The organism is Kribbella sp. NBC_00359, assembly GCF_036097425.1.
Taxonomy (GTDB): domain Bacteria; phylum Actinomycetota; class Actinomycetes; order Propionibacteriales; family Kribbellaceae; genus Kribbella.
Genome location: NZ_CP107975.1, coordinates 3,009,473 through 3,067,143 on the forward strand (window position 1 = coordinate 3,009,473; position 57,671 = coordinate 3,067,143).

The following is a 57,671-nucleotide window of genomic DNA, read 5'->3' on the forward strand; positions in this document are numbered from 1 at the left end:
TCGCCGGCTGGGCGGCCGCACTGATGACGATCGCCCTGGTCACGGCGAGCAAGCGCGACGCCTGATATAGACCACCCCGGCCGAGGTTGAGGGGCCCTGGCCGGGGCATGGGGTCCGGCCGGGCTGAGGGGTCCTGGTCGCCACGGCCCGTGGAACGTCTGGGAGACCGGACGCGCCACGGGCCGGTTCCCTGTGCGGCGTGCCTGGGCAACGGGTGGCGGGCGGCCTGGGGAAGCGTCTACCGTGCCGCGCATGACCGACTGGGCGCAGGTGCGAGAAGACGGCTACCCGGTTCCGGGTGATCGTCCGGTGGACGAGCTGGTTGCGGAGCTGACCGGCATGCTGCGGTCGCCGGATCCGCTGGTGCGGGACCGGCAGGCGTACTCCGTGCTCGCCACCTGGATCGGCCGTGGGGTGCTCTCCACCCAGCAGTTGCGTGCCCTGGGCGACGAGATGGTTCCGAGGTTCGGCGACAGCGAGATCCAGGCACGGACCTTCGCCCCGCTGATCCTGGACGCGATCGTCTCCGCCGGTGTCTTCGAGGCGAGCTGGGTGCCGCCGTACGAGCGCTGGTACGTCGCCGAGGAGGACCTGCGCGGGTACGACGCGAAACTCGGCTGGCTGCACGCCGTCGCGCACGGTGCCGACCTGCTCGGCACCCTCGGACTGCACCCGGCGGTCGAACCCGTCCAGATGCTCCGCCTCGGCATCGGCCGCCTGCTCACGCCGACGCCGTACGTCCCGCGCGACATGGAAGACGACCGCCTCGGCTACGCCCTGGCCGTCACCCTGACTCGCCCGGACCTGACCGACTCGGACGCCACCGAGTGGCTGGACCCGGCGCTGCGGGCGTTCGCGACCCCGCCCGCGGAAGGCATCACCCCTGAGGTGACCAACACCATTCGCACCCTGCGAGCCCTCTACCTGCTCGTCGACCATGGTCTTCGGCTGCCCGGCGCTCAGGACGTTGTCCACATCCCGCAGCGGGATCAGGTGAAGGCGAAGATCATCGAGGTCGTCCGCAGGGTGACGCCGTACTACCTTTGAGAGACAGGGCAACAGACCACCGGTGGTCGGCGCATCCTACTTTCGGCTGTGATTTCCCTGAAGTGACCCTGATGTACGGCGTGCCGTGGTCCAGGGCGGTGTACAGGTGGTTTCCGGTGGCTGCGGGGATCACGTCTGTGACAAGGTCTGTGCTGGCAGAACCATGGACCCCTCCCATGGTGGTGCCAACGCCACTACCGAAGTAGTGCCAACACCATCAGATCTGGTCCTTGGCAACGTTAGCTTTTAGGTGACGAAAGCCGTCGGGGGCAGCAGTTTCAGAGAGGGCGCGTGGAAGTCATGGTTGCGACATACCTGAAGAGATGGGTCGGCAACCGGATCTTGAGCAGGACCACCCGCAGGGGTGGTCTCGACCTGTCCAAGATGCGGATGATCCCGAGCTCGGTCTCGATGCCGTTGCGCCGGGAGGGCGTGGACCCGGTGCCTGCGCTGGCACAGGTGCGCGAGACCGAGCCGGTGCACAAGCTGACCCACTTGTTCGGGCTCAACGTGTGGGTGGTCAGCGGTCACGCCGAGGCGAAGGCTGTGCTCGCCGACACCACGAACTTCAGCAACGACATCCGGCCGCTGGTCGGCTCGGACCCGGACAAGCCGTCGGAGGGCATCGGCGGTCTCGGGTTCACCGACCCGCCGGACCACACCCGGCTCCGCAAGCTGCTGACGCCCGAGTTCACCAAGCGCCGGCTGGCCCGGCTGGAGCCGGCGATCGAGAAGATCGTCAACGACCAGCTGGACCTGATGGAGGCCAAGGGGCCGGTCGCCGACATCGTCTCGGACTTCGCCTTCAACGTGCCGTTCCTGCTGATCGCGGACCTGCTCGGCGTCGAGGAGTCCGATCGGGACCGTTTCCGCGCGCTCGGGCCGGCCCGGTTCGACCTGTCCGGTGGTGGGATCGGGGTGTTCGGGTCGGCTTCGGAGTCGCGGGACTTCCTGTTCGAGATCGTCCGCAAGCAGCGGGCGAACCCCGGCGACGGGCTGATCGGGTCGATCATCCGCGAGCAGGGCGACGCGATCGACGACATCGAGCTCGGCGGTCTCGCGGACGGGGTGTTCCTGGGTGGGTACGAGACGTCCGCGAGCATGCTGGCGCTCGGCACGCTGATGCTGCTGCGCGATCCGGAGAACTTCGAACGGATCCGGAACGAGCCGGGCGCGGTCGACGGGATCGTCGAGGAGCTGTTGCGGTATCTGACCGTGGTGCAGGTGGCGTTCCCGCGGTTCGCGCGGCACGACCAGGAGCTGTTCGGCCACCAGGTGAAGAAGGGCGACCTGGTCGCGGTGTCGCTGTCCGGCGCCGACCGGGACAAGCGGGTGTTCGGCGACGACGCCGAGGACTTCTACCCACGCCGTACGGTGTCGTCCGCCCACCTTGCGTTCGGTCACGGCATGCACCGCTGCGTCGGCGCCGAACTGGCGCGGATGGAGCTCCGCGCCGCCTTCACGGCCCTCGCACACCGCTTCCCCGACCTGTGCCTGGCCGTCCCCGAGGAACAACTCCGCTTCCGCGACTTCTCCATCGTCTACGGCGTCGAGACCCTCCCCGTCCAACTCCACGCCACCCCCGCCGAACAAGCCGCCGGCTGAAGCGCAGCCGCAAGGAGCTCGGTGTGCCGCCGAGCAGACCTTGGCGAGGACTCCACCTTGCGTCTACCGGTCGCGCCGGCTGCGAGGTCAGCTTGGAAGGCCGAAGCGTTCTGCGAAGGCTGAGAGGTCGTCCAGGGTGGGCGGGCTGACGACCAGGCGGGTGACGCCCTGTGCCTCGTACGCCGCGACCGATTGCGGGGTCAGGTCGGCGGAGGCCCAGCGGGTGTACTCGAGGTCGTCGCGGCCGGACGTCGTCCGGACGAGGTCCCATTGGGCGGCGCGTTCAGCAGGAGGGAGCGCGCCGCCGGGGAAGTAGCCGTCGCCGCGCAGGCCGGCCCGGCGAGCCGCGGCGCGGGACGAGCCGCCGATGTGGATGGGGAGCGGCGCGAGCGGCTGAGGGAAGCTGCACAGCCCCTCGAAGGCGAAGAACTCGCCGGTGTGACTCACGCCGTCCGCGTCCCCCGACCACAGCAGCCGCAGTACGTCGATCGCCTCGTCGGTACGACGGCCACGGGTCGAGAAGTCCACGCCCATCGCCTCGGCCTCGCCCGGCAGACTGCCCAGACCCACGGTCAGCAAGCGCATCCGGCCCTTCGACAACCCGTCGATCGTCGCGAGCCGCTTCGCCAGCACGACCGGATGGTGATACGGCAGCAGCAACACCGCGGTCCCCAGCAGCAGCCGTTCGGTCGCCGCCGCGACGAACGCGAGCAGGTCGAGTGGATCGGCGTACGGCAGCGTGGTCGGCATCTCCACGCTGCCGAAGGTCGCGCCCCGATAGAGCGTCACGTGCTCAGGGACGTACAAACCCTCGAAACCGCACGCCTCGGCCCGCTGCGCATACCCGACCAGCTTGTCCGGATCCATCCCGTAGAAGGGCGTGCTGTAACTGACGGCGAACTTCATCCCGCGACCCTAAAACCCTGCCCTTGGGGTCAAGGCAAATCGGAACCGGTGGTTCTCGAGAGTAGTGCTCAGATGGCACTAGGTGGTCGATGGCCGGATCGGGTCGTGACAGAGGTGGGGGTGGGTGGTCACAATGGGCGGTCCGGCCCGAGGTGCGGGTGACGGGAACAGGGAAGGCCGCGGGCGGGATGGGTAGTGGCGAGATGGCGACGGGCGATGCGCTGACCGCCCGGATCGCCGCCGCGATGACTGCGGCCCAGTCGGGTGGGCATGCGACCGCGGCAGCCGAGATCGAGGCGGTCCGGTCCGAGCTGGGTGGGGTGCCGAGCTACCAGCTCGCCGCCGCGGAGTACGTGCGCGGCGTCACGGCCCACCACGCGAGTGACGCCGACGAGGCCCTGCGTGCGGTCGACGACTGCATCGCGGTCGCGAAGGCGATCGACGAGCCCGGCTGGGAAGCGAACGCGCTGCCGATCCGGATCATCAACCTGGCCCGCAGCGGTCGTGGTGGCGACACCGTCAACGACCTGGTCGCGGCCGAGTACGCGCTCAACCGGACCAAGGACGCCGGCCTGACCGCCTGGGCCCACACCGGTCTCGGCTACGCGTACGACGTTCTGCGACTTTTCGAACTGTGCATTCCGCATTACGAGCTGGCCACTCAGCTCGACGACGATGTGTTCGAGCTGGCCGAGTCGCTGGCGATCGACCGGCTCAACCTGGCCGAGACGTATCTGCGCTGGGCCCACGAACTCGAGCGGCTCGGCGATCCGTCGTACGGCCGGGAGATCCAGGATCGGCTCGCCTCGGCGGCGTACTGGTCGCGGGAGGCGGAGCGCGTGATCGTCGACGACGAGAGCCAGGAGTTCTGGCGACTGTCGGCCCGGCTGTGGCTCGCGGCGGCTGCCACCGAAGCGGATCCGGCCGCGGCGGTCTCCGAGCTGACCGAGTGCCGCGACGAGATCAGCAAGCTGGGTGAGACCGAGCGCGTCGCGATCGCCGGCGCCTACCTGGCCAGAGCTCTGCACGCCGATGGCAAACCCGAGGAAGCGCGAGCCGCGGCCGACCGGGCCGCTGATGACTTGATTCCGTTGGCCGATCCCTCGACCCACGTGCTCGTGCTGCAGACCAGAGCGGAGATCGCGGCGGCCGTCGGGGGCCCCGGAGCCCAGGCCGGCTTGGAGTACGCGCGCTCGGTGGCCCGGGGCTGGTGGAAGGAGCGGCAGCGGGCGCTGAACGCCGTACGGCATGCGCTTGCCACGCATGATCTGTCCGCGCGGCACGATGCCGAGTGGCATGCGGCGCGGCACGATCCGCTGACCGGCGTGGGGAATCGGCGCGCCCTCGACGAGCGGCTCACCGCGGACCGGGACTCTGGGCGCGCGGTGACCCTGCTCGCCATCGACGTCGACGACCTGAAGCTGGTCAACGACACGTATGGGCACGCCTGTGGGGACGAATTGCTGCAGGTTGTTGCAAATCTCCTGGTAGAACAGGCGCGAGCGACCGACGCCGTGATTCGATCGGGAGGCGATGAGTTCTTCGTGGTGCTCGACCAGCCGGACGCCAAGGGTGGTGCGCAGCTGGCCGAGCGGATCCGGACCGCGGTCGCCGCGATCGCGGCGGCGACCGACAAGCCCTGGCTGGGGCGGCTCGGGCTGAGCATCGGGTACGCCGCGACCGCGGAAGGCGTCGGTGTGGATCAGTTGGTCGCCACGGCGGATCGGCGCTTGTACGGGGACAAGCGCCGCAAGAGGTGAGGTACAGGCAGACGCGGCACGAGTGAGGCACGCAGGGGAGGGGTGTGGTGCGCGAGACGTCGGGGGTGACGGCACGGATCGCCGCGGCGATGACGCTGGCGCAGTCGGGCGGTCCGGCCGAGGCCGCGCTCGAGATCAACACGCTGCTGACCGAGCTCGGGCCGGAGCCCAGCCATCAGCGGGCCGCGGCCGAGTACGTGCGGGCCGTCGCGGCGCATCACGCCACCGACGCGGTCGAGGCGCTGGACGCCGTCGACGGCTGCATCCGGGTCGCCCGGGCGATTGACGAGCCCGGCTGGGAGGCGAACGCGATCGCGATCCGGATCGTCACGCTGATCCGCACCGGCGAGGGCGGCGACTCGGTCGCGGACCTGGTCGCCGCGGAGAACGCGCTCTCGCGGACCCGCGACCTCGGGCTGGCCGGCTGGGCGCACACCGGCCTCGGCTACGCCTACGACCTGCTCCGGCTGTACGAGCTGTGCATCCCGCACTTCGAGCTCGCCGCGGAAGGCGACCACGATCCCCTCGGGCTGGCCGAGGCGCCCGCGATCAACCGGCTCAATCTGGCCGAGTCCAACCTGCGCTGGGCGCACGAGCTCGAGCGCCTGGGCGACACGTCGTACGACGAGGAGATCCGCGAGCGGAGGCGGTCCGCGCACAAGTGGGCGGGTGAGGCGGTCGAGGTGATCGTCCGTGCCGACCTGCTCGGGTACTGGCCGATCGCCGGAAGGCTGTGGCTGGCCGCCAGCAACGATCAGACGGACGCTGCCGAGGCCGCGGCGATCCTCAAGGACTGCAGGGACCAGCTGGCCAAGCTGGGCGACCTGGAGCTCGCTGCGATCGCGGGAGCGTATCTGGCCAAGGCATACGCCACCATCGGACGGCTCGACGACGCCATGGAGGCTGCGCACCGGGCCGGAAGCGAGCTGCCACCCACATCCGATCCGCCGGTCGAGGCACTGATCCGGCACACGACTGTGCTGATCGTGGCGGAGTCAGGCGATCCGGGAGCGGTTGCCGGGCTGCAGTACGCGCGGGCGATCACCAGAGGCTGGTGGGCGGAGCGGTTGCGCGGTCTGTACGCCGTACGCAGCGCACTGGCCAACCATGAGCTCTCGATCCGGCACGACGCGGAGTGGCGGGCCGCACGGGAGGATCCGCTGACCGGTGTGGGCAATCGCCGGGCGCTGGACGAGCGGATGTCGGTCGCGCACGACGCCGGCCGGTCCGTGGCGGTGATCGCGATCGACGTGGACAACCTCAAGGTGATCAACGACAGCTACGGGCACGCCTGCGGAGACGACATACTCCGTCGTGTCGGGCAACTGCTGTCCGAGCAGTGCCGAGCCGAGGACGTGGTGGCGCGGGCCGGTGGCGACGAGTTCGTCGTCGTACTGGACAAGCCGGACGAGCGTGGTTCGCGGGAGCTGGTGGAGCGGATCAAGGCCGCGGCGGAGCGGGAGGCGGCGGTGGCCCGGGAGCCGTGGTTCGCGATGCTGCGGCTCAGCATCGGGCAGGCGAGCAGCACCGACGGTACGCCGGTGGCCGAGCTGCTGACCGAGGCCGATCGGCGCATGTACGCCGAGAAGCGCCGGCGCCGTCAGTAGTCCAGAAAGCCTTCCACGACAAGGCGTCTGACCGTCGGCAGGTACTCGCGGTATACATCCTGCAATGGACGATCGAGCAGGTCGGCAAGTGCGTCCAGGATCTGCCCGACAGTCAGGTCGCCGTCGCATGCGCCCACGAAGCCGGCCAGCACGGTGTCCGCCTGTTCCGCCCGCCGCATCCCACGCTGCCGCCGGAGCACGATCGTCGCGGGGTCCTCCGCACCCGGCTGACCGCTTGTCTCCTGGACCACGTCGTCCGCCAGCACCAGGTGCAGGCCGGTGAGGTCGTCGGGCAAGCCCTCTGCCCGCTCGAACCGGCGCAGTACGTGCGGACCGATCGGCCGCTCGATCTCATACGGCCAGGCCTCGGCCTCGAGTGTGCCCTCCACGTTGTGCATGGTGATCCAGCCCATGCCGATCGCCTCGACTGCTTGCTCGTCGAGCCAGCGCATCCATTCGTCGTACCGGGCCGTGTACTGCGGGGACCCGTGCAGACCGGCGTCACGCAGCCAGAGCTCGACGTACTCGGACGGGTCGAGCTGCTCGCGCTGTACCGCCCACGCGGACCGATCACCCGTCCAGCCGGCGACTCGGTCCTGCCAGTCCTCACCGCGCACGCAGGTCCAGTTGGCGAGCAGTTGGCACCAGCCACCCTCGGTCAAGTGGTACGGCGCCTGCCGCACCAACTGCTCGATCACGGCGTCACCGGCGAACCCGGTCTCGCGGTAGGTCAGCCCACCACCCGGTGGCGAGATCACGTACGGCGGATTGCTCACGATCAGGTCGAACCGCTCGCCACTGACCGGCTCGTACAGACTGCCTTCGCGGACGTCGAGGTCGATCCGGTTCAGCGCGGCCGTCCACCGGGCCAGCTGGAGCGCTCGCGGGTTGACGTCGGTGGCGACGAGTTGGTTGACCCGGTCGGCCAGGTGCAGCGACTGGATCCCGCAGCCGGTGCCGAGGTCGAGCGCTCGCTCGGCCTTGATCGGCACGGTCAGATGGATCAGGCTCAGGCTGGCCGGCGCGATCCCGAGCACGTAGTCCGACCGCATCGGCTCCCGCCGCCCGTCGAGCCCGGGCGTCAGGTCGGCGATCACCCACCACTGCCGGTCGTCCTCCGCGAACGGCCGGATGTCCAAGACCGCCCGCGCTTCCCCGCCGCTGACCTTGATGATGCCAAGAGCAACCAGGTCCAGGCCGGGAATCGCCTGTGTGACAAGGGATTCCGGTACGCCGTGTTGCAGCAGGAACAACCGGATCATCGTGTCCAGCTCGTCACCGCCGTCGGTGCGCCGGCCCGCAAGAGTCGTCTCGTTGCGGGCCAGCGCACCGTTGGCCTGGGGACCCAGCCGGTCGGCGACACCCTCGACCGTGTACCCGGCTGTTGTGAACGCCTGTCGCAGCGCATCCACGTCGGTCCCCGTCAGCTCAGTCATGCAGCCATTATGGGTTGCAGCTCACCTTGGCCTCCGCCCAGTCGGCGTGATCGCTGGTGATGCCGTCGCCGCCGTCGGTGACCTGCAGGGTGAGGGTCTGGCCGCCGGCCACGTTCACCGAGACGTCCGCGGTGGGCGACGTACCGGTGAGGAGATCCGAGGTGTACTTGGCGACCCCGTCGACCAGGACCTTGAAGCTGACCTTGCCGCGGTCCTCCATCTCGTCGTCCACCCCGACCTTGGCGGTGAAGGTCGTGCAGTTGCCGCCGAGCCGCACGCTGGCCGACGACGGCGCGTGGGTGCCGAGGCCCTTCGCGTACTGCACGCCGTCGAGAGTGATCGGGCCGCCGTCACCGACACCGTCCTCGCCGTTGCTGTGATCCCGCTCCACAGGTCCCCAGCCGTTCGTCGAGTCGAGGAACTCCAGGTCGCTCACCCACTGCTCGCCAGTAGGTGCCGGTGGCAACGGTTTGTCGGCGATCGTGGCGGCGAAGAAGCCGAGTCCGCCGCCGGGCAGTTTGATCGCCTTGACCGTCTTCCCCGGATCGAGCGGTACGGCGGTGTAGAAGACCCGGTAGTCGGTCGTGGTGTTGCTCAGACCCGCTGGTGTGTAGCGGCCCTTCACCGACACCGCGAGCTTGGCGCCACCCGTCGCCGGGTCCTGGCAGCACCAGTTCGGTAGCTGGAACGTGCCCTGGGACTCGGAGCCGTCGGTGTAGATGATCGTCACCGTCCCGCGGGCGTTGAGACTCGCGCCCGCACCCAGCAGCGCGAGGTGCGTACCGGTGCCGGAGACCAGGATCGGGGCCGGCTGGTTCTTCACCAGGTTGGGCGTTCCGGGCGCTCCGGTCGGCCAGGTGAACTGCGCGTCCTGGACGGTGACCGTGGCACCCGGCGTGTAGCCGGCCGCGGCGAGCGCTTCGCCGTTGTAGCTGTCGCCGGATCCGTCGAAGTTGCCCTGGGCATAGGTGGCGGCGTCGCTGACACCGACCACGTTCGCGGCCTGGGACAACGACGCGTACGGCAATTGAGCCGTTGCCACCGCGCTGTTGGTGTAGCTATTGCCCTGGGCAACATAGCTGGCCTTCAGCTCCAGCGTGAAGCTTGCGGGCTTGACGTCGGCGGCGGGGGTGACCTGCAGCTTGGTCGTGACCGTCTTGCCCGGAGCCACGCCGGCAAAGGTGTTCGAGCCGGTGACAGTCCAGCCGTTGGGGACCTGGACGTCGAGACGCACGTCGCGGGCGGTCGTCGTGGTGCCGTTACGGAAGGTGGCGGTCACCTCGGTGGCCTGCCCCGGAGCGTTCCAGAGCGAGGGAGTGGTGAGTTCGGGAGTGCCGAAGGTGTTGGTGACCGTGCTGCCACCGCCGACCGAGGAGGTGCCGGCGAGCCGGACGACCGCGGTGTGTGCGGTGGAGATCGGTGCGGTGTCGATCCGGACGACGCCGTTCTCATAGGTCCAACTGGTCCGGCGTCCGTCGACCGTGACCTCGCGCGGTGCGGTGCCGGTGTGGACGGTGAGCTCGTACGGACGGGTCGCCGGCTTGCCGGTGTAGGAGCCGACGCTGGCGCCGATCTTCACGGTCACGTCGCCACGGGACTGCGTCGGCGCGTCCACCGCGAAGGCTTGCTGAGCCGAGTTGGTCGAGCGGGTGACGCGGTCGTCCTCGTAGAGCGTGAAGGACGACTTGCCCTGCGGATAGATGTCGACCGAGAGCCGGTCGCCGAAGCCCTGCTCGGCGGCGTTGTTGATCCCGGCCTTCCACATCGGCACGACCGCTCCGGCCTTGACGAACAGCGGCAGTGTGTCGAGTGCCGCGTGATAGCCGTTCACCGTGGTCGGGCCCTGGTAGACCCGTCCGGTCCAGTAGTCGATCCACTGGCCCTTGGGCAGGTAAATGCCGTTCTTCACCTCGTCAGCGCCCCACATCGGTGCGACGAGGAACTCCTTGCCGGCCAGGAACTCGTATTTCGTGGTGTCATCCCAGGTCTTCGGATCGTCCGGGTACTCCAGCACCAGTGAGCGGTTGAGCGGTGCTCCGGTCCGGTGCGCCTCAGCGGCATACGTGTAGAAGTACGGGAGCAGGCGCTCGCGGAGCTTGAGGTACTTGCGGTTGATCGAGGTGTACGGGTCGCCGTACGCCCACGGCTGCTTGTACGCCGGGGTGGACCAGCCAGACATCGTCATGAAGGCCGGGTTGAACACCTTCCACTGCATGTCCCGGACGTACGACGTGGCCGAGCCGCCGAAGATGCCGTCGACGTCACCGGCGCTGTAGGCGATACCGGAGTTGCCGGAGCCGGTGATGGCGGGGATCTGCCACTTGATCGCGTCCAGCGAACCACTGTGGTCGCCGGTCCACTGCACCGCACACCGCTGCGCACCGGCCCAGCCCTCCACCATCCAGGCGAAGCCACGGGCGTTGCTGTACTGCTCGATGCCGTTGTGCGCGGTATCGCAGGCACTCAGCGCGTAGCGGTAGCCAGGGCCGACCCAGGCGACGTCCAGCTTGCGTACGCGAACCCCAGCCTCGCCGACCTCGGCCGGCTGCCGGTCCAGCGAGGACTGTGTCCACAGTCCCATCTGGAGGTTGCGCTGCCGCAGCTCGTCACCGGTCTGCTTGAGTGCGGGGATGTCGCGCTTGCCCCACCACGTGCCGTCGACCTGCTCGGAGTCTGTGTTGGCGGAGTAGCCGCAGCCGTAGTCGTCGTTGACCAGCATCCAGCCGCCGGGCATGTCCTCGTCCTTGAACCGCTGAGCCACCTTCACCGCGTCCAGCGTGGTCACCTTGTCCGGGTTGACCTTCCAGTCGTTGTTGGGGTCGGGGTCGGTCCCGTAGTGACCGCGGTTGTAGCAGTCGGAGTCGCCGTACTCGAGTCCGTAGATCGGCGGCATGAACGGGCGGCCGGTGAGCTCGGTGTAGCGGTCCAGCGAGGTCTTCAGGTCGCCGACGAAGTAGTACGCGTCGAACCGCTGCTCGTCGTGCGTGGTGACCACGGGACTGGTGAAGCTGTAGCTGCCCGGGCTGAACGTGTTCCGCAGTACGCCGTACCCCGCGGTGCTCATGTAGTACGGCGAGGCGTTCGGGTTGCCGCCGTCCTCCCAGTTGAAGTCCCGGGAGATCTGGATGGTCTGGTCGCGGTGCGAGAAGCGGCCGTTCTGCATGCCGCCGCCGAAGAACTGCTCGTTCGGGCCGCGGCCGAGCGACTGGGTGGTGGACGTGTCGTTCCAGGACAGCGGAGCGGTCTCGGCCCAGACCAGCTGGCCGTTCGTCCGGTAGAGGGAGAACTTCAGCGGCGACTTCTGCGCGCGGACCTCGACCTTGCCGGTCGTCAGCGAGTAGTAGGAGCCGCGGTCCCGCCAGGTCGTGTGCGGGGTGCCGTAGTCGATCTTGGTGACGATGGTCGATGCCGGCGCGTTCGGATCGGTGGGCGGCGTACCGGCCGGGTCGGTGAAGTTCCCGTCCGGCGCCAGCCAGAGCCGGAAGACGTCGTCCTTCAGGAAGACCACGCGCACCTTCGCCGCGCCGGCGCTGAGGGTGTACGTCGCCTTGTCGGCGAAGAACGCGGTCACGTCACCGAGCGTGGTGTCGCCGGCCGCAGTTTGGGCGGTCGCAGGCCCGCCGTTGACCAGGACGCCGGTGATCACGGCCATGGCGGCGGCCGCGACAATTACTGAACGTTTCATGCGGACAAAGATGCTCACGAGTGCCTCACTTCACGCATCAATGAACAAGATGCGGTCATTGAAGCGCAGAGTGGTCGACTTGTCACCAGGTCGGCCGTCATCAAGTTGGGACGGGGTCTCCATCACAGGGTGAAAACCGGCGATGACGATGAGTCGCATGGCGAACCCACGTCCCATCAGCACCGCCCGTCACACACTCACCAGGCGCGGCCTCCTGACCGGCGGGCTGGCCGCGGGGTTCGCGCTGGCCGCTCCTGGCCTGGCACGGGCGATCCCGATCGATCCGGACGCGACCGCCCGCCCCGCCGGCGACCCGGACTTCCATCCGGTGAGGTTCCGGCTGCCGGCGCCGACCGGGCGGCGGGCGCTCGGGACGACGGCGATCCACCTGGTCGACCAGTCCCGGCCGGATCCGACCATGCCCAGCGGACGCCGGGAGCTGATGATCAGCCTCTGGTACCCGGCCTCGGTGGTCGGCTCCGCGCCCGTCGCCAAGTACATGCCCGCCCGGACCGCGGTCGAGGTGGACGACGCCTGGACCGGTGAGTACGGGCTCGCGCTGCCGACCGGGTCGTTCGACTTCGCCGGGACCGAGACGCACTCGCGCGTCGACGCGCCGATGCAGCCCATCCGGCATCCGGTCGTCCTGTTCTCGCCCGGCTATCAGTACAGCCGGTTCGTGAACACCGCGCAGGTCGAGGACCTGGCCAGCCGCGGGTACGTCGTGGTGACGATGGACCACACGCACGAGGCGCCGGTCGAGTTTCCCGGCGGGCGGTTCCTGCCCGGCGTACCGGCCTCGCAACTGTCCGATCCGGACTTCACCCGGCAGGCGGTCGAGACCCGGACCGCGGACGCGCGGTTCGTCCTGGACCAGCTGGACCGGATCGCCGGCGGCGGGAATCCCGATGCCGAGGGCAACGATCTTCCGGACGGGCTGGGCGACGGGCTGGACCTGCGCAAGGTCGGCATGTTCGGTTTCTCGCTCGGTGGGTACGCGACCGCTAACACGTTGCTCGAGGACGAGCGGCTGGTGGCCGGCATCAACCTGGACGGCACGCTGCGGGACGACCCGGCGAAGGGCCCGCTCGGCGAGGTGGCCCGGAAGGGACTGGACCAGCCGTTCCTGCTGTTCGGCTCGGGCGACACTCAGCGAACCGATCCGGGCAAGAAGTACTACGACCCGTCCTGGGCCAGTTTCTGGGCCGCCCAGCGCGGCTGGAAGCTGAATCTGGGCCTGGCCGGGACCAAGCAGAAGGCGTTCACCGACTACCAGTTCATCTTCGACCAGCTCTTCCACGAGATCTACGGCGACGACCCGATCATCACCTCAGTGATGAAGGCTCTCGTCGGCGGCGCGGAGCCGCAGCGCAGCGTGCTGGCCCAGCGCGACTACATCGCCGCCTTCTTCGACCAGACCCTCCGCCGCCGCCCGTCCCTTCTGCTCCGCGGCGACTCCCCAAAGTTTCCGGAAGTCCACTTCGCCCGCTGAGACGGCGTACGCTCGGAAGGCTCGGGGCGGGGCTGGGGGACGTCGGCCGGGGCAGGTTGTGGCCGCGGAGCGACGCGCGGTGCGAGTGGGTTCTTGGCCACACTCTGGAACCCTGAGGGGTGTAATCGGGCCCGCACCGGTTACCGTGCGTTGAGAAATGCGTTGCCGTCGGCCGTACTCTGTCCTCGGACGGGGGTCGGAGTGTGCTCGGGGGAACAGACGTCCGGTCATGGGCGTTGTCGGCAGGACGAGAAGGCTAGAGCAAGGAGCGCAGTGGCAGGGGCAGCAGGGACGAAGACATCGACGGGCAGCCGCCTGGTGATCGTCGAGTCGCCGAAGAAGGCGCGGATGATCGCCGGCTTCCTGGGGTCCGGGTACGTGGTGGAGTCGAGCTTCGGCCACATCCGGGACCTGCCGAGCGGGGCGGACGAGATCCCGGCGAAGTACAAGGGCCTGCCCTGGGCGCGGCTCGGCGTGAACGTCGAGGACCACTTCGACCCGCTGTACGTCGTACCGGCCGACAAGCGGGCACAGATCCGCAAGCTGAAGGACCTGCTCAAGGGCGCCGACGAACTCTTCCTCGCCACCGATGAGGACCGCGAGGGCGAGGCGATCGCCTGGCACCTGCTGGAGGAGCTGAAGCCGAAGGTCCCGGTCAAGCGGATGGTCTTCCACGAGATCACGCCGAAGGCGATCCAGGACGCGGTCGGCAACGCCCGGGACATCGACGAGGACCTGGTCGACGCGCAGGAGGCCCGCCGCATCCTCGACCGGCTGTACGGCTACGAGGTCTCGCCGGTGCTGTGGAAGAAGGTCATGCCGCGGCTGTCGGCGGGCCGGGTGCAGTCGGTCGCGATCCGGATGGTGGTCGACCGCGAGCGGGAGCGGATCGCCTTCCGGAGTGCGTCGTACTGGGACCTGGACGCCACGCTGGACGCCGGCGAGAGCCGGACGCCGCGGCAGTTCCCCTCCCGCCTGGTCTCGGTGGACAGCAAGCGGGTGGCGCAGGGCCGCGACTTCAGCTCGATCGGTGAGCTGAAGGGCGCGAACACGGTCCACTTGAACGAGGAGACCGCGACCGCGCTGGCCGGCGCGCTGCGCGACTCGCAGTTCTCGGTCCGGTCGATCGACTCCAAGCCGTACACGCGCAAGCCGTACGCGCCGTTCCGGACCACCACGCTGCAGCAGGAGGCCGGCCGCAAGCTCGGCATGTCCGCCTCGCAGACGATGCAGATCGCCCAGCGGCTGTACGAGAACGGCAACATCACCTATATGCGAACCGACAGCGTCACGCTGTCGGACACGGCGATCACCGCCGCCCGGGCCCAGGTCCGCGAGCTGTACGGCGCGTCGTACCTGCCGGACAAGCCGCGGGTCTACACCTCCAAGGTGAAGAACGCCCAGGAGGCGCACGAGGCGATCCGGCCGGCCGGCGAGGTCTTCCAGACCCCGGCGCAGACCGGTCTGTCCGGCGCGGAGTACCGGCTGTACGAGCTGATCTGGATGCGCACGATCGCGTCCCAGATGAAGGACGCCGAGGGCCGCAGCGTCTCGATCAGGATCGACGCGACCGCGTCGACCGGCGAGAAGTGCGAGTTCACGTCGTCCGGCCGGGTGATCACCTTCCACGGCTTCCTCAAGGCGTACGTCGAGGGCGCGGACGACCCGTCCGCCGGGACGGACGACCAGGAGACCCGGCTGCCGGACGTCGCCGAGGGCGACGTGCTGCCCGCGATCGAGGTGCTCGCCTCCGGGCACGAGACCAAGCCGCCGGCGCGCTACACCGAGGCGACGCTGATCCGCGAGATGGAAGAGCGCGAGATCGGGCGGCCGTCGACGTACGCCACGATCCTCGGCACGAACGTGGCCCGCGGGTACATCTACAAGAAGGGCCAGGCGCTGGTGCCGGCCTGGCTGGCCTTCGCGGTGGTGCGGCTGCTCGAGGAGCACTTCACCCGGCTGGTCGACTACGCGTTCACCGCCACCATGGAGGACGTCCTCGACGAGGTCGCCTCCGGTGACCTGCAGCGCGAGGGTGTGCTGTCCCGGTTCTACTTCGGTGACACCGACCTCGAGGGCCTGCAGTCGATGGTGAGCGACCTGGGCGACATCGACGCCCGGGAGATGTCGACGTTCCCGGTCGGCGGTGACGACAGCGGCATCGTGCTCCGGGTCGGGCGCTACGGGCCCTACGTCGAGGACAAGGACGAGCGGCGCGCGAACGTACCGGAGGACCTGCCGCCGGACGAGCTGACCGTCGAGAAGGCCCAGGAGCTGCTGTCCCAGCCGTCGGGTGTCGAGCACGAGCTCGGTACGGCGCCGGACACCGGTCTTCGCGTGGTTGCGAAGGCGGGCCGGTTCGGACCCTATGTGACCGAGGTCCTGCCGGAGGACGCGCCGAAGGGCGCCAAGCCGCGGACCGGGTCGCTGCTGAAGTCGATGGCACTGGACAGCATCGGCCTCGACGACGCGATGAAGCTGCTGTCGCTGCCGCGAGTGGTCGGCAAGGACCCAGCCACCGGCGAGGAGATCACGGCGCAGAACGGGCGCTACGGGCCGTACCTGAAGAAGGGCACCGACTCGCGGTCGCTGCAGACCGAGGACCAGATGTTCGACATCACCCTCGAGGAAGCGCTGAAGATCTACTCCGAGCCGAAGCAGCGTGGGCGCCGAGCCGCCGCGCCGCCGCTGAAGGAGCTGGGCGCGGACCCGGAGTCCGGTCAGCCGGTGGTGGTGAAGGAGGGCCGCTTCGGTCCGTACGTGACCGATGGCGAGACGAACGCGACGTTGCGCAAGGACGACTCGGTCGAGACGATCTCGCTGCTGCGCGCCGCCGAGCTGCTGGCCGACAAGCGGGCCCGCGGGCCGGTGAAGAAGACCGCCAAGAAGTCGGCCACCAAGAAGACCGCTGCGAAGAAGACGGCGGCGAAGAAGACCACCACGAAGAAGACCGCCGCGAAGAAGACCACGGCCAAGAAGACGGCGGCGAAGAAGTCCTGAAAGAAGGTGCGCCGGTGACGAGTCCGGTCGAGGTCAGCGCGCAAAGACTACGGGAGCGGGGTGAGCGGGTCACCCCGGCTCGGCTGGCGGTCGTTGAGGTCCTCGCGGGCACCGAGGAGCACCTGAGCGCGGAGCAGATCGGCGAACGGGCCGAGGAGCTGCGCCCGGGGATCCACCGTGCCACCGTCTACCGGGCTCTGGACGCGCTCGGTGAGTTCGGCCTCGTCACGCACGTCCACCTCGGCCGGGCGGGGACGACGTACCACCTGGCCGGGGATCTCGCGCCGCGCCACCTGCACCTGCGTTGCTCCGAGTGCGGCAAGGTGTACGACGCTCCCGGCGACATCCTCGAGTCGGCCCGGAAGAAGGTCCAGCGCGAGCTCGGCTTCCAACTCGCCCCTGAACAAGTAGCCCTCGTCGGTACCTGCAGAAACTGCGCCAAGAGCACCTGACACGAGCTCTGGGCGCGTCGCCGGGCCAGGCTTACGCTGACGCCGGACACGTTTGTCACGGCCCAGGCCATTCCTGTGGTGAACGCTCCGCTTGCCCGGACCTGGGCCGCGCGGAGAGGAGTTCCCCGTGCGTTCCTTGCGACGATGTCTGATTCTGGCGGCTGCCCTCGCGCTCGGCGCGATAGGACTTCCAGCAGCTCATTCCGCCCCGACTGTCGACGCTCTCGTGACCGTCGCCAGCCCCCCGACCACGCACCCCCAGAACGCGCAGAACGAGCCCGCCCTGGCGGTCAGCGCCAGCCGGCCGGATGTGCTCGCCGCCGGCGCCAACGACCTGGTGGACATGCAACCGTGCTCACGACTCGCATCCACCGAGCACGCCGCGTGTTCGTTCCCACTCGGCACCTTCAACCTGGGTGTGGGACTCACCGGTGTGTACTTCTCGTTCAACCGCGGTCACACCTGGACCCAGCCGACGTACTCAGGCCTGACCGCGGCCGACTGCAGTCCGACCGTCGAGCCCTGCGTCCCACACGTCGGCCCGATTCACACCGTGCCGAACTACTACGAGAACGGACTGCGTTCGCGCAGTGACCCAGGCGTGGCCTTCGGACCCGCCCCCGGTCCGAACGGATTCTCCTGGGCCAACGGCGACCGGCTCTACCTGTCCACTCTGGCCACGAACCTCACCGACACCGTGATCCGCAACGGCAGCGGTCAGAACAGCCCCACCGGAGTGACCGTCTCGAGCATCGACAACGTGACACCGGCCCGGATCGCCGTCCAGTCCAACTGGTCGCGGCCGTACTTCGCCGCACCGCATGCGGCATTCAGTTCCGGACTCGACAAGGAGCAGATCTGGGCGGACAACGCCGAGAGCAGCCCGTTCTTCGGCAACGTGTACGTCTGCTACTCCGACTTCCACAGTTTCAGCGGGGGCAACGCCTTCCCACTGAAGCCGATGGTGTCGACCTCCCGTGACGGCGGTGTCTCCTGGAAGCAGCACCAGGTCGCACCTGCGATCGCCAACGGCAAACAGGGTGCGTACGACGGTTGCACCGTGCGGACCGACAGCCACGGTGTCGTCTACGTGTTCTTCACACACTTCGGCGGGACCAGCCTGGCCGGCTTCCACACCGTGATCAAGTCGCTGGACGGCGGCCAGACCTGGCGGCAGCCGAAGGACGTCGTGGCGATCACCGATCCGTGCTTCCACAACGACCCAGTGACCGGACGGTGCATCGTCGACGGCGTCTCCGGCGCCCGGACCGACCTCGCCGCGATGCCCAGCATCGATATCGCCAACGGGGCGCCGACCGGGGCGAACGCGACCAACGAGATCGTCAACGCCTGGGTCGACGGGCGCGACGGCCCTGACCATGAGAAGGCGTTCTTCGCCTACTCGACCAACGGAGCGGCGTCGTTCAGTACACCGACGCCGATCTCCCCGGCGGGCGACATCTCGACGTATGCCGCACCGGCCATCAGCCCGGACGGCAAACGGGTGTACGTGACGTCACAGGCGTTCACGCAGCCCTTCCAGACGACCACGGTCAACCCGCGGCCGGAACACGGAGTCCTGCAGAGTGCCGCGATCGGGGCAGGTGGTGCCCCGGGCGCCTGGTCGACGGAGTACTCCGGACCGCTCGGTGACGCACGCGGGTCGTCGCAGGGCCGGATCCTGTACAACGAGTTCCTCGGCGATTACGTCTACACGATCGCTACCCGCACCTATGGCACCGGCGTGTGGACCGACGTTCGCCGGACCGTCCACTGTTCGGCGATCGACGCCTGGCGTCAGCGGTCGGCGAACGCCGGAACTGTGGTTCTGCCGGCACCGTGGCCGCTGGGTGACTGCCCGGCAGACTTCGGCAACAACGACATCTTCAGCGCCACCACCGGATAGGAGTATGCGTGGACAGCCCTGACCGGAGGAGGTCAGGGCTGTCCATATCTGTTGATCGGTGTGGATTCGTGAACAGCTAGGGCTTAGGGTCGATGCCTGTGACCCAAGACCACAGCTATGTCGAGGACTTTGCTCCCGGCGCCAACGTGCTTCCCCCGCGGGCCTGGCTGGACGACGACTCGGCCAAGCTGCCGCTGTCCGGTGACTGGAGTTTCCGGCTGTCGCCGAGCGTGGCCGACGCCCCGGACGACCTGAAGGACCCGGACACCTCCGGATGGGACACGATCGCCGTCCCGGGTCATTGGCAGCTCAGTGGGTACGGCGCTCCGGCGTACACGAACGTGGTCTACCCGTTCCCGCTCGAGCCGCCGTACGTGCCGACCGACAACCCGACCGGTGACTACGTCCGGACCGTGACGATCCCGGCGGACTGGGCCGGCGCCCGCGTGGTGCTGCGGTTCGAGGGTGTGGACTCGCGGTTCGCGGTGCACGTCAACGGCGAACTGGCCGGCTGGTCGTCCGGTTCGCGACTGCCGTCGGAGTTCGACGTCACCGACCTGGTTGCCCCGGGCAAGGAAGCTCGGATCGTGGTGCGCGTGCACCAGTGGTCGGCCGGCAGTTATGTCGAGGACCAGGACATGTGGTGGCTGTCCGGGATCTTCCGCGAGGTCAATCTGCTGGCTCTGAAGCCGGCCGCGCCGACCGACGTCTTCGTCAAGGCGGCGTACGACCACGTCGAGGGTGCCGGCACGCTGCTCGTGGAGTCCGACGTACCGGGCACTGTCTCGGTGCCTGAGTTGGGCCTCGAGCTGGCGACGGGTGAGCACACCCGGATCGAGAGCGTCGAGCCGTGGAGCGCCGAGGTCCCACGCCTGTACGACGGTGTGTTGCGGACCGAGGGTGGTGAGGTGCGGCTGCGGATCGGCTTCCGCACGGTCGCGATCGTCGACGGCATCCTGACCGTCAACGGCAACCGGGTGCTGTTCAACGGCGTCAACCGGCACGAGTTCCACCCCGACCGCGGTCGCGCGCTGACCGAGCAGGACATGCTGGACGACGTATTGCTGATGAAGCGGGCCGGGATCAACGCGGTCCGGACCAGCCACTACCCGCCGCACCCGCACTTCCTCTCGCTGTGCGACGCCTACGGCCTCTACGTGATCGACGAGTGTGACCTGGAGACGCACGGGTTCGGGTACGAGCCGCAGCCGCCGAAGCTGCCGAACCCGGTGATGGACCCGCGGTTCCGCGACGACCTGGTGGCGCGGATGGCGCGCACCGTGCACCGGGACAAGAACCACCCGTCGATCATCATCTGGTCGCTCGGCAACGAGTGCGGGATGGGCGAGAACCTGCGAGCGATGTACGACCTGGCGAAGGAGCTCGACCCGTCGCGGCCGGTGCACTACGAGCGGGACACCGAGGCCGAGTTCGTCGACATCTACTCGCGGATGTACACCTCGCCGGAGGGCTGCGCGGAGATCGGCGCGGACTCCTCGCTGTACCGGAACCTGCCGTTCATCCTGTGCGAGTACGGCCACGCGATGGGCAACGGTCCGGGCGGACTGCTCGACTACCGCGAGGTGTTCGACAAGTACCCGCGCTGCCAGGGCGGTTTCATCTGGGAGTGGATCGACCACGGCATCCGGACCACGATCGACGGCCGCGAGGTCTACGCGTACGGCGGTGACTTCGGCGAGACGATCCACGACGGGAACTTCGTCTGCGACGGACTGCTGTTCCCCGACCGGACGCCGTCACCCGGCATGCTCGAATACGTCAAGGTGATCGAGCCGCTGCGGATCGTTGCTGACGGCAACGGTGGCGTATCGATCACCAACCGCTACGAGGTGCTGGACACAAGTCACCTGACCTTCACGTATGTCGTGGCGGTCGAAGGCGAGCAGGTCGACGCCGGGACCCTCTCGGTGCCGGCGATCGCGGCCGGTGAGACGGTGACGGTGGAGCTGCCGTCGGTCGATGCGTCGAAGCCCGAGACCTGGGTGACGGTCGCGGCCGAGCTCGCCTCGCCGACCTCGTGGGCGGACGCAGGCCACCGCATTGCCTGGGGACAGATCCGGGTGGACGAGCCGGCTGAGCCAGCGGCTGTTGTTGGCGGATCGCCCGCTGACGGTGAGGCAGGCGTCGATGGGATCACCGTCGCCGGGGTGAAGAACGCCCGAATGGATGTCTCGCGGGCGCCGATCGACAACGACGCGATCCCGGGGGTCGCGAAGGCCTGGCGGGAGCAGGGTCTGCACCGGGTGCAGCACCGAATCGTCTCCCAGGGTGAGCGCGACGGCGCGTGGGAGGTCGTGACCCGCACGGCGCCGCCGCAGCTGCAGTGGGGTCTCGTCAGCACCTGGCGCTGGACCGCCGTCGACGATGCGGTCGTTCTCGAGCTGAACGTCGTACCCGAAGGCCTGTTCCCGGAGGTGCTGCCGCGGCTCGGCGTCACCTTCGAGCTGCCGAAGGTGGAGCGCGTCGAGTGGTTCGGCACCGGCCCCAACGAGGCGTACGCCGACACCCGCGAGGCCGCCGCGGTCGGGAAGTACTCGGCCACGGTCGCCGAGCTGCAGACGCCGTACGTCCGTCCCCAGGAGAACGGCCACCGCATCGACACCCGCTGGGCCACCCTCGACGGCCTCCGGGTCGAGGCGATCGGCACCCTCTTCGGCCTCACCGTCCGAGACTGGACCACCGACGACCTGGAGACCGCCAAACACACCGCGGACCTCGTCCGCGGCGACACCACCTACGTCACCCTCGACATCGCCCAAACCGGCGTAGGTACAGCCGCCTGCGGCCCCGCCCTCCCCGACCGCGACAAACTCAAAACCGCTCCGGCGTCCTTGTCTCTACGCTTCACCACGAGCTAGCGCCTCGGCCAGTTGGCGGTACTCGGCGCGGGGTAGCCGTCGCTTGGTGCGGTCCGGGGTGTCGGTCTGCCAGGTCAGGAGCTGGATGGCGACGTGATCGGCTCCTGCCTGGTGGTGTTCGGTGATTCTCGCCAGCACGGTGTCCGGATCTCCCCACGCGACGGTGGCGTCGATCAGCCGGTCGCTGCCGCCGTGGGCGAGGTCGTCGTCGGTGAAGCCGAGCCGGCGCAGATTGGTCGCGTAGCCACGCTTCGTCAGGTAGAAGTCGAGGGCCTGGCGAGCGATGGCGCGTGCCGTCGTCGGGTCGGTCTCCAGCACCACCTTCTGTTCCGGCGCGAGCAGTGGCCCGGGGCCGAGCGCCGTACGGGCTGACGCCGTGTGATCCGGGGTGATCAGGAACGGATGGGCGCCGCGGCTCCGGGCGGCCGAGAGCGCCAGCATGCGGGGTCCGACTGCAGCCAGGATCCTGCCCTCGGCCGGGACGCCCGCCGCGTCCAGGTGGTCCAGGTACTGCGTCAGTTCGCGATAAGGGGACAGCGTCCACTGGGCCGGTTCGCGGGGTCCGTTGCCGATGCCGAGCAGGAGTCTGCCCGGGGACCGCTTCTCGGCTTGGTGGTACGCCTCCGCGACATCGGCGGAGCTGTGCACCCAGATGTTCACGATCCCGGTAGCGACCGTGATCCGCTCCGTCGCCGCGAGCGCGGTCGCCGCCAGGTCGAACATGTCCGGACCGTTGCCGAGCCAGATGGTGCCGAATCCCAGTTCCGCCAGTTCGACGACGGCCTCCGGCAACTGGTCGCCCTCCTGGGCCCAGAGTGACGACGGCGCCCAGATCCCGACGGTCCCCAGCGGCCGGACGTGCTGATCCGATGGCATAGCCCGACGGTATGGCCCGGTGGCCGCGCCGTCAGGATCCACTTTTCAGCCGGTGGACCGGTCGTGGTCAGATAGCGATGGTCGGGCGGGGGTGTACTCGATCGGCTGGGGGGTTGTAGGCGTGCCAGGCGGTGGTCAGGCGGGTGACGGCCTCGGTGAGGTCGTCGGGGCGGGCGCGGAAGTGTAGGCGTACGTAGCTGTCGCTTGCGCCGGTTACGTCGAGGCCGGCGCCGGGGAGGATGGCCAGGCCGTGGCGGAGGGCTGTTTGGGCGAAGGAGTTGCCGTCGCCGTGGGGGAGTTTTGCCCAGAGGGTCTGGCCGCCTTGGATGGTTGGGACGTGCCAGCTCGGGAGGTGCTCGGCCAGGAGGGCTTGGAGGTGGTCGTGGCGGGCCTTCAGCTCCCCCGCACGGCCTAGGTCGTCCAGTTGGGTGACAAGATGGGCCGCGGCCAGCTGGGTGGGGACGTTTCCGCCCAGGTCGTGGACGGCGCGGATGCGGGCCAGGCGGTTGACGAGAGGTACGGCGGCGCGGATCCAGCCGATGCGGAGGCCGCCCCAGATGCTTTTGCTGAGAGAGCCCACCGAGATGACCGCGTCGCTGAACGCCGCCAAGGACATGGGCCGCGGTTCACCCGGGAAGCCGAGGTCAGCCGGCACTTCGTCCTCGATCAGAGGTACGTCGGCCGCGACCCTGGCCAGTCGCTCACGGGCCAGCGGGGACAGCACCGAGCCGGTGGGGTTCTGGTACGTCGGGATGACGTAGGCGGCCGCCGGACGACGCTCCCGGACAGCGGCCTCAAAACCGCCGAGTCCGACCGGCAGACCGCGCAGCACCGCGCCCTTCTCCCGGAACGCCTCCAAAGCGCCCGGGTACGTCGGAGCCTCGACCAACACCTGATCGCCAGGCGACAGCAACGCATGAGCCAGCAGCGACAACGCTTGCTGACCCCCGTTCGTCACCAGGATCTGGTCCGGCGTCGTCGGCACACCGTGCCCGGCGTAACGGGCGGCCAGCGCCTCACGCAGTACTGGATGGCCGTACGGGTAGTACCCGATGTCACCCGAGATCCGGCTGAGCTCCGGCACGATCCGCGCGTACGCCTCCGCCAGTTGCGGCGGCGGATCGCCGGGAGCGGCACAGATGGCGAGCAGTACGTCGTCGTCCCGCGACTCCAGCGAGTCAAGGAAGATCGGATCCACGGGGGCGTCTTCAAGAGCACCGGTGCTCGGCGTACCCGCGACGCGTGTCCCACTGCCCTGGCGGCGAGTGATCCGGCCCTCCGACCGGAGCAACTCGTAGGCCCCGACCACGGTCGTGCGACCGACGGCCAGAGCGCCGGCCAAGGAACGGTCCGGTGGCAGCAGCACGCCGGGAGGCAGCTCGCCGTCGTCGATCAGCCGGCGGAGGCGGGTCGCGAGGAGCACGTACAGCGGGCCGCGGCCGGATGACCAGCGGCCCAACCGCTCAACCACCTCGATTGGCCTCATTCGCGAACCAATTCTGCCGGATTGGCTCTGGGGACGCCAGTGAAACCCTCGGACGATGGCGGTATGGCCACCTTTCCCCGCAACGACATCGCGTCCCTGACCGCCGAACATCCCCGGCACGACCTCGGCGAGAGCTACGGGCCGGACCTCCGGCTCGCAGACCTGTTGACCCCGGAGCTGGCCGACCTCGAGCTCGGCTACGGCACCGCACCCGGTGACCCTCGCCTGCGTTCGGCGATCGCCGACCGCCACGGCGTCCGTCCGGAGCAGGTCGTCGTCACGGTCGGCGGGATGCATGCGATCTTCCTGCTCGCCTACCTGCTGGTGGATCGCGGCGGTCAGGTCGTCACGACCCAGCCGCTGTTCCCGTCGACCGGCAATGCCTACGCATCGATCGGTGCCGACGTCCGCGCGGTCCCGTTGACCTTCGACGGCGGTTACCGCCTGAGCGCCGACGCCGTCCGGGCGCAGCTCACGCCCGACACCAAGCTGGTCAGCCTGACGACACCACAGAACCCGTCCGGAGTCGCCGTACCCCACCAGACCCTGGAAGAGATCGTCGCCGCCATGGCCGAGATCTGCCCGGACGCGTACCTGATGGTCGACGAGACCTACCGGACCGCGGCGTACGGCGATGATCCGGTCGCGGCGACCGCGGTCGACCTCGGCCCGAAGGTCGTGACGGTCGCGTCGCTGTCGAAATGCCACGGCGCGGCCGCGCTGCGGATCGGCTGGATCGTCAGCACCGATGCGGACCTGGTCGATCGCGTGGTGACCGCGAAGTTCAACACGGTCGTGTCCGCGTCCCCGGTGACCGAGGCGCTCGCCGTCCGGGTGCTGGAGCGCGAGGACGAGATTCTCGCCGTACGACGGGCATCGCTCGCCGAGGGACTGGCCATCACCGAGGGGTGGGTCCGGGACAACAGCGACGTGATCGAGTGGGTCCGGCCGGATGCGGGTGCGCTGTGCGCGGTCCGGCTGAAGCCGCAGGTCGATCTGGGCCGGTTCCGCCGGGCGGCCGCGGACTTCGATGTGCGGCTGGCCGACGGCGACTGGTTCGGCGACGAGCCCGGGGTGTTCCGGCTCGGGTTCGGATTCCCGCCTCCGGTCGAGCTGAAGGCGGCCCTGGATGCGCTGCGTCAGGCTGTCGATGCCGCCCACTAGTCTTTGGGTGTGCCGGAGGTTTATGACCCGCTGACCGATCCTGCACCGGCGCATGATGTGCGTGCGGTGTTGCGGATCCGGGCGTTCCGGCGGCTGTGGGTCGCCTTCGGGCTGTCCAGTCTGGGCGACTGGATCGGGTTGCTGGCCTTGACGGCGATGGCGAAGGCGTTCGCCGGCGACGACTACCAGGCGGCGAACTTCGCGATCGGCGGGGTGCTGTTCCTGCGCGTACTGCCGGCCCTGGTGATGGGCCCGGTGGCCGGCTGGATCGCGGACCGGCTGGACCGGCGCTGGACGATGATCATCGGCGACCTGGTCCGGGCCGCGTTCTTCGTCAGCATCCCGCTCGTCGGCACGCTGACCTGGGTGCTGGTGGCGACCGTGCTGATCGAGATCGTCAGCCTGATCTGGGGTCCGGCCAAGGACGCGAGCGTGCCCAACCTGGTGCCCCGGCACCGGCTCGAGGCAGCCAACCAGCTCAGCCTGATCACGACGTACGGGACCGCCCTGCCGGCCGCGGTCATCTTCACCGCGATCACCTTGGTGTCCCGCTGGGCCGGCGACTTCGCGATCGACCTGGCCGTGTACGTGAACGCCGCGACCTTCGTCATCTCGGCCCTGGCGATCGTGTCGGTCTCCGAGATCGGCCGCGCCATCCACGAGCACGAGGACCATCCGACGCTGTGGCGGACCATGGTCGAGGGCTGGTCCTACGTCACCGGTACGCCGGTGGTCCGCGGTCTCGTGGTCGGGATCTCCGGCGCGTTCGCGGCCGGTGCGGTCGTGATCGGCCTCGGCCGCACGTATGTCGAGGGTCTCGGAGCCGGCGACCCCGGGTACGGCGTGCTGTTCGGCGCCGTCTTCGGCGGTCTCGCCCTCGGCATGGGGTTCGCGCCGCGGCTCTTCTCCGGTCTGTCCCGGCGCCGGCTGTTCGCGGCCGGCCTGGTCGGCTCAGGGATCTGCCTGGCCGGACTGGCGCTGATCCAGCAGATCGAGATCGCCACCATGATCGCGATCCTGCTCGGCTTCTGCGCGGGCGCGTCCTGGGTCTCCGGCTACACGCTGCTCGGTCTCGAGGTCCCGGACGCGGTCCGCGGCCGGACCTTCGCGTTCGTCCAGTCCGCCGTACGCACGGTCCTCGCGGTCACGCTGGCGATCGCCCCGTTCGCGGCCGGTGCGATCGGCCGGCACACGTACACGATCGGCGGCAAGTCGGTCACCTACAACGGTGCCTCGATGACCATGCTGATCGCCGCGATCCTGGCCGGGGTGATCGGAGTGATCGCGTGGCGGCAGATGGACGATCGTCCGGGCGTCCCGTTCTGGCGCGACGTACGGCGCAGCTTCGGCAAGACTACTGGCGTGTATCCGACCACCGGCCTGTTCATCGCGCTCGAAGGCGGTGAGGGCGCGGGGAAGTCGACGCAGTCCGCGCTGCTCGTGGAGTGGCTGAAGGAGCAGGGCCAGCAGGTCCTGCTCACCCGCGAGCCGGGCGCGACCGACCTCGGCAAGACGTTGCGGCAGATCGTCCTCGACCCGGCCACCGGCGACATCTCGCATCGCGCCGAAGCGCTCATCTACGCCGCCGACAAGGCCGAGCACGTGGACTCGGTGATCAAGCCCGCGCTCAAGGCCGGCGCCGTCGTCATCACCGATCGGTACGTCGACTCCGCGCTGGCGTACCAGGGATCCGGGCGAGATCTCGACCTGTCCGACGTCGAGCGGGTGAACCGCTGGGCCACCGACGACCTCCGGCCGAACCTGACCATTCTGCTCGACCTGCCCCCGAAGAGCGGCCTCGGCCGCTTCGCCGAGCGGGACCGGATCGAGTCCCAGTCGCACGACTTCCACGAGCGGGTCCGGACCGCGTTCCTCGAGCTCGCCGCCGCGGAGCCCCAGCACTACCTGGTCCTCGACGCCACCCAGGACCGCGACGACCTTGCCCAGCAGATCCGCGCCCGGCTCCAGCCGATCCTTCCGAAGGTGGACCTATGAGTGTGTGGGACGACCTGGTCGGGCAGGAGCCGGCTGTCGCCGTACTGAAGCGGGCCGTGGCCGGCGCCGCGGCCGGGATGCGGGGCGAGACTGGCGCCGCGGTCGCCGGGATGACGCATGCGTGGTTGATCACCGGCCCGCCCGGATCCGGCCGCTCGAACGCAGGGCGGGCGTTCGCGGCCGCGCTGCAGTGTCACGACCTTGGCTGTGGCGAATGCAACGACTGCCGTACGGCGCTCAGCGGCGCGCACCCGGATGTGTCGCTGATCCGGACCGAACTGCTGTCGATCCGGGTCAGCGAGATCCGTGAACTGGTCCGCCGGGCGGCGATGAGCCCGACCCAGGGCCGGTGGCAGGTGATGGTCGTCGAGGACGCGGACCGGTTGACCGAGCAGGCCGCCGACGCGTTGCTGAAGAGCATCGAGGAGCCCGCGCCCCGGACGGTCTGGGTGCTGTGCGCGCCGACCGTGGAGGACGTCGTACCGACGATCCGGTCGCGGTGCCGGCTGCTGGTGCTGCGGACGCCGCCGGTGGCCGCGGTGGCGGACATGCTGACCAGCAAGCTGGGAGTGGATCCGGAGCTGGCCGGGTTCGCGGCGCGGGCGGCGCAGGGGCACATCGGGCGGGCGCGGGCGCTGGCGCGCGACGAAGAGGTGCGCGACCGGCGGAACAAGGTGCTCGAGGTTCCGTTCGCCTTACGGGATCTCGGGGCCTGTCTGAAGGCTGCCCAGCAGTTGGTCGAGGCGGCCAAGGACGAGGCCAAGGCCAGCGCCGAGAAGGTCGACGAGAAGGAACGGGCCGCGCTCGAGCAGGCGCTCGGCGTCGGAACGAAGGGCGCCAAGCCGCGGGAGGCCAACGCCGCGCTGAAAGAGCTCGAGGACCAGCAGAAGGCGCGCGCCAAGCGCTGGGAACGCGACGTGCTCGACCGGTCACTCGTCGATCTGATGGCGCTCTACCGGGACGTGCTGGTCGTGCAGACCAACGCCGGCACCGAGTTGATCAACGCCGAGCTGCACCGCAACATCGAGCAACTGGCCGGCCGGACGACGCCGGAGCAGACCATTCTCCGGATCGGTGCGATCACCGCCTGTCGTGAGGCCATCGAGGCCAACGTCGCACCCCTGCTCGCCCTCGAGGCGATGACCGTCTCGCTGTTCGAGGGCCGCAACGACGGCCCGCACGTCCCGCGCCGGGTCCAGCGATAACCGCGTGGTCACTCTCTGAGACTGCCGTCCGATTACTGGGCAGCTGCTGTAACACCGAGACCGGTCAGTCCGATGTTCGGGTGTCCGAGCACTACCGCTCGGCCGATCGCCGAACGGACGCCAATGAGCCAGCCGCCCCCTCCGATCCAGCCGGCGCGGCCCTCGCTGCCGCCGGCTGAATCGTGGTTGGCCGGCGTACCGACACCGGCACAGCAGCGGCAGGATCGGTACGCCGTGGCGGCGTTCGTGACCAGCCTTCCGGGCCTGGTCCCGATCGCCCTGGTGCTGGCTGCGATCGCGTTGCGCCGCATCAAGCGGACCGGCGGCCGGGGCAAGCGGCTCGCGTACGGCGCCTTGGCTGTCTGTCTGTGCTGGGTTCTCGCGACCAGCGTCGCGGTCACGCTCAACGTGCTCGGCGAGCGTCGGGCCGGCATCGGCCGGACCGTCGGCATCGCGCAGGTCGCCGTCGGGCGGTGCTTCGACGCGGACCTGGAGGCCGCAGCCCTGCGGGTGGTGCGGATCGCGGACTGTGCGGTTCCGCACACCGGGGAGGCGTACGCGAAGGTCCGCGCCAGTCTGACCGGGCTGGCCGCCGACCAGACCCAGACGGTCGCGACCCAGCAGTGTGCGACCGCGTTCAACGCCTTTGTCGGGAAGCCGTACGAGAGGTCCGAACTGGACATGTACTACGTCGTCCTGGAAGATCGTGCTGTTGCTGATGGCAACGTCCTGTGCCTGCTCGGAATGCCGGGGATGCGGCTGACCGGTAGCATGCGCGGATCGCAACGGTAGTACTCGCGGGGGAAGAGTGACGCAGCCACCATACGACCCGGACGCGGGCCGCCCACAGGACGCGCCGAGGTCGTTCCCGACCTACGGCCGGCCCGACCAGCCGCACGCCCAACAGCCCGGCACCCAGTGGGCCGCCCCAGGCCAACCGCAGCCCCAGCAGCCACCATCGCCGTACGGCCAACCGCAGCCCACGCAGCCGCAGTACGGCCACGTTGGTGGGCAAACGCCATACGGGCAGTCCGCTGCGCCGCCGCCGTACGGCCAACCTGCTGGGCAGGCGCCTTACGGGCAGCCGCAGTATCCGGCGGCGTACGGCCCGGCGCCCTATGGGTACGGCTATGGGTATCCGGGGACGACGGGTGGCACCAACGGGCTGGCCACGGCGGCGCTGGCGACCGGCATCGGCGGGATCTTCTTCGGCCTCGCCGCCCCGGTGGCGATCGGCCTGGGCATCGCCGCCCTGGTCCAACTCAAGAAGCGCCAGGAGACCGGCAAGGGAATGGCGATCGCCGGCCTGGTCATCGGCTCCCTGACCACCATCGGCTACCTCGTCCTCTTCGGCGTCCTCATCGCGATCGGCTCGACCGTCGACGACACCTCCAGCGGCTCCGAGCCCGTCTCGTCGACTCCGGCCGACATCACGTACGTCGAATACCTGGCCGTCGGAGACTGCTTCGACGACGGCGAGGACGACAACGAGGCGATCCGGAAGCCCTGTGCGGAACCGCACGACGCCGAGATCATCGCCGACGTCAAGCTCCCGGACGGGCCGTACCCGGGCGACAAGGGCGTTCGCAAGGCTGCCGACAACACCTGTGCGTCGGAGTTCGGCACGTACGTCGGCACCCCGGCGGACGAGTCCGAGCTCGAATTCGTGTACTGGTCACCCGATGAGAGTCTGTGGAACCACAACGACCGACTGGTCGTCTGTGCGGCGTACGGACCGGACGACGAACCGCTCACCGGGAGCGTGAAGGGCACCCACCGCTAGGCACCCCACGCGTGCGACGCAGGCAAGAAGGCGTCGGGTGAGTAGGAGCGCGCATGGGTGGAGCTGGCTTCTGGCAAGTACGCTGGCGCGGTGGGCATGGTTATGGCTGTGTCGTTCGAGCGTTACGGGCGGCTCTATTACCTGGACCCCGGCCCGCATCGTCCGCGTGTCGGGGACAAAGTGCTGGTTCCGACCGATGACGGTCCGGAGGTGGCGGAGTGCGTGTGGGCGCCGCAGTACGTCACCGAGGAGATCGGCGGGCTGCCGCTCTGTGAGGGTATTGCCACGGCCGCGGACCTGGATCGCGACGAGCAGAACCGGCAGCGGCGCGCCGACGCGCGGGTGATCGCGAAACGGACGATCCGGCAGCACGGTCTGCCGATGAAGGTGGTCGGCATCGACTTCGTCGACCGCCGCGCGGACGTCGATCAGCTCGTCATCGTGTACTTCTCCGCCCCGCACCGGGTCGATTTCCGCGAGCTCGTGCGGGATCTGGCCAGGGCGCTCCGGGCGCGGATCGAGCTGCGCCAGGTGGGTGCGCGCGACGAGGCCCGGCTGCAGGGCGGGATCGGGCCGTGCGGGCGGGACCTGTGCTGTGCGACCTTCCTGAAAGACTTCGAGCCGGTCAGCGTGCGGATGGCGAAGGACCAGGACCTGCCACTGAACCCGTTGAAGATCTCCGGCGCGTGCGGGCGGCTGATGTGCTGCCTGAAGTACGAGCACCCGCTGTACCAGGAGTTCAACGCGAAGGCGCCGGCGGCCGGGACGCAGGTGGAGACCCCCGCGGGTGATGGAGTGGTGGTCGGGCACAACGTTCCGAGCGACACCGTGGTGGTCCGGCTGGCGGCGTCCGGCCGGCGGTGCGCGTGCAGCCGCGCGGACGTGTGCTCGCCGCGGCAACAGTACGAAGCCTCCAGTACGACGACCTCCGACGCACCACTGCCCGAGGACCTGGCCGACGTCGTACCGGCCGAACCCGGGGTCACGGACACACCAGCAGCCCAGACGGCGGCCGAGACGACACCAGCTGGAACGGCGGCCGAGACGACGGCGCCCGAGGAGCGGCGGCCACGCAAGCCACGGCGCCGGCGCCGACTGCACCACGAAGACGAGGGAGAAAGCTCGCAGTGAGATTCCGCAGGACAACGGTGCTGGTGGCAGCCCTGGCGGTACTCGTGAGTGGGTGTGGGGTGGCGAGCCGCGCGCAGGATGCGGGTGACGGTACGACGACTGGGACGGGGGCGAACCCGCCCAAGGGGCCGGTCGGGCCGATCCCGGCCGGGCTGGAGAAGTTCTACCAGCAGCAGCCGGACTGGCAGCGCTGTGGCTCCAACCAGCAGTGCGCCACGATCACGGTGCCGCTGGACTACACCAAGCCGACCGGTCAAACGATCGAGCTGCGGGCGCGGAAGGTGCCGGCCAGGGACCGGGCCGGGAAGATCGGGACGTTGTTCATCAACCCGGGCGGGCCCGGTGCCTCCGGAGAGAAGTTCGCCGCCTCGGCCGGGTTCGTGCTGGGCTCGTCGCTGCTGCGGAAGTTCGACGTGATCGGCTGGGATCCGCGCGGGGTCGGGCAGTCGACGCCGGTGCGCTGCCTGGACACCGCGCAGATGGACAAGTTCATCGCGACCGACGGCAGCCCGGACACCGAGGCCGAGATCACCGACCTGAACAACGAGGCGAAGATCCTCGCGGACGGCTGTGAGCAACGGTCCGGCGAGCTGCTGCCGCACGTGTCGACCAAGGATGCCGCGCGCGACATCGACGTACTGCGGGGGATCGTCGGCGACCCGGAGCTGTACTACCTCGGCTTCTCGTACGGCACCTACCTGGGCGCGACGTACGCCGAGCTGTTCCCGAAGAACGTCGGCCGGCTGGTGCTCGACGGCGCGGTCGACCCGTCGAAGACCGCGAAGCAGAACAACATCGCCCAGGCGAGGGGCTTCGACACCGCGCTGGACGCGTTCGCGGAGGACTGCGCCCAGCGGTCGTGCCGGCTCGGCAGCAGCAAGGCCGAGGTGCTCGCGAACATCGACAAGCTGATCAACGACAGTGACGCGACCCCGCTGCCCGGCGACGGGAAACGCGAGGTCACGCAGGCCCTGGTGCTGCTCGGCGTGCTGTCCTCGCTCTACCTGAAGCAGCTGTGGCCGCAGCTCGAGGACGCGGTCCTCGACGGCCTGGCCGGGAACGGCGCTCGCCTGCTCGCGCTGGCCGATCAGTACACCGATCGCGAGCCGTCGGGGTACTCGGACAACGCCAACGAGGCGATCTACGCGGTCAACTGCCTAGATCGCCCGGACATCACCGGGGTCGCGGAGGCCAAGGCGGAGATGCCGGAGTACGAGGCGGCCTCGCCGCGGTTCGGGAGCGCGCTGCTCTGGGGCTCGCTGCCGTGCGCGAACTGGCCGGTGAAGGCCGAGGACAAGCCGCACACGATCAAGGCGGCCGGTGCGAAGCCGATCATGGTCGTCGGCACCACCCGCGACCCCGCGACGCCGTACGAATGGGCCGTCGGGCTCGCGCACCAGCTGGAGAGCGGCGTGCTGATCACCCGCGACGGCGACGGCCACACCGGCTACAAGCAGGGCAATCCGTGCGTGGACAACGCCGTGGAGAGCTACCTGCTGCAAGGTACGGCGCCGACCGCCGACATCAAGTGTTAGTTCGGCCGGGTGTCGCCCGCTGAGGGCGGGAGCTGCAGCGTGTCGGTGGCGTGCTGGAGGATGGCGCGCAGGCCGGCCTCGTCCTGCGGGCGCCCGCCGACGGTGATCTCGACCGCGGAGCTTGTGCCGCCGTCGGTGGAGATCCAGCGGGACAGGCCCATCCGTGGGCCGCGGGTCTGATCGACGTACGTGTAGATCAGCGTGCCGTTGTCGCGGCTGATCACCTTGAGGTTCTTCTCGTCGATGCTGCGGGCGCGGTCGTTGACCAGCTCGTCCGGGGACTGCTTGCTGCCGCGGGTGTCGAACCGGAGCTGCCAGACGCCGGTCGGGTCGAGGAACCGCGGCCGCGTGCCGGCCTGGGAGCTCTTCCACCCGGTCGGGACCTCGGCCGACACCGGTGCGTCCGCGCTGCCGAAGGTCTGTACGACGTACTGCAGGGAGTCGGGCTGGAGCCCGTCGGTCCGGGCCGGCGTGCTCGAGGCGGGTTGACTGTTCACGATCCCGGCCGGGGTGTCGTCACCTGCCAAGGGATTGCCGTTGAAGGCGAGCACCGCGCCGAACACGGCCACGCCGACGGTCATTCCCGCCAGCGTCATCAGCAGCGCCTGGTGCCTGGGCGTGAGCATCCCGACCTCGCTTCCCTCTCTCCCGGCCGATTATCCCCGACAAGAGGGGCGTCTCCGCAATCGGCCGCTACGGATGAGCACAAACTTCATCGCGGCAGTACGCTGACACGTCGTGAGCACGCACGACCCCGCATTTCACCAGGCCCTGCAGCGATATGACGCCGGTACGGCGGAACGCGCCGACCTCAAGCTGCTCACCAAGCAGCTGCTGAAGCTGCTGGTCGAGAAGGCCCCCGGACACGCGGTCGAGGTGCGGGTCCCGCCGTACGGCGCGGTCCAGTGCATCGAAGGGCCGCGGCACACCCGGGGTACGCCGGGCGCTGTGGTCGAGCTCCCGCCCGAGCTCTGGATCGACCTCGCCCTCGGCCGCGTCGCCTGGGCCGATGCCCGCCAGTCCGGCAAACTCCGCGCCAGCGGCGAACGCACCGACCTGAGCGCCCTGCTGCCACTGGCCTGAGAGCGCGACCATCCCAGCCGGCACTGAGCCGCGGCACCCCCAGGATGCCGCGGCCGCGTGCGTCTCACGGTAGGGACACATCGGTTCTTCCCCGGCGATCGGAGCTGGCACTATGTGCCAGTGGCAGCAAGTGTCCGCGCGTGGCTGGCCCGGCTCCGTGTCGATCTGACCCCGTGGCACAGCTCTCGCGACTACCGCATCCTGCTGGTGTCGGGATCGGTCTTCTTCCTCGGCGGCATGTTCGGGTACGTCGCGCTGCCGTACCAGCTGTACCAGCTCACCGGCTCGAATTTCGCCGTCGGCGCGATGGGCCTGGTGACGATCGCCCCACTCGTCGTCTTCGGCCTGTACGGCGGTGCCCTCGCGGACCATGTGGACCGCCGGAAGCTGCTGATCGGCACCGGCATGGCGCAGGTCCTGATCTGCGCGGCACTGCTCGGCAACTCGTTGCTGGACCAGCCACAGGTGTGGCTCATCTACGTCTGCGGCGCGCTGAACGCGATCGCCACCTCCCTGCAGCGGCCGAGCCGGGAGGCCCTCCTCCCACGGGTCGTGCGGCACCAGGAGATCCCGGCCGCGGTCGCGCTCAGCTCGCTGACGATGCAGGTCGGCCAGCTCGCGGGCCCGGCGCTGGCCGGCCTCCTGGTCGGAGCGGTCGGCGTGACCTGGGCGTTCGCGGTCGAGCTCACCGGCCTGGTGCTCGCGACCGCGCTCTACCTCGGCCTGCGCCCGTACCGGACGAGTGAGCACAGCACGCCGCCGAGCCTGCGCGCGATCGGCGGCGGGATCGTGTACGCGTTCCGCCGCCGGGACCTGCTCGCCACCTACCTGGTGGACATGGTCGGGATGTTCCTGGCGATGCCGATCGTGCTGTTCCCGGCCTTCGCCACCGAGATCCTGCAGCAGCCGAAACTGCTCGGTCTGCTCTACAGCGCCGAGGCGATCGGGGCGATGTGCGCCAGCCTCACCAGCGGCTGGGCGAAACACGTCCACCACCAGGGCCGGGCCGTCGTCCTCGCCACCATCTGCTGGGGTGCCGCGGTCGGGATCGCCGGGCTGGCGCCGAACATCTGGTTCGCGATCGCGTTCTTCGCCGTGGCCGGTGCCGCCGACATGGTCTCGGTGCTGTTCCGGTCGGTGATCTGGAACCAGACGATCCCGGACGAGATGCGCGGCCGGCTCGCGGGGATCGAGATGCTCGGCTACTCCCTCGGTCCGCTCGGCGGCCAGGCCCGGTCCGGCCTGGTCGCGGACCTCACCGGTGTCCGGGCCGCGATCGTCAGCGGTGGCGCCCTGTGCGTCGTCGGCGTGATCGGGACGGCGGCCTGGCTGCGCGAGTTCTGGCAGTACGACGCTCGCACCGACGAACACGCGGTCCGCGAAAGGGAACTACGCACAGCCAGTTAAAGTCTTGTCATCATGCGTATCCGCCTTGTACTGATCGCCGGCCTGCTGGTCGTCGCGGGGTGCAGTGGTCCGGGGCAGGAGGATGCCCCGAACGTCCCGCCGCTGGTCTCGGTCAGCACCGCGCCTACCGAGACCCCGTCGGAGACGCCGTCCGAGACCCCGAGCGGTCCGGCCACCTCCAAGGTCGCGGACACGCTGTGTGTGCGGATGGATCAGTCGCTGGTGCAGTCGACGCTCACGGTGCCGGTGGTGCAGATCCAGCCCAAGGCGATCCCGGCCGAGTTCGGGTTGCCGACGTACGACGTCTGTCAGCTCGGTCTCAGCACCAGTCCGAACGGGCCGGTCCTGCGGGTCGGGACTTCGGTGCTCCCGGCAACCAAGGCGACGCTGGCGGCGACGCAGAAGGCCTATGCTGCGACGAATGGCGAAAGGGCCAAGCCCGTGGTTGTGGGTGAGGGCGGCTACGGGACCAGCACGTTCGTGGTGTTCTTGCTGGACGGGCGGTTGTACAAGGTCAGCGGACCACCGGCGACCCTGGCGAAGTACGTCGTACTCGGGCAGGAAGTGGTCCGGCAGGCGCCCGGGTTGCCGGAGGCGCAGCCGTTGATCGCGCGGCCGGACTGCGAGCGCGGATCGTCCGCGGCGGAGAAGGTGATGGGCGCGCCCGCGATGGTCCGTCGGGACGGTCAGACCGCGGTCGGTGACCTGGTCTGTGGCTGGGTGAACCCGACGAGCGTGCTGTCGACGTCGGTACGGCGTACTCCGAACGCGGAGGCGTTGATGGTGCCGATCCGGAAGGCCGCGACGTCGCAGCCGATCCCGCTCGGCGACGAGGCGTACGTCGACACCGCGACCGGGCGCACCACGATCCGGGTCGGCGACGACAAACTGGTCGACCTCGTCCCACTGCCGGCCCGGCCGATCGACCCGGACCTGATGACGGTCTTCGCCCTGGCGATGTCCCCGCTGTACACCCGCTGAGGTGCCTACCTGACCTCGGCGATGATGGCGATGGCCTCGGTGATCTCGGTCGGGGTGCGGGCGGCGTACCCGAGGACGAGGCCGGGGGCGTGCGGGAGTTGGCAGTGCCAGGAGAGGGGGTGGGTCTTGACCCCCTTGTGGAGCGCGGCTGCGGCCAGTTCGACGTCGTTGGACGAGTCGTCGAAGGTGATGGTGAGGTGCAGGCCGGCCGCGGCGCCGTGGACGGTTGCTGTGGGCAAGTAGTTGCGGACGGCGTCGACCATGGCGTCGCGGCGGGTCCGGTGCCGGCGGCGGAGGAAGCGCAGTTGGCGTTCGAGCTCGCCGGACTCCATCAACTGGGCGAGGGTGAGCTGGGGGAGCGCGGCGTTGCCGAGGTCGGCCAGGCGCTTCATGCCGATCAGTGCGTCCTTGTGCTGCGGTGGCGGCAGCATCCAGCCGATCCGAAGCGAGGGCGCGAGCAGTTTCGACACGCTGCCTGCGTAGATGACCTGATCCGTGAGCATCGCGCGCAGAGCGGGAACTGGGGGACGGTCGTACCGGTGCTCGGCGTCGTAGTCGTCCTCCAGGATCAGCCCGCCGTCGGCGGCCCATTGGATCAGTTCACGCCGCCGTTCGCCCTCCAGTACGACGCCGGTCGGGAAGTGGTGCGCGGGAGTCGCCATCACGACGCCGGCGCCGGACGCGCGGAGCAGGTCGACCCGGAGGCCGTCACCGTCGACCGGGATCGGGGTCGTGGTCAGACCCCAGTTCTGCAGGTGCTGCCGGGAGCCGAGCGAGCCGGGGTCTTCGACGGCGATCTCGGTGATGCCGCGGTCCTTGAGGACCTGTGCGACCAGGCCGATCGCTTGCGAGACGCCTGCCACGATGATCAGGTCATCCGGGTCCGCGGCGACGCCGCGGTTGCGCGCCAGCCAGTTCGCGACTGCCCGGCGCAGTGCCGGCGTTCCGGCTGGGTCGCCGTACCCGAATGCGGATGACTCCAGGTCGTTCAGCACTGTCCGCTCGGCTCGCAACCAGGCGCTCCGCGGAAAGGCCGCTAGATCCGGCACCCCGGGCGTCAGATCGATCCTGGCCGGCGCGGCCCGCAAACTGTCGAACACATCTAAACCAGGCTGCTCGACAACCGCCCCCTTCCCATCCCGCCGCGCCCGAAGGCCACGGCCTTCGGTGGGAGTTCGCCGAGAGCCGTCCACCTCCCCAGCATGCTGCGCGGCCGCGCCGCCGGCGCGGTGCTCGGGCGGTGCGGTGGTGGTGAGGGGAGCGGCGACGACGGTGGTGCCGGCTCGGGCTCGGGCGGTGATGTGGCCGTCTTCGGTGAGGCGTTGGTAGGCCTCGGTGACCACGCCTCGGGAGATGCGGAGCTCGGCGGCGAGGACGCGGGTCGCCGGGAGGCGGGTGCCGAGGGGGAGGCGGCCGTCGGAGATGGCCGCGCGGAGGCGGTCGGTGAGCCAGTCCGCGAGGCCGCCCGCGGGTGCGTCCGCCGGATTCAGCTGCAGGAAGTCGGCTCCGGCCAGGCCCTCGGGACCGGTCGGCGGCGTACCGGCGGCCGATCCATTGGACCTGTCACTTTGGCTCGGATTGGACCTGTGCACCGGACCATTGTGGCGGCACCGTGGAGTTATGGGAACCGACTACGTGCACGGCTACACGCCGGCGGAGACCCGCCGGCTGGCGGACCAGGCGCAGACCCTGGCCGATCTTCTCCACGACGGCACCAGCTACCCGGCAGGGAGCCGCGTCCTCGAGGCGGGCTGCGGGGTCGGCGCACAGACGGTGCAACTGGTGACCCGCAGCCCCGGCATCGACCTCGTCTCCGTCGACATCTCCGAGGAATCACTCGCGCGAGCCAAGGCCCGGGTCGCCGCGATCGCACCGGACGCCCGAGTCGACTGGCGGCACGCGAATCTGCACGAGTTGCCCGCGGAGGAGTTCGACCACGTCTTCCTGTGCTTCGTCCTCGAGCACCTGCCGGACCCGCACGCCGCGCTCACCGGACTGCGCCGCCTGCTCAAGCCCGGCGGCACGATCACCGTCATCGAGGGCGACCACGGGTCAGCCTTCTTCCACCCGCGCAGTACGGCGGCGCAAGCGGTGATCGACTGCCTGAGCGACCTCCAGGCCGAGACCGGCGGCGATGCGCTGATCGGCCGGCGCCTACAGCCGTTGCTCAAGGACGCGGGGTACGACGACGTCCGCGCCTGGCCGTGCACCGTGTACGCCGACGAGACGCTGCCGCACCTGGTCGACGGCTTCACCCGCAAGACCTTCATCGCGATGGTCGAGTCGGTCCGCGAACGCGCCATCGCCGCCGGGATGCGGACGCCGGTCGAGTGGGCGTCGGGCATCCGCGACCTGGAGAACGCCGCGGCGTCCGGTGGCACCTTTCACTACACGTTCTTCAAGGCGGTGGGACGAACATGATCACGTTGCTGGCGCTCGTCGTACTGATCTGCCGGGGGCTCAACCGCAACCAGCGGCGGCAGCTCCGGCCGACGTCACCCAACGGCGTACCGGACCGGGATGTGGAGCGTCTCATCGAGGACCTACGAGCGCTCAGCTGACCAGTTCATGAATTCCTGGTAAACAAGGGAGTATGGCGCCTACCGAGCAGCTGGAGATCGAGACCAAGTACGACGTCGGCGACGACGCGAGTCTTCCGGCGCTGCGCGAGCTGCCCGGAGTCGCGAGGGTGGCGCGACCGGTCAAGCTCGACCTGGAGGCGGTGTACTTCGACACCGCCGGCCTGGACCTGGCTGCGAACAAGGTGACCTTGCGCCGGCGCACCGGCGGCGAGGACGACGGCTGGCACGTGAAGTTCCCCCAGTCGGATGACGAGCGGCTGGAGGTCCATCACCCGCTCGGGCGGGCCGTTCGGAAGGTGCCGGTCGCGGTGGTTCGCACCGTGCGGGTGCACGTCCGCGATCAGGAGCTGATCCCCGTCGTCACGCTGAACACCAAGCGAGTCGTCCATCGGCTCATGGGCGAGGACGGCCAGGTTCTCGCCGAGCTCGCTGACGACCGCGTCACCGCGACCGTCGAGGGTGGTGAGCCCGAGAGCTGGCGGGAGTGGGAGGTCGAGCTCGTCAACGGGGACGAGGCGTTGCTGGAGGCCGCGGACGAGGCGCTGCGGTCCGCGGGCGCCCAGCCGGCCGCTGGTCCGAGCAAGCTCGCGCGGGCGCTCGGCGACCGCGTGCCGCCGCCCGAGTCGTTGGAGCTGCCGAAGAAGCCCAGGACCTCGGACGTGTTCCGCGCGTACGCCGGTGCCCAGGTGCAGGCGATCCGCGAACGCGACCCCGAGGTACGGCGGGATGTCCCGGACTCGATCCACAAGTTCCGGGTGGCCACACGGCGACTGCGGTCGGCACTGGCGACGTACCGGCCGGTCGTCGATCGTGCGGCCGGTCACCTGATCCGCGTCGAGCTCAAGTGGCTGGCGGGTGAGCTCGGAGCAGCGCGGGACGCCGAGGTTCAGCGTGAGCATTTCGCAGCGGAGGTCGCCGAGCAGCCGGTCGAACTGGTGATGGGCCGCGTCGCCGGCCGCATCGACGACCATCTGCGCGGGGTCTACAAGGCCGGCCGGGCGGGCGCGCTGGCCGCTTTGGAGAGCGAGCGCTACTTCCGCCTGCTCGAAACGCTGGACGAGTTGATCGCCAAGCCGCCGCTGACCGATGAAGACCGCAAGGCCGCCAAGCAGCTCCCCGATATTCTCGACCACGACTGGCGCCGGATGCGCAAGGCTGTCCGCCGCGCCGAGTCGGCCGAGACCAGCGCTGAGCAGGACCATGAACTCCACGAGGTCCGCAAAGCCGCCAAACGACTCCGGTACGCCGCCGAGTCCGCCGTACCCGTCCTGGGTGACGAAGCGGGCGCTCTGGCCACCCGCGCCGAGGAAGTCCAGGAAGTCCTGGGCGAACATCAGGACAGCGTCGTGTCCCGCGACCTCCTCCGCGAGCTCGCCGTCCAGGTTCAACTCGACGGCGGCAACACCTTCACCTTCGGCCGCCTCCACGCCGCCGAAGAGTTCCGCGGCATCGGCTCCCGCGACGCCTTCTTCGAACTCTGGCCCACCTTGCAGTTCGGCTGAACGAGAGACGGACCCGGCGAGGTGCCGGGCCCGTCTCTCGGGGTGGGGCTGTCAGGCAGGTTCGCGTCGAGTCAGCAGGGCCTGCCTGACAGGTCTAGTGCTGCACCGCCTTCTCGGCGCCCGCGCCGGTGAGGGAGCGGACCTCCATCTCGGCGAACTTGTCGACGTCGACCGGCTCCTTGCTGGTGACCGTGCCGAGCCAGCCGAGGAAGAACGCCAGCGGGATCGAGACGATGCCGGGGTTGTCCAGCGGGAACCAGTGGAAGTCGATCGAGGTGTCGGTGATCATCGACAGGCTGGCGTGGGTCTTCGCGTCCACCTTGCCGGAGACGACCGGGCTGAACGCGATCAGGATGATCGCCGAGCCCAGACCGCCGTAGATGCTCCACAGCGCGCCGCGGGTGTTGAACCGCCGCCAGAACAGCGAGTACAGGATGGTCGGCAGGTTCGCACTGGCCGCGACCGCGAACGCGAGCGCCACCAGGAACGCGATGTTCTGGCCGTTGGCGAAGATGCCGCCGACGATCGCGACCAGGCCGATCACCACCGCGGTGTACCGGGCCACCCGGACCTCGCCGTCGCCGCTGATCTGGCCCTTCTTGATGATCGAGCCGTAGATGTCGTGGGCGAACGACGTACTCGCGGTGATCGTCAGGCCGGCCACCACCGCCAGGATGGTGGCGAAGGCGATCGCGGAGATGACACCGAGCAGCAGCTCACCGCCGAGCTCGAACGCCAGCAGCGGTGCGGCCGAGTTCGCCTTGCCCGGCGCGGCCTTGATCCGGTCCGGGCCGACGATCGCGGCGGCGCCGTACCCGAGCACCAGGGTGAACAGGTAGAAGATGCCGATGATCCAGATCGCCCAGCTGACACTGCGCCGGGCCTCCTTGGAGTTCGGCACCGTGTAGAACCGCATCAGTACGTGCGGCAGACCCGCCGTGCCGAGCACCAGCGCGAGCGCCAGTGAGATGAAGTCCAGCTTGCTGATCCCCGTTGCGCCGTACTGCAGACCCGGGTTCAGCAGCTTCTCGCCGGCGGCCGGGCTGTTGTCCACGGCCGCACCGAGCAGGCTGGACAGATTGAAGGTGTACTTCGCCAGCACCCAGAGCGTCATGATGCCCGCGCCGATCACCAGCAGGACGGCCTTGATGATCTGCACCCAGGTGGTGCCCTTCATGCCGCCGACCAGCACGTAGGTGATCATGATCGCACCGACCACCGCGATCACGATGCTCTGCCCGGTCCGGCCGGAGACACCGAGCAGCAGCGCGACCAGACCCCCGGCGCCGGCCATCTGCGCCAGCAGGTAGAAGAAGCAGACGCCGAGGGTCGAGATCGCGGCCGCCATCCGGACCGGCCGCTGCTTGAGGCGGAACGAGAGGACGTCGGCCATCGTGAACCGGCCGGTGTTCCGGATCAGTTCGGCGACCAGCAGCAGGGCCACCAGCCACGCCACCAGGAAGCCGATCGAGTAGAGGAAGCCGTCGTACCCGTTCAGGGCGATCGCGCCCGCGATGCCCAGGAAGGACGCGGCGGACAGGTAGTCGCCGGAGATCGCGATGCCGTTCTGCGGGCCGGTGAAGGACCGGCCGCCGGCGTAGTAGTCGGCCGCGGTCTTGTTGTTCCGCGACGCCCGCAGCACGATCGCCAAGGTGGCGACCACGAACAGCGCGAAGATGATGATGTTGACGGTCGGATTGCCGATCTCGGTTGCCAGCGGCAACATCAATGGGGCGGTCACTGCTCGGCTCCCTCGATCTGGTGGCGCAGCTTCTCGGCGTCCGGGTCGAGCCGGCGGTCGGCCCAGCGGACGTAGATCAGCGTGATGGCGAACGTCGACACGAACTGACCGAGGCCGAACAACAGGGCCACGGTGATGTTGCCGGCGACCTTGTGCGACATGAAGTCGTGCGCATAGGCGGCGAGCAGGACGTAGACGAAGTACCACACCAAGAAGAGTGCGGTCATCGGGAACACGAAGTTGCGGAACCGGCGACGCAGTTCGGAGAAGTCCGGGGACATCTGGACATCTCGGTACGTCGTCAGGTCCGGTTCGCGAGTGTCACTCATCGCGTGACCTCCAAACGGGGGGACGAGGCCGGGCGGCTTGGACCGGCAGGGGCTGCTGCTGCTCGTACTGTGGTCCCGGTCACGTCGCACCGACAGCATCCACACGCATCGAGCGCTCAGCGGACCACACCAGTCGGCCGGTGGATCACCCACCTGCGCCAAGCGGTAGGAATCACACGACGAGCGGTCTCATCGGGTGGGAAGGCCGCGGTCGACGTCGACTGCTTCGGGGGTGTGGAGGCGGACCATGCTGCGGGCGGTGCCGGCCGGGATGCGGTCCGGGGTGAGCTTCGAGACCACGATCACGGTCAGGAACGCGAGCGGCATCGTCCACGCCGCCGGCTGGCCGACCAGCGCCCGCGGCCAGCCGCCGTGCGGTGCGCCGACCACGTTCACCAGGGCCGCCGCGCTCGCCGCGATGCCGCCGACGACCAGCCCGGCCGCCGCACCGGTCGTCGACATCCGCCGCCACCAGATCCCCAGCACCAGAAGGGGACAGAATGTCGACGCGGCCACGGCGAACGCGAGCCCGACTGTGTCCGCGAGACTCAACGCACCGGTCACCGTGAACGCCAGGTACGGCACAGTCATCGCCAGTAGCGCCGCGATCCGGAAGCTGTTCACCGCCACGTAGTCCCCACCGGTCCACCGATGCAACCGGCTCCGCAACAGGTCCTGGTCGATCACTCCGGCGATCGCGACCGTCAGCCCGGACGACGTCGACAGGAACGCCGCGAACGCCCCCGCCGCAACCAGCGCACCGAGCAAATCCCCTGCTGTACCAGGCAAAACCAGTCCGGGCAGCTTCAGTACGACGGTGTCCGCGCCACTGCTCACCAGGTCAGGCGCGAACGACCGGCCGAGGACGGCGTACATGGGTGGGAACAAGTAGAAGAACCCGAGGAGCGCGAGTACGACGACCGTCGTACGGCGTGCTGCCCGTCCGTCCGGGTTGGTGTAGAACCGCACGAGCACGTGCGGAAGGCCCATCGTTCCGAAACAAAGGGCCAAGAGCAACGAGTACGTCGCGTACAACGGATGGTCGCGGCCGCCGGCCCGGGACAGCGGCTCGGCCCATTGCGCTGCCGCACCGTGCAAGGAGCCGAGTACGCCGACCGGTTGGTGCCAGACGACCAGGATGACGAAGATCGGCGTGGCGAGCGCGGTGAGTTTCAGCCAGTACTGGAAGGCTTGCACGAAGGTGATCGAGCGCATGCCGCCGGCGGCGACGTTCATCACCACGATCACCGCGACGATCGCAGCCCCGACGTATGGCGGCGCGCCGGTGACGGTCTGCACGGCCAGTCCGGCTCCGTGCAGCTGGGGCAGCAGGTAGAGCGTGCCGATGCCGACGACCAGGCCGGAGCAGATCCGACGGACCAGCGGGGACTCGAAGCGGGTCTCGGCGAAGTCGGGCAACGTGTAGGCGCCCGAGCGACGCAGCGGGGCGGCGACCAGCACGAGCAGCATCAGATAGCCGACGGTGTACCCGACCGAGAACCACAGCATGTCGGCGCCGTTCACCAGCACCAGGCCCGCGACACCGAGGAACGACGCTGCCGACAGGTACTCACCACTGATCGCGGACGCGTTCCAGCGCGGGCTGACCGCGCGGCTGGCGACGTAGAAGTCGCTGGTGGTCCGCGAGATCCGCAAGCCGAACAGACCGATCCCGATCGTTGCCACGATCACCAATCCGATCGCGGTCAGGCTCATCGCCGGAGACATGGTCACTGCCGCCCGACGAACTCGGTGAACTCTGCCTCGATCCGCTCGGCGTTGCGGACATAGATGCGCGCGGCACCATAAACGACGGGATAGATCGCGATGCCGAGCAGCACCCAGGGCAACGGCAGACCGAGGACGGACAGCGTGCGGGTCGGCGGGACCAGCCAGAACAGCAACGGGATGCTGCCGAGGACGAGGAGGACGCCGCCGATGACGGCGAGCGCAAGTCGTAGTTGGGACTGGATCAGCGAGTGCATGTAGATCTCGCCGAGCCGGGTCTGCTCGTCGATCTCGCGCGTACCGGTCGGGATGATGGGCCGGCGGGCGGCGCTGGTCCGGGGGCTCGTGACCCGGACCCGTCGCGGGCCTTCCGGCGTACTCACCTCATCCGCGCAGGGAGGTCGAGCGGACCAGGAGGTCGCGGAGTTCACGGGTGTGGCGGCGGCTGACCGGGAGCCAGTCGTCGCCGACGCGGACGGCGCAGCGGCCGCCGTCGACGCGCATCTCGTCCACGTGGGCGAGGGCGACCAGCGTGCTGCGGTGGATCCGGGTGAAGCCGGCGTCGCGCCAGCGTTCCTCGAGTGTGCTGAGCGGGATCCGGACCAGGTGTGAATTCTGGCCGGTGTGCAGGCGGGCGTAGTCCCCTTGCGCCTCGACGTACCGGACCGACGAGCGCTTCACCCATCGGGTCACGCCGGCCAGTTCGACCGGGATCGTCGCGTCCTCGGTCTCCTCAGGTGTCTGCAGCGCGGACGGTGCGCCCGCGGTGACGACCCGGCGAACAGCCTCGGCCAGTCGCTCGGCCCGGACCGGCTTCATCACGTAGTCGGCCGCCTGGAGGTCGAACGCGGCCACCGCGTGTTCGTCGTACGCGGTGACGAACACGATCTGCGGGTGCGGCTGGCGGAACTTGGACAGCACCCGGGCCAGGTCGATGCCGTCCAGGCCCGGCATCTTGATGTCGCAGAACACGACGTCCAGGTCCGTGTCGTGCAGGATCTTCAGCGCGTCCGGTCCGTTCGACGCCGTCTTGATCTGGCCGATCCGGGGGTCGCGCTCGAGCAGGTACACCAGTTCGGCCAGGGCGGGCTCCTCGTCGTCCGCGACCAGCGCGCGCAGCGGAGTGTCGGCCATGCCGTCACCCTACGGCGAAGCGTGCACCCCTGAGGAGTATTCGGGCCGGCTCGCCTTGCTCAGGACAGCATGTGCGGAGCGTGGTCGGGCTTGTGTTCCCATCTGAGGCGGCTCGAGCCGAAGCCCGCAGCATGTACGCCGTCGTGGCCGCGCGGCCGACGGCAGTAGTAGTACGGCGAGTAGAGGTCTCGGCAGGAGTCCTGGTACGACGTGTAGGCGAACTCGAGGTCGAGTCGGCTGTCACTGGTCATGAGGGGCTGCTCCAGGGGAACGGGAGCGAGGCCGCGACCCGCTCCCATCCACCGGTCGGCTACTTGATCATGCCGTGGGGGTCGAGCACGTACTTGCGCGCCGCACCCTTGTCGAAGTCCGTGTACCCCTGCGGAGCCTGGTCCAGCGGAATGACCGTGGCGTTCACGTTCTTCGCGATCTGCGTCCGGTCGTGCAGGATCGCCTCCATCAACTGGCGGTTGTACTTCATGACCGGGCACTGTCCGGTCGTGAAGGCCAGCGACTTGGCCCAGCCGAGGCCGAGTCGGATCGACAGTGAGCCGGTCTTCGCGGCATCGTCGCTCGCGCCCGGGTCACCGGTGACGTAGAGGCCGGGGATCCCGACCGCACCGCCGGCGCGGGTGACGTCCATGACCGTGTTCAGCACCGTCGCGGGGCGTTCCGTCCCGGCGTCGCTGCCGTGGCCACGGGCTTCGAACCCGACCGCGTCGATCGCACAGTCGACCTCGGGTGTGCCGAGGATCTGCTCGATCTGGTCCTTCGGCTCACCCTGCGACACATCGACCGTCTCGCACCCGAAACTGCGTGCCTGCGCCAGCCGCTCCTTCTGCAGATCGGCGACGATGACCACCGCCGCGCCGAGCAGGAACGCCGCCGTGGCCGCGGCCAGTCCGACCGGGCCGGCACCCGCGACGTAGACCGTCGAACCGGTTCCCACGCCGGCCGTGACGGCGCCGTGGTACCCCGTCGGGAAGATGTCCGCCAGCATGGCCAGGTCGCGGATCTTCTCCATCGCCCGGTCCTTGTCCGGGATCTTCAGCAGGCTCCAGTCCGCGTACGGCACCAGCGCGTACTCCGCCTGCCCGCCGACCCAGCCGCCCATGTCGACGTACCCGTACGCCGAGCCGGGCCGGTCCGGGTTCACGTTCAGGCAGACACCGGTCTTCCCCTCCTTGCAGTTGATGCACCGCCCGCAGGCGATGTTGAACGGGACCGATACCAGGTCGCCGACCTTGATGAACTCGACGTCCGGGCCGACCTCGGCCACCTCACCGGTGATCTCGTGTCCGAGCGCCAGCCCGGACGGCGCCGTCGTCCGGCCGCGCACCATGTGCTGGTCGCTGCCGCAGATGTTGGTGGCCACCACCTTGAGGATCGCTCCGTGGGGAATCTGCCGACCCACGTTCGCTGGGTTGACCCCCGGACCGTCCTTGAGTTCCAGCCCCGGGTAGTCGATCGTCTCGACCGCTACCTCGCCCGGGCCCTTGTAGATCACTGCTCTGTTGCCTGGCACGAGCAACTGCTCCCTCCAGGAGGCTCCACCGCAGACCGCCATGGAGCCGCGCGAAACCGCTTCGCAGGCCGCGATCGCCTTCTGTGAAGGCGATCCGGTCGTCGCCTGCCCCGCCCAGGTGAATCCCGTTCCAACGGCGATGCTCCGATGCCATCGGGGAATCGTTTTCGACGCTAGTTCGACCCACCACTACGGTCAACGCGACACCGCGTGTACTCCTGAGGAGTACTTGGGCACTCGGAAAGTCACCTTGGTGCCTGCGTCGACGGCGGTCTCGACGACCAGGCCGTAGGCGTCGCCGTACACCTGTCGCAGCCGGGCGTCGACGTTGCCGAGGCCGACCGAGTCGCTGCCGGACTCGCCGGACAGCGCGGCCCGGATCACCTCGGGGTCACTGCCGGCGCCGTCGTCCTCGACACTGATCTCCGCCTCGTTGATCCGATCCCTGGCGTGGATCGTGATCCGGCCGACGCCGGTCGTACCTTCCAGACCGTGCCGTACGGCGTTCTCGACCAGCGGCTGCACGACCAGGAACGGGATCACCACCGGCAGCACCTCGGGCGCGATCAGCAGCGACACCTTGAGCCGGTCGCCGAATCTGGCCTGCTCCAGCACCAGGTAGCGCTCCACGTTGCGCAGTTCGTCGGACAGTGTGGTGAACTCACCACCGCGCCGCAGCGCATACCGGGAGAAGTCCGCGAACTCGAGCAACAGCTCACGCGCCCGCTCCGGATCGGTCCGGACGAACGACGCGATCGCGGCCAGGGCGTTGTAGATGAAATGCGGGCTGATCTGCGCCCGCAATGCGCGCAGCTCGGCCTCCATGGCGCGAGTGCGTTCCTTGTTGAGCTCCGCCAGCTCGATCTGACCGGAGACCCAGCGGGCGACCTCTTCAGTCGCTCTGACCAGTGCAGCCGACGTGCGGATGCTGTACGCGACCAGTACGGCGACCACTCGCTCCTCGGTGACGATCGGCGCGACCACCGCCGTACGGATCGGGCATTGCGGATCGCCACAGGCCACGTCATGTGCGCCGAGCACCGCCGTACGTCCGGACCGCAGTGTTGGGGCCGCTATGGCCTTCGCGTCACCACGATGGTTGCTCTCGTAGGGTCCGCCGACGCCGTCCCATGCCAGTACGCCGGAGGAGTCGCAGATCGCGATGGCCGCCGTACCGAGGAGGTCTCTGAGGTGGCGGCTGGCCTTACCCGCCGCTGCGGGCGTCAGACCCTCGCGCAGGTGCGGAGTGGCCAGCGAGGCGGTATGCAAGGTCGCATACGTCGCCTTGTCAGCCGGAGTCCCGAAATGCTTCCGCCGCCGCGCGAACATGCCTCGACGGTAGCTGTTCAACCCTCCGCACGTGGTCTGAACGCTTCCAAGGCCTCGGTGTCGGAGTAGGTGTTCAGCAGATACTCGTCCACCCAGGCGCGGCGATCCGGGAACGCCGACTCGGCAACGATGCGCTCCGCAGCCTTCTCCGCGTCGAGTGGTGCACGCCGCAGCTGCACGCCATCCGGAGTCAGCAGAGCCCAGCTCGGCCCGGGAGCGCCGTACGGCATGCCGACACTGCCGGCGTTGACCACCAGCCGCCGATCGACCTGCCGGGCGAACGGCATGTGCGTGTGCCCGCAGACGATTGTCCGGATGTCTGCAGGCACGCCGTCGAACACCGTGGCCCACCGGGAGATCGGGCTGTCCACCAGCACCATCTCCTCGTCGTCGCGCGGCGTCGCATGGCAGAACATCGTGTCCCCGATCGTCACCGTGGTCGGCAACCCGGCCAGCAACTCGACCTGGTCCGCCCGCAACTGCTCAGCAGCCCAGGGACTCACCGCATCCGGCGCCTCGCGGTCGAACGCACCCCGGGCCATCTCCACCAGCTCCCGATCGGCATTCCCCCGAACCCACACCACCCGCTCACCCAACTCCGTGAGCAAGTCCAGGGTCTCCACCGGCTGCGGCCCGCTGGCGATGTCCCCCGCCAGCACGATCACATCAGCCGCCAGCACGTCCTCCTCGGCCAGCACTGCCTCCAACGCCGGCAATACCCCGTGCACGTCAGCCAGCACCGCTATGCGCTCCATGGCGTCAGTCTGCCCTCAAACCCCTTGCATCACAGGGCTATCTGCTCAGGGCAGATCAGCTGCCGATCAGGAGGTTGCCCTTGGCCGGCGGCGTGGCGAGTTCGCACGTGCCGGTCGTGATCGTGCAGCGGATGATCGAGGCGGGGGTCTCTTCGCCGTCGTCGGCCAGGATCAGCAGGTGCTGGTCGTCTTCGGGGACCGTCTGCCGGAAGACCCCGGACCATTCGTGCAGCAGGGCGCCAGTCTTGGCGTCCAACGCCGATGCGACGCCGCTGCCGTACCCGTCCTCGTAGAACGGACCGCCGAAGGCGGTCGAGCCGTCGAGGGTGAACCCGTGGATCTGGTAGTCGCAGGTACGCCAGAGCCGCTTGCCGGTCGCGACCTCGACGACGGTGGAGCAACTGTTGTAGTCGGTCAGATTGCTCAGCGACGCGGCGAGCTTGCCGTCGCCGGTCAGGGCGGTCGCCTTCGGCACGGTCTTGATCGCGGTCGCCTTCGAGGCACCCGGGACCCACTCGTACAGGGTCCAGGTGAGGGCGCCGTGCGCGGACTCGGCCCGGAAGTAGACCTTGCCGTCGACGTAGCCGAGCGGAACAGGATCCCAGACGTCCGGCAGGGTGAGCTTCTGGACCGATTCCTGCTCCGCATAGATGACGGCACCCGGCGTCGAGTCACTCTCCGCGGATCTGCGCAGGGCGACATAGGCGGCGGCCCGGCCGTCCTCGGTCGTCACGATCCTGGTGACATCCGGGGTGTGCCGGAGCACCTTGCCGCTGGAGTCGTCGATCGTCAGCATCTCCGTGTCGGTGCCCTTGCTGACGACGGCCAGCACCGACTGGTTCAGGCGGGCGACATCCTGGATGTCCTCCGTGCCCGGGATCTTCACGTCGCGGCCGGCTCCGCCGCGGACCGTGCGGCCGGACAGGTAGGTGACCTGCGGGGCTCGGCCCTGGGTGAGCTTGGCGAGCTCGACCTTGGTCTTGAGCGGACCGGACCTGGACGGGGTGGGCTTCGCCGTCGGGGTGCTCGATGGGGTTGCGGACGGAGTGGGCCTCGGGGTGGGGGACGGCGTACCTGAGAGCGGGGCGGCGTTGGCCAGGGCGTTGTCTCGGGGGCCCTGGCGGTAGGCGAGGGCTCCGCCGATGGCTATGGCGGCCACGGCGACGGCCGCGACGAGGGCGATCAGGCGCCCGTTCTTCTGCCGCATCAGCGGACTCCTAACGTCATGACCCGAGCACCGTTGTGACGCACCAGGACGCCGGATTGTTTGCTCCGGCGAGCGAGTCGCAGGAGCGATCGCGCATAATTGCGCCATGGACCAGCCACCGCGGATCGGCCGGTACTCCCTGGTCCGCCGGGTGGGTGCCGGGGGTTTCGCGACCGTTTGGCTGGCCCGCGACGAGCAACTCGACGCCGAGGTCGCGATCAAGATCCTGTCCGAGAACTGGATCGAGGACGACGACGTCCGGCGCCGGTTCCTGGCCGAGGGGCGGTTCCTCCGCAAGGTCGACTCGCTGTACGTCGTCGGCGTGCACGACATCGGCGAGGCCGACGACGGCCGCCCGTTCATGGTTCTCACCTACGCCGACGGCGGCACGCTCGCGGACCGGATCAAGGCCGGGCCGCTGGAGTTCGCCGAGGTCGTGCGCATCATCACCCAGGTCGGCCGAGGGCTGAAGCACCTGCATGCCCGCGGCGTCCTGCACCGCGACGTGAAGCCGGCCAACGTGCTGTTCCACACCGATCCGGCCGGCGACCGGGCGATGCTGTCGGACCTCGGTCTGGGCAAGTCGCTGGCCGAGGTCTCCCGGATCACGTTGCCTGGCGGCACTCCGGCGTACGTCGCGCCCGAGCAGGTGCTCGGAGAGCGGCTGGACCAGCGTGCGGACCTGTACTCGCTCGGAGCGGTCGCGTACGCCGCCTTCACCGGACAGGCACCGCATGGCGTGGCCAGCCTCGGTGCGGTGATGCAGATCGAGAAGCCACCGCCGTCGATGACCACACTGCGCCAGGACGTCCCGGACGCGATCGACGTCGTCGTACGACGGGCTCTCGAGCCGAACCGCGACAAGCGCTGGCCGGACCTGGACAGCTTCCTCAACGCGTTGCGGGAAGCCCACACCACCGGGAAGGTCCCACCCGGGCTGGTCCCGGCCGACGAGATGCCCGCACCGGTGCCCGCGACCGGTGCCGTCGACCAGGCGACGGCTCTGTCCGGCGCTAGCCAGCCAACCAGCGCGGCCGAGCCGACGAGCGCGGGCCAGTCGACGGACGCGGTTCAGTCGACGAGCGCGGGCCAGTCGACGGACTCGGGCCAGTCGACAGACGCGGGTCAGTCGGCAAGTGCGGCCGAGCCGACCCAGCCGCCCAGGTCCAACCAGTCGACCGTCGCCACCCGGCCGAAGCGGTCCGCCCGCTCCCGGGTGATCGCCGTCCTCGTCGCGCTCCTGCTGGCGGCCGGTGGAGGCTATGGCGGGTACCGCCACGTCCTGACGCGCCCAGTGAAGGTGACGACCGATCACCTGTCGGTCGATGTGCCGCGGTCCTGGTCGCAGAAGGCGGTCGACCCCGGCAAATCGCTGGTGGTGAGCACGAGCACGTCGACGTGGCAGACCAACTCGGACACCGAGGGTGTCTTCATCGGGCTGGTCGCCTCGTCAACGCTGCCGAACAGCGCCAGCGCACCACCGGGATGCACCGCGGGCGCGGCGGATCACGGCCAAACCGCCGACGGCGTGCAGATCGTCACCTTCCAGCACACCTGCGGCAGCCACCCGCCGGTCGTGGAGCAGTACCGGCAGGTGAACGGCACGACACAGCTTCGGATTCAGGTGCGCGGGGATACGAAGGAGCGTCAGGCCGTGCTGGCTTCGGCGGCGTACACGTCCTAGGCGACCAGCGACGTCAGGGACGAGAAGGTTGCCTTGTGCATGCGGGGGATGACGTTGAGGGTGGCCGGGTCCGAGGCCTAGAGATATGAGCCGGACTCGTAGACCAGGTACGCCGTTCCGTTGTACTCGGTGATGCCCTCGGTCATGCTCGGCGCACGGAAGCCGCTCAGCGCCGCCGCGTCGAGGTCCTTCTGGCCGCGCTTCACCCAGCCCTTGCTCACCGTGATGCCGCCGACGTGGGACTCGGCGATCGCCACGACACCGACGGTGGAGCCGGTGGCCGGGTCGATGCCGTAGAGCTGCGAGTCGGCGCCGTCGCGGCAGGACCCGACCAGGAGCAGGTTCTTGCCAGAGCCGTCCCAGTTGTACCAGTCCTCTGGAGGCTGGGCGGAAACCTACGAGAATTCCAGATTAGATCGCCAATGAGTAACGCGCGAGGGTTTCCCGGGCGTCGGCTCCGCGAACGGACGCCGTACGGTAGGCGCATGACCGATCTGTCAGCGGCGATCGACCGCGTTCTGCCCAGTGTCCGTGCCGACCTCGAGGACCTCATCCGGATCCCGTCGGTCAGCTACGAACCGGCCCGCGCGGCCGACGTCCAGCGCTCCGCCGCGGCGACCGCGGCGCTGTTCGAGGCCGAAGGTTTCACGGTGAAGATCGTCCGGGTCAACGACGGCGCGCCCGCCGTGATCGCGAAGAAGGCCGCACCGGCCGGGAAGCCGACGGTGTTGCTGTACGCGCACCACGATGTCCAGCCGACCGGACCGGTCGAGCAGTGGACGTCGGACCCGTTCGAGCCGACGGAGCGGGGCGACCGGCTGTACGGCCGGGGCGCGGCCGACGACAAGGCGGGCATCGCCGCGCACCTGGCCGCCGTACGGGCCTTCGGCAACGACCTGCCCGTCGGCGTGACCGTGTTCGTCGAGGGCGAGGAGGAGATCGGCTCGCCGACTCTGCTGCAGCTGCTGGACGAGTACTCCGACGAGCTCGCCGCGGACGCGATCGTGATCGCCGACTCGGGCAACTGGGACATCGGCCGACCGGCGCTGACGGTGTCGCTGCGCGGCCTGGTCGAGGCGTACGTCGAGGTGCGGACGCTCGATCACGCGGTGCACTCCGGGTTGTTCGGCGGTCCGATCCCGGACGCGCTGTCGACGCTGTGCCGGCTGCTCGCCACCCTGCACGACGACAAGGGTGACGTCGCGGTGGACGGGCTGCACGCCTCCCGGGCGGCGGATGTGGAGTACCCAGAGGATCGGCTGCGGGCCGAGTCGAGTGTGCTGGAGTCCGTGCGGCTGACCGGTTCGGGTTCGCTAGTCGACCGCCTGTGGACCCGCCCGTCGATCGCCGTACTGGGGATCGACGCACCGTCGGTCGCGGAGGCCAGTAACACGCTGGTGCCGGTCGCGCGGGCCAAGGTCAGCCTGCGGGTCGCGCCGGGCGACGACGCGACCAAGGCGAGCGCGGCGCTGAAGGAGCACCTCGAGTCGCACGCGTCCTGGGGTGCCCAGGTCACGGTCACCGAGGGACAGACCGGCCAGCCGTGCAGCGTCAACGCCCGCGGCGCCGGGTACGAGGCGGCCCGGTCCGCTTTCGCGACCGCGTGGGGCGTCGAGCCGATCGACATGGGCATGGGCGGCTCGATCCCGTTCATCGCGGAGTTCCAGCAGACCTTCCCGCAGGCCTCGATCCTGGTCACCGGCGTGGAGGATCCGGACACCCGCGCCCACGGCATCGACGAGGGTCTGCACCTCGCCGAGTTCGCCAAGGTGTGTCTCGCCGAGGCGTTGTTGCTTCAAAACCTGGCAGACCAGGCGTGATCGGGCTTTCCGGCGACCCAGTGTTTGGCATAGGTTTCGGCGAGTGAAGATCGCAGTCGTACGGGAGACCAGACCGGCCGAGCGCCGGGTCGCGCTGGTGCCGGAACAAGTCGCGAAACTCATCGAGCTCGGCTACGAGGTGGCGGTCGAGCCGGCCGCCGGGGAGCGCGCACTGTTCTCCGACGAGCAGTACCGCGACGCCGGTGCCGAGGTCGCCTGGGGTGCCGACCACGCGGCCACCATCGTGACGTCGGTGCAGCCGCTCGAGCGCGAGCGCCTGCAGCGGTTGCACGCCGGTACGGCGCTGATGTCGTTCCTGCCGACGAATCCGCCGGATGTGGTCCGGACCGCCACGCGGGCCAAGCTGACCGCGTTCGCGATGGAGCTGATCCCGCGGATCTCCCGGGCCCAGTCGATGGACGCGCTGTCCTCCCAGGCGCTGGTCGCCGGCTACCGGGCCGCGATCGTCGCGGCCGAGCGGCTGCCGCGTTTCTTCCCGCTGAACATGACCGCGGCCGGCACCGTCCCGCCGGCCCAGGTGCTCGTCCTCGGCGCCGGGGTGGCCGGCCTGCAGGCGATCGCGACCTGCAAGCGTCTCGGAGCAGTCGTCAAGGCGTACGACGTCCGGACAGCGGCCGCCGAGGAGATCGCCTCGGTGGGCGCCGTACCGATCGAGCTGGAGCTCGGCACTCTCGACGGCCCCGGTGGATACGCCCGCGAGATGACGGCCGAGCGGGCTCAACTCCAGCGCGAGCTGCTCGCGCCGTACGTCGCCGCCGCGGACGCTCTGATCACGACAGCCGCCGTACCCGGCCGGACGGCGCCGATGCTGGTGTCGCGGTCGATGGTCGAGCAGATGAAGCCCGGGTCGGTCGTGGTCGACCTGGCGTCCGAGCAGGGCGGCAACGTCGAGGGATCCGTGGCCGGCACCGAACTGACCATCGGGAACGCGCTGGTCTGGGGTGGCGCGAACGTCGCGAGCCAGATGGCCGGACCGGCCAGCCGGCTCTACGGCCAGAACCTCACCAACCTGATCCGGCTGATGACCCGCAATGCCGCCTTCGACCCCGACTTCAACGACGAGATCGTCCGCGGCTGCTGCGTCACCCACGACGGCAGCGTCCTGCACGAGCCAACCCGCGAACTCCTAGAAGGACAGGGCCTGTGAGTGAGTCCATCGCGCTGCTGACGATCTTCGTGCTGGCCGCGTTCGTCGGGGTCGAGGTGATCAGCAAGGTCTCCTCGACCCTGCACACCCCGCTGATGTCCGGGGCGAACGCGATCCACGGCGTCATCCTGGTCGGCGCCATCATCGTCACCGGGCAGGCCGACTCGACGATCGTGGTGATCGTCGGGCTGCTGGCCGTCGTCCTCGCGACGGTGAACATGGTCGGTGGATTCGTGGTCACCGACCGGATGCTGGAGATGTTCAAAGGTCCGGGCGCTCGCAAGAAGGAGCTGCACAAGTGATCCCCACCTGGGCCCAGATCGGGTATCTGGTCGCCGCGGTCTGCTTCATCGTCGCCCTGAAGGCGCTCTCGTCGCCGCGGAGCGCCCGGGCCGGCAACCTGCTCGGCGCCGCGGGTGCAGTGCTCGCGGTGATCATCACGTTCGTCGCGTACAAGCCGGACCATCTGGCGCCGATCCTGATCGCGCTCGCAGTCGGCACGATCGGCGGCGTGGTCGGGTCGCGGCGGGTGCAGATGACGCACATGCCGCAGCTCGTTGCCTTGTTCAACGGCGTCGGCGGCGGCGCGGCGGCGCTGGTCGCGTTGATCGAGCTGGGCGAGGTCTCGGATGACGCGACGGTGGCCGCGATCGCCTCGGCATTCACGATCCTGGTCGGCGCGGTCAGCTTCTCCGGTTCGGTGGTGACGTTCACCAAGCTGCAGGAGCTGATGACGACGCGGCCGGTGACGTTCCCCGGTCTGCCGGTGCTGTTCATCGCCTCGATCCTCGGTGGGATCGCGCTGGCCGTGTGGCTGGTCTCCGATCCGCGCGTGTGGGTCGGCGTACTGCTCTGCCTGATCGGTCTCGCGATCGGTGTGATGCTGGTGCTGCCAGTGGGCGGGGCCGACGTACCGATCGTCATCTCGCTGCTGAACGCGTTCACCGGTCTGACGGTGGCAGCGAGTGGTTACGTGCTCGGCAATACGCTGCTGCTGGTCGCGGGCACGCTGGTCGGCGCGGCCGGTACGCTGCTGACCAAGCTGATGGCCGACGCGATGGGGCGGTCGGTCTTCAACATCCTCTTCGGTGCCGTCCGTGGTGGGTCGACGCTGGGGGCCGGCACGGTGTCCGAGCGGCCGGTGATCTCGGGTGGCGCGGAGGACGTCGCCATCCTGCTCGGGTACGCGAACCGGGTCATCATTGTGCCCGGGTACGGTCTCGCGGTCGCCCAGGCGCAGCACACCCTGCGCGACCTGGTCGAGGAGCTGCAGAGCCGCGGCGTCAAGGTCGACTACGCCATCCACCCGGTGGCAGGCCGCATGCCCGGCCACATGAACGTGCTGTTGGCCGAGGCCCAGGTCCCGTACGACCAGCTCCGCGAGATGGACGACATCAACGGCGACTTCAAGTCCACCGACGTCGTCCTTGTCGTCGGCGCCAACGACGTGGTCAACCCGGCAGCCCGCAACACTCCGTCGGCCCCCATCTACGGCATGCCCATCCTGAACGCCGACGAGGCCCAGCGAGTCATCTTCCTCAAACGCTCCATGCGCCCCGGCTTCGCCGGCATCGAGAACGAACTCCTCTACGACCCCCGAACCACCCTCCTCTTCGGCGACGCCCGAGACTCCCTGACCAAACTCCTAGCCGCCCTCAAGACGGTCTGACTCGGTGATTACGTTGTCCCCTGGGAAAGTCGCGAACGAGACCTTGTAGCAATCGCCTGACACTTCCGGACTGGACTGCTTCAAGCGGTCCAGTCCGGTTTCTTGTCCGCGCCGATAGCGGTTGACCACAACCTGGCCGCCTGCGGCCAACGACCCACCCCGGCCACCGCGGATCGTTGCTCCCCAACTTCCGCCTCTGTTTGACTTCCGGCGATGAGGAATATGGGCAGCGCGCCCGTTCCTCTCGCCGCCCGTCGCAGAGGAGATCCTTGTGTGCTGCCCATCCGGCAAACCCCGCCGCGCCTGGGACTGGGGCTGACTAATCCACCCACCCACGCTGCGCCGCCCGAACCCCTAACTCAAACCGCCCCGAAGCCCCCACCCGCTCGTTCAATTTCGCCGCAATTCGCCGAACCGTTCGCATGGAAACCCCGAGCTTTCGCGCCACGTGTTCATCCGTGGCCCCCTGCACGAGCAATCGGAGAAACTCGCTCTCCTGAGCACTGATGCCGCCTTCCCTCGCCCGCTGCTGCTCCTCGAACGGGTCGACCGCCCGGCTCCAATAGCAGAGGAAGAGCTCCTCGGCCAGCCGTACGACAGCCTGACTGTGGTGCACGACAGCGCCGACGGACGTGTCGTCAGGATCGATCCCCATCACCGCCGACTCCCCGTCGAAGATGATCAGCCTCATGGGCAGCGACGGTGCTACTCGAATCTTGGCGCCGAGTTCGATGACGTACAAGCAGTACGCTCGAATGGCCGGATGCCGCAGCGCTGATTCAGGATAAATGGCCCGAGAATCCACTCCTCGCGCGAGCAGTGGGATATCGGGAGAGTCGCTCGGTGCGTGAGTCGGCGGCTCCGGCGCGGGTTGTAATGTCCACGTCGACTTCGTCGGCTGAAAGTGTTGCATTCGTTGATAGGCTCGGTCGCGACCTCTGAGTACCTCCACATCGCGGGTGGAGGTCTGCACCAGGAATTCGCTGTAGTCCGCAATGAACTGTCCGGCGGCTTGCTGGTCGGTACGGAGGGCTCCGGCCAGCTCGTCGATTTGCTGTTGCCGCTTCGCCGCCAATC

At 69.1% G+C, this 57,671-nt stretch carries 47 protein-coding genes (2 of these 47 running past the window's edge); 28 read left to right on the top strand and 19 right to left on the bottom strand.

Annotated elements, in window-relative coordinates; genetic code table 11:
- The 3 genes from OG876_RS14765 to OG876_RS14775 all read left to right on the top strand — a co-directional run.
- Positions 1 to 65, top strand: the 3' portion of a protein-coding gene (locus tag OG876_RS14765; protein ID WP_328525417.1) for an ABC transporter permease. The gene continues 700 nt to the left of window position 1, outside the view; the window shows 65 of its 765 coding nt (coding positions 701-765); its start codon lies off the left edge, out of view; it ends in the stop codon at positions 63 to 65.
- A 187-nt stretch (positions 66 to 252) separates the two neighbouring features.
- Complete coding sequence (locus OG876_RS14770; protein ID WP_328525418.1) at positions 253 to 1,047, top strand: DUF2785 domain-containing protein; 795 nt, start codon at positions 253 to 255, stop codon at positions 1,045 to 1,047.
- 300 nt (positions 1,048 to 1,347) lie between these two features.
- Entirely contained in the window at positions 1,348 to 2,652 is a 1,305-nt protein-coding gene (locus OG876_RS14775; RefSeq protein WP_328526910.1) for a cytochrome P450, read from the top strand.
- Positions 2,653 to 2,739: 87 nt separating this feature from the next.
- Here the strand turns inward: OG876_RS14775 and OG876_RS14780 are convergent, their stop codons facing one another.
- Positions 2,740 to 3,558 carry a TIGR03619 family F420-dependent LLM class oxidoreductase gene (locus tag OG876_RS14780; protein ID WP_328525419.1) on the bottom strand — a complete coding sequence of 273 codons (819 nt, stop codon included), beginning with the start codon at positions 3,556 to 3,558 and terminating at the stop codon, positions 2,740 to 2,742.
- 158 nt (positions 3,559 to 3,716) lie between these two features.
- Here OG876_RS14780 and OG876_RS14785 point away from each other — a divergent pair, with 158 nt between their 5' ends.
- Both OG876_RS14785 and OG876_RS14790 read left to right on the top strand, forming a co-directional pair.
- Entirely contained in the window at positions 3,717 to 5,318 is a 1,602-nt protein-coding gene (locus OG876_RS14785; protein ID WP_328525420.1) for a GGDEF domain-containing protein, read from the top strand.
- A 47-nt stretch (positions 5,319 to 5,365) separates the two neighbouring features.
- On the top strand, positions 5,366 to 6,925 hold the full coding sequence (locus OG876_RS14790) for a GGDEF domain-containing protein (protein WP_328525421.1): 1,560 nt from the start codon (positions 5,366 to 5,368) through the stop codon (positions 6,923 to 6,925).
- Here the strand turns inward: OG876_RS14790 and OG876_RS14795 are convergent.
- Positions 6,919 to 8,361, bottom strand: a complete 1,443-nt coding sequence (locus OG876_RS14795; protein WP_328525422.1) for a class I SAM-dependent methyltransferase — start codon at positions 8,359 to 8,361, stop codon at positions 6,919 to 6,921. The genes OG876_RS14790 and OG876_RS14795 overlap by 7 nt on opposite strands.
- Positions 8,362 to 8,368: 7 nt before the next feature.
- Positions 8,369 to 12,046, bottom strand: coding sequence for an NPCBM/NEW2 domain-containing protein (locus OG876_RS14800; protein WP_328525423.1), 3,678 nt, complete (start codon positions 12,044 to 12,046; stop codon positions 8,369 to 8,371).
- 157 nt (positions 12,047 to 12,203) lie between these two features.
- Here OG876_RS14800 and OG876_RS14805 point away from each other — a divergent pair, with 157 nt between their 5' ends.
- The 5 genes from OG876_RS14805 to OG876_RS14825 all read left to right on the top strand — a co-directional run bounded on the left by OG876_RS14805 (position 12,204) and on the right by OG876_RS14825 (position 21,775).
- On the top strand, positions 12,204 to 13,538 hold the full coding sequence (locus tag OG876_RS14805) for an alpha/beta hydrolase family protein (RefSeq protein WP_328525424.1): 1,335 nt from the start codon (positions 12,204 to 12,206) through the stop codon (positions 13,536 to 13,538).
- A gap of 273 nt (positions 13,539 to 13,811) precedes the next feature.
- Positions 13,812 to 16,538, top strand: a complete 2,727-nt coding sequence (gene topA, locus OG876_RS14810) for a type I DNA topoisomerase (protein ID WP_442914131.1) — start codon at positions 13,812 to 13,814, stop codon at positions 16,536 to 16,538.
- Positions 16,539 to 16,552: 14 nt separating this feature from the next.
- Positions 16,553 to 16,990, top strand: coding sequence for a Fur family transcriptional regulator (locus OG876_RS14815; protein WP_328525425.1), 438 nt, complete (start codon positions 16,553 to 16,555; stop codon positions 16,988 to 16,990).
- Between the two features lie 226 nt (positions 16,991 to 17,216).
- Positions 17,217 to 18,896 (top strand): sialidase family protein, encoded by a 1,680-nt coding sequence (locus OG876_RS14820; protein WP_328525426.1) that lies wholly within the window; start codon positions 17,217 to 17,219, stop codon positions 18,894 to 18,896.
- Between the two features lie 98 nt (positions 18,897 to 18,994).
- Complete coding sequence (locus OG876_RS14825) at positions 18,995 to 21,775, top strand: glycoside hydrolase family 2 TIM barrel-domain containing protein (protein WP_328525427.1); 2,781 nt, start codon at positions 18,995 to 18,997, stop codon at positions 21,773 to 21,775.
- Here the strand turns inward: OG876_RS14825 and OG876_RS14830 are convergent.
- Both OG876_RS14830 and yczR read right to left on the bottom strand, forming a co-directional pair.
- Positions 21,755 to 22,651, bottom strand: coding sequence for an LLM class F420-dependent oxidoreductase (locus OG876_RS14830; protein ID WP_328525428.1), 897 nt, complete (start codon positions 22,649 to 22,651; stop codon positions 21,755 to 21,757). The two genes, OG876_RS14825 and OG876_RS14830, sit on opposite strands and share 21 nt — an antisense overlap.
- A gap of 67 nt (positions 22,652 to 22,718) precedes the next feature.
- Positions 22,719 to 24,137, bottom strand: coding sequence for an aminotransferase-like domain-containing protein (gene yczR / locus OG876_RS14835; protein ID WP_328525429.1), 1,419 nt, complete (start codon positions 24,135 to 24,137; stop codon positions 22,719 to 22,721).
- A 63-nt stretch (positions 24,138 to 24,200) separates the two neighbouring features.
- Here yczR and OG876_RS14840 point away from each other — a divergent pair, with 63 nt between their 5' ends.
- The 7 genes from OG876_RS14840 to OG876_RS14870 all read left to right on the top strand — a co-directional run bounded on the left by OG876_RS14840 (position 24,201) and on the right by OG876_RS14870 (position 32,950).
- Positions 24,201 to 25,301 carry a pyridoxal phosphate-dependent aminotransferase gene (locus OG876_RS14840; RefSeq protein ID WP_328525430.1) on the top strand — a complete coding sequence of 367 codons (1,101 nt, stop codon included), beginning with the start codon at positions 24,201 to 24,203 and terminating at the stop codon, positions 25,299 to 25,301.
- A gap of 9 nt (positions 25,302 to 25,310) precedes the next feature.
- Complete coding sequence (tmk, locus tag OG876_RS14845) at positions 25,311 to 27,296, top strand: dTMP kinase (RefSeq protein ID WP_328525431.1); 1,986 nt, start codon at positions 25,311 to 25,313, stop codon at positions 27,294 to 27,296.
- Positions 27,293 to 28,501, top strand: a complete 1,209-nt coding sequence (locus OG876_RS14850) for a DNA polymerase III subunit delta' (protein WP_328525432.1) — start codon at positions 27,293 to 27,295, stop codon at positions 28,499 to 28,501. The genes tmk and OG876_RS14850 overlap by 4 nt, the downstream gene beginning before the upstream one ends.
- A 123-nt stretch (positions 28,502 to 28,624) precedes the next feature.
- Entirely contained in the window at positions 28,625 to 29,293 is a 669-nt protein-coding gene (locus OG876_RS14855) for a DUF4190 domain-containing protein (RefSeq protein ID WP_328525433.1), read from the top strand.
- A gap of 16 nt (positions 29,294 to 29,309) precedes the next feature.
- Positions 29,310 to 30,284, top strand: coding sequence for a DUF4190 domain-containing protein (locus OG876_RS14860; RefSeq protein ID WP_328525434.1), 975 nt, complete (start codon positions 29,310 to 29,312; stop codon positions 30,282 to 30,284).
- A gap of 102 nt (positions 30,285 to 30,386) precedes the next feature.
- On the top strand, positions 30,387 to 31,415 hold the full coding sequence (locus OG876_RS14865; protein ID WP_328525435.1) for a PSP1 domain-containing protein: 1,029 nt from the start codon (positions 30,387 to 30,389) through the stop codon (positions 31,413 to 31,415).
- Positions 31,412 to 32,950 (top strand): alpha/beta hydrolase, encoded by a 1,539-nt coding sequence (locus tag OG876_RS14870; RefSeq protein ID WP_328525436.1) that lies wholly within the window; start codon positions 31,412 to 31,414, stop codon positions 32,948 to 32,950. The genes OG876_RS14865 and OG876_RS14870 overlap by 4 nt, the downstream gene beginning before the upstream one ends.
- On the opposite strand, the gene OG876_RS14875 is transcribed toward OG876_RS14870, so the two are convergent.
- Positions 32,947 to 33,576 carry a hypothetical protein gene (locus OG876_RS14875; protein ID WP_328525437.1) on the bottom strand — a complete coding sequence of 210 codons (630 nt, stop codon included), beginning with the start codon at positions 33,574 to 33,576 and terminating at the stop codon, positions 32,947 to 32,949. The two genes, OG876_RS14870 and OG876_RS14875, sit on opposite strands and share 4 nt — an antisense overlap.
- Before the next feature lie 112 nt (positions 33,577 to 33,688).
- Between OG876_RS14875 and OG876_RS14880 the strand changes: the two genes are divergently transcribed.
- The 3 genes from OG876_RS14880 (at position 33,689) to OG876_RS14890 (ending at position 36,421) form a co-directional block, all read left to right on the top strand.
- A complete protein-coding gene (locus OG876_RS14880) occupies positions 33,689 to 34,033 on the top strand; it encodes a sterol carrier family protein (RefSeq protein ID WP_328525438.1) in 345 nt (114 codons plus the stop codon).
- 120 nt (positions 34,034 to 34,153) lie between these two features.
- Positions 34,154 to 35,440, top strand: a complete 1,287-nt coding sequence (locus tag OG876_RS14885) for an MFS transporter (RefSeq protein ID WP_328525439.1) — start codon at positions 34,154 to 34,156, stop codon at positions 35,438 to 35,440.
- A gap of 12 nt (positions 35,441 to 35,452) precedes the next feature.
- Positions 35,453 to 36,421, top strand: a complete 969-nt coding sequence (locus tag OG876_RS14890; RefSeq protein WP_328525440.1) for a hypothetical protein — start codon at positions 35,453 to 35,455, stop codon at positions 36,419 to 36,421.
- A gap of 5 nt (positions 36,422 to 36,426) precedes the next feature.
- On the opposite strand, the gene pdxR is transcribed toward OG876_RS14890, so the two are convergent.
- The gene (gene pdxR, locus OG876_RS14895; RefSeq protein ID WP_328525441.1) at positions 36,427 to 38,013 is read right to left on the bottom strand and encodes a MocR-like pyridoxine biosynthesis transcription factor PdxR; all 1,587 of its coding nucleotides are present in this window, start codon (positions 38,011 to 38,013) and stop codon (positions 36,427 to 36,429) included.
- A gap of 28 nt (positions 38,014 to 38,041) precedes the next feature.
- On the opposite strand from pdxR, the gene OG876_RS14900 reads away from it, so the two are divergent.
- The 3 genes from OG876_RS14900 to OG876_RS14910 are packed head-to-tail and all read left to right on the top strand — an operon-like array spanning position 38,042 to position 40,505.
- Positions 38,042 to 38,842: a methyltransferase gene (locus OG876_RS14900; protein WP_328525442.1), complete on the top strand. Its 801-nt coding sequence runs from the start codon at positions 38,042 to 38,044 to the stop codon at positions 38,840 to 38,842.
- Complete coding sequence (locus tag OG876_RS14905; RefSeq protein WP_328525443.1) at positions 38,839 to 38,982, top strand: hypothetical protein; 144 nt, start codon at positions 38,839 to 38,841, stop codon at positions 38,980 to 38,982. Before OG876_RS14900 ends, OG876_RS14905 begins: the two co-directional genes overlap by 4 nt.
- A gap of 32 nt (positions 38,983 to 39,014) precedes the next feature.
- Positions 39,015 to 40,505: a CYTH and CHAD domain-containing protein gene (locus tag OG876_RS14910; protein WP_328525444.1), complete on the top strand. Its 1,491-nt coding sequence runs from the start codon at positions 39,015 to 39,017 to the stop codon at positions 40,503 to 40,505.
- Between the two features lie 94 nt (positions 40,506 to 40,599).
- On the opposite strand, the gene OG876_RS14915 is transcribed toward OG876_RS14910, so the two are convergent.
- From OG876_RS14915 to OG876_RS14960, 10 genes are all read right to left on the bottom strand, one after another.
- Complete coding sequence (locus OG876_RS14915) at positions 40,600 to 42,231, bottom strand: solute symporter family protein (protein WP_328526912.1); 1,632 nt, start codon at positions 42,229 to 42,231, stop codon at positions 40,600 to 40,602.
- 11 nt (positions 42,232 to 42,242) lie between these two features.
- Entirely contained in the window at positions 42,243 to 42,575 is a 333-nt protein-coding gene (locus tag OG876_RS14920; RefSeq protein WP_328525445.1) for a DUF485 domain-containing protein, read from the bottom strand.
- Between the two features lie 189 nt (positions 42,576 to 42,764).
- The gene (locus OG876_RS14925) at positions 42,765 to 44,291 is read right to left on the bottom strand and encodes a sodium/solute symporter (protein WP_328525446.1); all 1,527 of its coding nucleotides are present in this window, start codon (positions 44,289 to 44,291) and stop codon (positions 42,765 to 42,767) included.
- Between the two features lie 14 nt (positions 44,292 to 44,305).
- On the bottom strand, positions 44,306 to 44,686 hold the full coding sequence (locus OG876_RS14930) for a hypothetical protein (protein WP_328525447.1): 381 nt from the start codon (positions 44,684 to 44,686) through the stop codon (positions 44,306 to 44,308).
- Between the two features lies 1 nt (position 44,687).
- On the bottom strand, positions 44,688 to 45,437 hold the full coding sequence (locus tag OG876_RS14935) for a LytR/AlgR family response regulator transcription factor (RefSeq protein ID WP_328525448.1): 750 nt from the start codon (positions 45,435 to 45,437) through the stop codon (positions 44,688 to 44,690).
- A 59-nt stretch (positions 45,438 to 45,496) separates the two neighbouring features.
- The gene (locus tag OG876_RS14940) at positions 45,497 to 45,688 is read right to left on the bottom strand and encodes a hypothetical protein (RefSeq protein ID WP_328525449.1); all 192 of its coding nucleotides are present in this window, start codon (positions 45,686 to 45,688) and stop codon (positions 45,497 to 45,499) included.
- 59 nt (positions 45,689 to 45,747) lie between these two features.
- Positions 45,748 to 46,962 (bottom strand): formaldehyde dehydrogenase, glutathione-independent, encoded by a 1,215-nt coding sequence (gene fdhA, locus OG876_RS14945; RefSeq protein WP_328525450.1) that lies wholly within the window; start codon positions 46,960 to 46,962, stop codon positions 45,748 to 45,750.
- Positions 46,963 to 47,157: 195 nt separating this feature from the next.
- Complete coding sequence (locus OG876_RS14950; RefSeq protein ID WP_328525451.1) at positions 47,158 to 48,291, bottom strand: histidine kinase; 1,134 nt, start codon at positions 48,289 to 48,291, stop codon at positions 47,158 to 47,160.
- Between the two features lie 17 nt (positions 48,292 to 48,308).
- Positions 48,309 to 49,046 carry a metallophosphoesterase family protein gene (locus OG876_RS14955; protein ID WP_328525452.1) on the bottom strand — a complete coding sequence of 246 codons (738 nt, stop codon included), beginning with the start codon at positions 49,044 to 49,046 and terminating at the stop codon, positions 48,309 to 48,311.
- Between the two features lie 55 nt (positions 49,047 to 49,101).
- Entirely contained in the window at positions 49,102 to 50,253 is a 1,152-nt protein-coding gene (locus OG876_RS14960) for a hypothetical protein (RefSeq protein WP_328525453.1), read from the bottom strand.
- 106 nt (positions 50,254 to 50,359) lie between these two features.
- On the opposite strand from OG876_RS14960, the gene OG876_RS14965 reads away from it, so the two are divergent.
- Positions 50,360 to 51,937: a serine/threonine-protein kinase gene (locus OG876_RS14965; protein WP_328525454.1), complete on the top strand. Its 1,578-nt coding sequence runs from the start codon at positions 50,360 to 50,362 to the stop codon at positions 51,935 to 51,937.
- A 77-nt stretch (positions 51,938 to 52,014) separates the two neighbouring features.
- Here OG876_RS14965 and OG876_RS14970 read toward each other — a convergent pair whose 3' ends face one another.
- Positions 52,015 to 52,194 (bottom strand): hypothetical protein, encoded by a 180-nt coding sequence (locus OG876_RS14970; protein ID WP_328525455.1) that lies wholly within the window; start codon positions 52,192 to 52,194, stop codon positions 52,015 to 52,017.
- Between the two features lie 228 nt (positions 52,195 to 52,422).
- Between OG876_RS14970 and OG876_RS14975 the strand changes: the two genes are divergently transcribed.
- Genes OG876_RS14975 through OG876_RS14990 form a run of 4 tightly spaced genes read left to right on the top strand, consistent with a single transcriptional unit; the run spans position 52,423 to position 56,594 of the window.
- Positions 52,423 to 53,757: a dipeptidase gene (locus OG876_RS14975; RefSeq protein WP_328525456.1), complete on the top strand. Its 1,335-nt coding sequence runs from the start codon at positions 52,423 to 52,425 to the stop codon at positions 53,755 to 53,757.
- Between the two features lie 43 nt (positions 53,758 to 53,800).
- Positions 53,801 to 54,925, top strand: a complete 1,125-nt coding sequence (locus OG876_RS14980) for an NAD(P) transhydrogenase subunit alpha (protein WP_328525457.1) — start codon at positions 53,801 to 53,803, stop codon at positions 54,923 to 54,925.
- A complete protein-coding gene (locus OG876_RS14985) occupies positions 54,922 to 55,227 on the top strand; it encodes an NAD(P) transhydrogenase subunit alpha (RefSeq protein ID WP_328525458.1) in 306 nt (101 codons plus the stop codon). Before OG876_RS14980 ends, OG876_RS14985 begins: the two co-directional genes overlap by 4 nt.
- Positions 55,224 to 56,594: an NAD(P)(+) transhydrogenase (Re/Si-specific) subunit beta gene (locus OG876_RS14990; protein ID WP_328525459.1), complete on the top strand. Its 1,371-nt coding sequence runs from the start codon at positions 55,224 to 55,226 to the stop codon at positions 56,592 to 56,594. The genes OG876_RS14985 and OG876_RS14990 overlap by 4 nt, the downstream gene beginning before the upstream one ends.
- A gap of 319 nt (positions 56,595 to 56,913) precedes the next feature.
- On the opposite strand, the gene OG876_RS14995 is transcribed toward OG876_RS14990, so the two are convergent.
- On the bottom strand, positions 56,914 to 57,671 hold the 3' portion of the coding sequence (locus OG876_RS14995) for a helix-turn-helix transcriptional regulator (protein ID WP_328525460.1). It continues 214 nt past the right edge of the window; the window shows 758 of its 972 coding nt (coding positions 215-972); the start codon falls outside the window, past its right edge — the gene reads right to left on this strand; the stop codon is at positions 56,914 to 56,916.

Excerpts from the sequence above, each read along its gene's own strand:
- OG876_RS14770 (WP_328525418.1), top strand. The coding sequence starts at position 253 with ATGACCGACTGGGCGCAGGTGCGAGAAGACGGCTACCCGGTTCCGGGT.
- OG876_RS14775 (WP_328526910.1), top strand. The coding sequence starts at position 1,348 with ATGGTTGCGACATACCTGAAGAGATGGGTCGGCAACCGGATCTTGAGC.
- OG876_RS14780 (WP_328525419.1), bottom strand. The coding sequence starts at position 3,558 with ATGAAGTTCGCCGTCAGTTACAGCACGCCCTTCTACGGGATGGATCCG.
- OG876_RS14795 (WP_328525422.1), bottom strand. The coding sequence starts at position 8,361 with ATGACTGAGCTGACGGGGACCGACGTGGATGCGCTGCGACAGGCGTTC.
- OG876_RS14800 (WP_328525423.1), bottom strand. The coding sequence starts at position 12,046 with ATGAAACGTTCAGTAATTGTCGCGGCCGCCGCCATGGCCGTGATCACC.
- OG876_RS14805 (WP_328525424.1), top strand. The coding sequence starts at position 12,204 with ATGGCGAACCCACGTCCCATCAGCACCGCCCGTCACACACTCACCAGG.
- OG876_RS14830 (WP_328525428.1), bottom strand. The coding sequence starts at position 22,651 with ATGCCATCGGATCAGCACGTCCGGCCGCTGGGGACCGTCGGGATCTGG.
- yczR (WP_328525429.1), bottom strand. The coding sequence starts at position 24,137 with ATGAGGCCAATCGAGGTGGTTGAGCGGTTGGGCCGCTGGTCATCCGGC.
- OG876_RS14840 (WP_328525430.1), top strand. The coding sequence starts at position 24,201 with ATGGCCACCTTTCCCCGCAACGACATCGCGTCCCTGACCGCCGAACAT.
- OG876_RS14850 (WP_328525432.1), top strand. The coding sequence starts at position 27,293 with ATGAGTGTGTGGGACGACCTGGTCGGGCAGGAGCCGGCTGTCGCCGTA.
- OG876_RS14855 (WP_328525433.1), top strand. The coding sequence starts at position 28,625 with ATGAGCCAGCCGCCCCCTCCGATCCAGCCGGCGCGGCCCTCGCTGCCG.
- OG876_RS14865 (WP_328525435.1), top strand. The coding sequence starts at position 30,387 with ATGGCTGTGTCGTTCGAGCGTTACGGGCGGCTCTATTACCTGGACCCC.
- OG876_RS14875 (WP_328525437.1), bottom strand. The coding sequence starts at position 33,576 with ATGCTCACGCCCAGGCACCAGGCGCTGCTGATGACGCTGGCGGGAATG.
- OG876_RS14890 (WP_328525440.1), top strand. The coding sequence starts at position 35,453 with ATGCGTATCCGCCTTGTACTGATCGCCGGCCTGCTGGTCGTCGCGGGG.
- OG876_RS14900 (WP_328525442.1), top strand. The coding sequence starts at position 38,042 with ATGGGAACCGACTACGTGCACGGCTACACGCCGGCGGAGACCCGCCGG.
- OG876_RS14905 (WP_328525443.1), top strand. The coding sequence starts at position 38,839 with ATGATCACGTTGCTGGCGCTCGTCGTACTGATCTGCCGGGGGCTCAAC.
- OG876_RS14910 (WP_328525444.1), top strand. The coding sequence starts at position 39,015 with ATGGCGCCTACCGAGCAGCTGGAGATCGAGACCAAGTACGACGTCGGC.
- OG876_RS14915 (WP_328526912.1), bottom strand. The coding sequence starts at position 42,231 with ATGTTGCCGCTGGCAACCGAGATCGGCAATCCGACCGTCAACATCATC.
- OG876_RS14920 (WP_328525445.1), bottom strand. The coding sequence starts at position 42,575 with ATGAGTGACACTCGCGAACCGGACCTGACGACGTACCGAGATGTCCAG.
- OG876_RS14925 (WP_328525446.1), bottom strand. The coding sequence starts at position 44,291 with ATGAGCCTGACCGCGATCGGATTGGTGATCGTGGCAACGATCGGGATC.
- OG876_RS14935 (WP_328525448.1), bottom strand. The coding sequence starts at position 45,437 with ATGGCCGACACTCCGCTGCGCGCGCTGGTCGCGGACGACGAGGAGCCC.
- OG876_RS14940 (WP_328525449.1), bottom strand. The coding sequence starts at position 45,688 with ATGACCAGTGACAGCCGACTCGACCTCGAGTTCGCCTACACGTCGTAC.
- OG876_RS14950 (WP_328525451.1), bottom strand. The coding sequence starts at position 48,291 with ATGTTCGCGCGGCGGCGGAAGCATTTCGGGACTCCGGCTGACAAGGCG.
- OG876_RS14955 (WP_328525452.1), bottom strand. The coding sequence starts at position 49,046 with ATGGAGCGCATAGCGGTGCTGGCTGACGTGCACGGGGTATTGCCGGCG.
- OG876_RS14960 (WP_328525453.1), bottom strand. The coding sequence starts at position 50,253 with ATGCGGCAGAAGAACGGGCGCCTGATCGCCCTCGTCGCGGCCGTCGCC.
- OG876_RS14965 (WP_328525454.1), top strand. The coding sequence starts at position 50,360 with ATGGACCAGCCACCGCGGATCGGCCGGTACTCCCTGGTCCGCCGGGTG.
- OG876_RS14975 (WP_328525456.1), top strand. The coding sequence starts at position 52,423 with ATGACCGATCTGTCAGCGGCGATCGACCGCGTTCTGCCCAGTGTCCGT.